The sequence below is a fragment of the Citrobacter sp. Cpo074 genome (genome assembly GCF_030332745.1).
GTDB classification, from domain to species: Bacteria; Pseudomonadota; Gammaproteobacteria; order Enterobacterales; family Enterobacteriaceae; genus Citrobacter; species Citrobacter portucalensis.
In genome coordinates, this window is sequence record NZ_JAOWHG010000033.1 from 340117 (window position 1) to 397787 (window position 57671).

Genomic DNA, 57671 nt, shown 5'->3' on the forward strand with positions numbered 1-57671 from the left:
GCAGCGCGAGCCCTAAATCAAACAGCGCATCAATCAATACCGCCAGTACCACAACCGGGATCACGCCCAGCAACACTAAATCGACGGCGCTACTGAGCAATCCCTGAAAGACCAGCGCGCCAAATCCCCCTGCGCCAATCAGCGCAGCAATCACCGCCATTCCCACCGTTTGCACCATCACTACCCGTAAACTGCGCAAGAAGACCGGCAATGCCAGCGGGAACTGCACCGAGACAAATCGCTGGAAAGTGTTCATCCCCATCGCTCGGGCGCTTTCCAGTACATCCTGCGGCACCTGATTCAACCCAGCCACAACGCCACGTACCAGCGGTAACAGCGCATACAGCACTAACGCAATAAGCGCAGGCGTCAGGCCGGTTCCGGCGACGCCGAGCGAACCCAACAAAGGAAAGTGCTTCACCAACCCGGCAAGGGGCGCAATTAACAGGCCAAACAGCGCGACTGAGGGAATAGTTTGGATGATATTCAGTACCGCAAAAACCGGCCCCTGACGGGAGACAGAGAAAGCACACCAGATGCCCAACGGCACACCAATAAGCAGCGCGGGCACCACGGTAGCGAACAGAATTGTCAGATGCTGCGCCAGGGCGTCGTTGAAGACATCCTGACGGTTGGCATATTCTTTAAGCAGGGATAGATCGTTAAACGTGCCGGAGAACAAAAGCACCAGCGGAAAAATAAACATTTGCGCGTGCAACAGCCAACGCCATGATGCCAGCTCGGTTATGCGACGAATGGCGTCACTGGCGGCCAGCAACATTAGTCCTAGCCCCAACCAGAACCCGCTGCCCAGGCTGGTTCTGGCCAGTGGACTTCCCGTCTGGGCCAGATACGTTGCCGTTGTTCCTGCGGTTACCAGTGCTGCAATAACCAGCAACTGGCTAATAACAAGCGTCAATATATTGCCGGGCTTTCCCGGTACAAAGCACAGAAGAAACAGCAGCGAACAGGCTACTGCCAATCCCCACGCCATGTCGGGCCGGATATCCCAGAGTTGGCGCCCCTCACCGGAGACCAGGCGATTAGGCGCATAGCTAATGAAAGGCAGCGCTGCCGCCACGAAGGTAAGAAGTACCAGTAACAACAGCACCCGATTAACTGAAATCTTTGACAAAACACCCACCTGCTGCAAACTCCGTTACTTCACCCATCCTTTTTGCTTCAGGTAGTCTGCTGCAACTTTTTTCGCATCCAGCCCCTCCACGGCAATACTGGCATTCAGCTGCTGCAACGTTTTTTCATCCAGGCTGGCAAAAACCGGTTGTAGCCATTCTCCCATTTGCGGGTAGTCTTTCAGCACCGATTCACGTACGACGGGTGCTGGCGCATAAATGGGCTGGACACCTTTGGGATCGCTTAAAGTTTGCAGACCGAGCGCCGCAACCGGGCCATCGGTGCCATAAGCCATCGCCGCATTGACTCCAGAAGTCTGCTGCGCCGCTGCTTTAATCGTCACCGCGGTATCTCCCCCAGCTAGCGACAACAGCTGATTTTGATTCAGTTTGAAATCATAGGCTTTTTCAAACGCAGGCAACGCGTCAGCCCGTTCGATAAATTCAGCAGAGGCAGCAAGTTTGAACGTTCCCCCGTCTTTCAGGTAGCGGCCTAAATCAGCAAGGGACTCAAGCTTGTTCTTTTGCGCGACATCCTGGCGTACCGCAATAGTCCAGGTATTATTGGCGGGTGCAGGCGTTAGCCAGACCAGCTTATTTTGCTCTGCATCCAGCTTTTTCACTTTCTCGAAACCGGCCTGCGCATTTTTCCACGCCGGATCATTTTCATCTTTAAAAAAGAATGCGCCATTACCGGTATATTCCGGATAAATATCCAGCTCACCGGAGGTGATTGCCCCACGCACTACTGGGGTGGTGCCCAGCTGTACTTTATTGACAGTTTTCACGCCATGGCTTTCGAGCACCTGCAAAATAATGTTGCCGAGCAGCGCCCCTTCGGTATCTATTTTTGAACCAACCGTGACGGGTGACGCGGCCTGTAAGGGTAGGCTGATCGCGGCTAACAGCACCAGCGAACCCACCGATACTTTTGAGATTATCATGCTGTACTCCTCATCCTTTTGCGGCCCTTTTCAGAGACTTGAGGAAAAAGCATAGTCGAAAAATCAAGCCTTAACCTGGCAATTGGGTGGTAACGCTGAGAGTTATTAGCGGTAAGGCGATAATACAATAAAAAAAATCCGGCAAACCCAATGTGAATTTGCCGGATGATACGACTTTGTCAGCCTGATAAGCGTAGAGCCATCAGGCATGCTGCATGACTATATTCATCTATTACAGCAGTTCAAATTCGCCCTGCTTCACTCTGGCGGAATCCACGCCGATGAAAACGTTAAATTTGCCAGGTTCTGCATCGTATTTCATCTGCTGGTTCCAGAATTTGAGCGCTTCAATATCAATCGGGAAGCTGACGGTCTGAGTTTCACCTGGCTTAAGATTCACTTTTTCAAAACCTTTCAGCTGTTTTACCGGACGACTCATGGAGGCGGTCACATCCTGTAAATACATCTGAATCACCGTTGCACCTTCGCGCTTGCCGGTGTTGGTCACCTGCACGCTGGCCGTCACGGTTCCGTCACGCTTCATCGTCGGAGAAGAGAGCTTCACATCAGAAACCGTAAACGTGGTGTAGCTCAGGCCATAACCAAAGGGATACAACGGACCATTGGCTTCATCAAAGTAGCGCGACGTGTACTTGTTCGGCTTATCGGCGTTATACGGACGACCGGTATTGAGATGGCTGTAATAGACCGGGATCTGTCCAACAGAGCGCGGGAAAGACATCGGCAGCTTGCCTGACGGATTGTAATCACCAAACAGCACATCGGCGATGGCGTTACCGCCTTCCGTCCCGGCAAACCAGGTTTCGAGGATCGCATCGGCTTGTTGATCTTCCTTCACCAGCGCCAGCGGACGACCGTTCATCAACACCAGAACCAACGGTTTACCCGTGGCTTTCAGCGCGGCAATCAGGTCACGCTGACTTTGTGGAATGGTGATATCGGTGCGGCTGGAGGCTTCATGCGCCATGCCCTGCGCTTCACCGACTACCGCGACAACCACATCAGATTGCTTCGCGGCGTTAACGGCTTCATCGATCATCGCCTGCGGCGAACGCGGGTCAACCTTTACCGCTTCTTCATACAGGTTGAGGAAATCGACAATGCCTTTGTCGTTGGTGATATTCGCCCCTTTGGCGTACAGCACTTTGCCCTGATCGCCGACGGCATTTTTAATCCCCGTCAGTACCGTTACCGACTGATCGGCAACACCGGCGGCGGACCAACTGCCCATCACATCACGCTTGCTGTCGGCCAGCGGACCGACAACCGCCACTGTGGCCGATTTTTTCAGCGGCAACGTTTCCAGACGGTTTTTCAGCAGCACCAGGCTTTCGCGCGCCACTTCACGCGCCTCTTTGCGATGCAAACGGCTTTCTGCGTTGGTGTCCTGTGGGTCAGATTCTTTGGCCCCCAGATGGCTGTACGGATCGTTAAACAGCCCCATATCATATTTCACGTTCAGCACGTGGCGCGCGGCGTCGTCCAGCTCCGCCATCGTCACTTTGCCGGATTTAATCAAGCCCGGCAGATATTTGCTGTAATACTCATCGCTCATACTCATGTTGATGCCGGACTTGATCGCCACACGCACCGCATCTTCAGGATCGGAGGCGGTACCGTGCTTAATCAGTTCCTTAATCGCGCCGTGATCGGAAACGGTAATCCCCTTAAAGCCCCACTCATCACGCAGCACGTCTTTTAACAGCCAGGCGTCTGAGGTTGCAGGCGTACCGTTTAGCGAATTAAGACCCACCATCACCGCACCGCTACCGGCATCCAGCCCGGCTTTATACGGCGGCATATAGTCGTTGAACAGACGCTGTGGACTCATATCGACGGTGTTATATTCCTTGCCACCTTCAACCGCGCCATAGGCGGCGAAGTGCTTGACGCTGGTCATCACCGAATAGCGGTCAGCCGGGCTTTTCCCCTGCATCGCTTCCACCATGGTTTTACCCATCGTAGCCGTTAAATACGTGTCTTCACCAAAACCTTCTGAAGCACGGCCCCAGCGCGGATCGCGAGAGACATCGACCATTGGCGCCCAGGTCATATTCAGACCATCATCGGCAGCTTCATACGCGGAAATACGGCCAACGGTTCTGACCGCATCGAGATTAAAAGAGGACGCCAGGCCGAGACTTATAGGGAACACGGTACGCTGACCGTGCAATACGTCGTAGGCAAAAAAGAGAGGAATTTTCAGGCGGCTGAGCTCCATCACCTGATCCTGCATTTTGCGGATATCCTGGCGCGTGACGGTGTTAAAAATTGCCCCAACCTGCCCGTCTTTGATCATCTCGCGGATGGCTTCTTTCGGGTTATCAGGCCCGACGCTTATCAAGCGTAGTTGCCCAATTTTCTCATCCACGGTCATCTGTTTAAGTAAATCGGTAACGAATGCATCCCGCGCTTCTGGCGTCAGAGGATGGTTACCAAACAGCGTGTCCGCCAGCGCTGGTTGCAACGCCAGACTCACCGCGACACCTACAGAACATAGCCATTTCATGTTGATTCTCTCTTTATTTTTTCCCGACGAGGCAGCGAAAATATAACAAAAACCGCAGTTTGCCGTAAGACTAAACGGGAGCGATAAAGAAAGCTAAGGTTATTCTCCTAATTTTCGAAACCAACGCGACTCAGTGGAAGACAACCCAGAGACAATGTGAATGAGAAAGCGTATTGTCATACAAAGCGCTATGCTTGTTTCTGATATTGAGTCCCACCACAAGGAGTGGAGAATGTCTTCCATTACAACAGATAATAAAGCTTTTCTGAATGAACTGACCCGTCTGGTAGGTCATTCACACCTGCTCACAGACCCTGCTAAAACCGCCCGCTATCGCAAGGGATTCCGCTCCGGTCAGGGCGATGCACTCGCCGTGGTGTTCCCTGGCTCGCTTTTAGAACTGTGGCGCGTCCTCAACGCTTGCGTCGCCGCAGATAAAATTATCCTGATGCAGGCCGCCAACACTGGCCTGACCGAAGGCTCTACGCCGAGCGGTAATGATTACGACCGCGAGATTGTCATTATCAGCACCCTGCGCCTTGATAAGCTGCACGTCATCGGCAAAGGCGAACAGGTGCTGGCCTATCCCGGCACCACGCTTTATTCACTGGAAAAAGCGCTCAAACCGTTTGGCCGTGAGCCGCATTCGGTGATCGGATCTTCCTGTATCGGCGCTTCAGTGATTGGCGGTATTTGTAACAACTCCGGCGGCTCGCTGGTTCAGCGCGGTCCGGCATACACGGAGATGTCGCTGTTTGCGCGTATTGACGAGCAGGGTAAATTACAGCTGGTTAACCATCTGGGTATCGAACTGGGCCAGACACCGGAACAGATCCTGAGCAAACTTGATGACGAGCGGATCAAAGATGACGATGTGCGCCATGACGGGCGTCATGCACACGATCACGACTACGTTACCCGCGTCAGAGATATTGAGGCGGACACGCCCGCTCGCTATAACGCCGACCCGGATCGGTTGTTTGAATCATCCGGTTGTGCAGGCAAGCTCGCGGTTTTTGCGGTGCGTCTGGACACCTTCGAAGCCGAAAAAAACCAGCAGGTCTTTTACATCGGTACCAACCAGCCAGAGGTGCTGACGGAGATCCGCCGTCATATTTTGGCAAAATTTGAGCATCTGCCGGTCGCCGGTGAATATATGCACCGCGATATTTATGACATCGCTGAGCAATACGGCAAAGATACGTTTCTGATGATCGACAAGCTCGGCACCGACAAAATGCCGTTCTTCTTCACCCTGAAAGGTCGCACCGATGCGATGCTGGAAAAAGTGAAAATTTTCCGTCCACATTTCACCGATCGGGCAATGCAGAAATTTGGCCATTTGTTCCCCAGCCACTTACCCGCGCGCATGAAAAGCTGGCGCGATAAGTACGAACATCACCTGCTGTTAAAAATGGCCGGTGGTGGCGTGGCTGAAGCGCAAAACTGGCTAAGCGAGTTTTTCAAAACCGCTGAAGGCGACTTCTTTGCCTGTACGCCGGAAGAAGGCAGCAAGGCGTTTTTGCATCGCTTTGCGGCGGCTGGCGCGGCGATTCGTTATCAGGCCGTACATGCCGATGAAGTGGAAGATATTCTGGCGCTGGATATCGCGCTGCGCCGTAACGACACCGAATGGTACGAGCATCTGCCTGCAGAGATCGACAGCCAACTAGTGCACAAACTCTATTACGGCCACTTTATGTGCTACGTCTTCCACCAGGATTACATCGTGAAAAAAGGCGTGGATGCGCATGCGCTGAAAGAGCAGATGCTGGAGCTTCTGCACGAGCGCGGAGCACAGTATCCAGCAGAGCATAACGTCGGACATCTGTATAAAGCACCGGAAACATTAACCCGTTTTTACCGCGAGAATGACCCCACCAACAGTATGAATCCGGGGATTGGTAAAACGAGTAAGCAAAAGTTCTGGAAAGAGTCGTAAACCAGAAAAAGATAAGCGCCACCGGGCATGTTGCCGGGGGCGCTTCGCTTGCCCGGCCTACCGCTACATTAGCTATGTGTATGCCGGATGAGGTGTCTTATTTAATCGTTCTGTGCAGTTTGCTCGCTCGTCGCTGAACCCGCCGCTGCCATCTGCGCCGCTTTTTGCTTTTTATAGCTCAGCGCCGCTGCCGGAACCGGCATCACCTTGCCCGTTTCGATCCAGGTACGTAAACGGCTGGCATCGGCAAAGTGGGTATATTTACCGAACGCATCCATCACCACCAGCGCCACCGGTTTGTTATTGATCACGGTGCGCATCACCAGACAGTGGCCTGCCGCATTGGTAAACCCGGTTTTGGTTAACTGAATATTCCAGTTATCGCGGTATACCAGATGGTTGGTGTTACGGAATGGCAGCGTATAAGCCGGGTTGGCAAAGGTCGCCATATCTTCACGCGTGGTGCTTAACTGGCCAATCAGCGGATACTGCTTGCTGGCGATCAGCAGCTTGGTTAAATCACGAGCGGTCGAGACGTTATGAATCGATAAGCCGGTTGGTTCCACAAAGCGTGTCTGAGTCATGCCGAGCGCTTTCGCTTTGGCATTCATGGCCTTAATAAACGCGTTATAACCGCCAGGGTAATGATGCGCCAGGCTCGCCGCCGCACGGTTTTCTGATGACATCAGCGCCAGCAGCAGCATGTCTTTACGGCTAATTTCACTGTTCAGTCGCACACGAGAGTAGATGCCTTTCATTTCCGGCGTCTGGCTGATATCAACTTTCAGCTTCTCATCCAACGGCAGTCGCGCATCAAGCACTACCATCGCGGTCATTAATTTGGTAATCGACGCAATCGGACGCACAAGGTCCGGGTGGTTCGAATAGATAACTTTGTTGGTATTCAGATCAACAATCATCGCGCTACCGGACGCTATCTCAGGCTGAGAAGCTGCTGCGGTAGTTGCCGTTTTAGCCACGGCTTGGGGTGCAAAAGGAACGGCCAGCACCAGGGCAAGGCTTAATAATGAAACTCGGAATTTCAGCATGATGAGATTTCTGATAATGGTTCACGCACGTCACAACGCACACCGCCAGAGACTAAGTATTATCTCAAGCTAGCTCAGGCATCATAGCGATCCGGCAGGTTTGCCGCCACAGGAGAATCGTCTCGAAATGCTGCGTTGCTGACTTTTACGTCAACAACGCAGCGCAGACAGGTTTATCCGTCAGAATAACCGATAGCCGTAACCCCACAGGATTACCGTAATCGCCAGCAGAACTTCCAGCACCAGCACACCGATCGCCAGCGTCGAACTGGAAAAGCTCAGGCCTTCCTCTTTAGAGATATTCAGGAACGTCGGAATGCCGAGATAGAGTAAATAACCGGTGTAAAACAGCGCAATGGTCCCCACCAATGCGCACAGCCAGACCAGCGGATAAAGTGCGACCAGCCCGCTTAAAAACAGCGGCGTCGCGACATATCCGGCAAAGACCATGCAATGCGCCAACGACGGGCGCTGCGGGTAATTACGTGCCATCCACCAGATAACCCGGCCCATGACGGCGACGCCTGCCAGCATCACCCCGTAAAACAGAATTGCCATCGCAAATCCGGTCAACAGAGATAACTTCAGGATATTGCCATCGCCAAAATTCCAGCCGATTTGCGTGGTACCGATAAACGCGCAAACAACCGGGATTGCCGCCATCAGTAGTACATGGTGGGTATAGTGATGCGAAACACTTTCGTTTTCGCTGTTGATCACGTGCATTTCACGATCGGGATGGGAAAACAGCCCCCAGACATGGTTCATACCGCCCCCTTCTTGTCAGCTCCGGACCTCAACACTTCAAGTATAATTCAGCTTTTGATTATTTTATGTACACATGAAAAATACCGAAGCGCCGGGTAAAAAGTGTGTAAGCCGTAGGCTTGATAAGCGAAGCGCCATCAGGCATTAGGGAACGGAACGACGTTAAGCGCTACTATGCGTCTTTTCCGGCATCAAGTATTCATAGGGTGTATGCTATTACCGTGGAGGTCATACAACGTATGGATATAACGCATTATGTTGCGCAGTACGGCTATGCTGCGTTAATCATCGGCAGCCTGGCGGAAGGTGAAACCATTACCCTGTTAGGCGGCGTCGTGGCGCATCAGGGAGTCCTGAAATTCCCGCTGGTGGTACTCTCGGTCGCACTAGGTGGGATGATTGGCGATCAGTTGCTCTATTTACTCGGACGTCGTTTTGGCGGCAAAATTCTGCGTCGTTTCTCGCGCCATCAGGCGAAAATTCATTATGCGCAGAAAATGATCCAACGGCGTCCTTACCTGTTTGTGGTCGGTACGCGCTTTATGTACGGCTTTCGCGTTATTGGTCCCTTACTGATTGGCGCCAGTCACCTGCCGCCGAAGATATTTTTACCGCTGAATATTCTTGGCGCGTTTGTCTGGGCATTGCTATTTACCACCCTCGGCTACGTCGGTGGCGAAGTGATCGCGCCGTGGCTGCACAGCCTTGACCAGCATATCAAGCATGGCATCTGGCTGGTGCTGGTTATCGGGATAGTCGCGGGCGTCCGCTGGTGGATGAAACGCCGAAGCACGCGTAAAGCGCAATGAAGATGGCCCGACAGCGGAACACCGGCGGGCCGAACAATCAGGATGCGTGATAACCGCCGCCCAGCGCACTGGTCAACTGGATTGAGGCATCCAGCCACTGGCCTTGTAAAATCAGACCGTTGCACTGTTCACGTAATGCCGGGATCTTTGCCTCGCTAACCCTGGAGCCCGCAATAATACCCGCATTAAAGCGCGCCTGTGCCAGCCCCACTACGCGCTGAGCGTCATGTTCAATCTGCTGCTGATGCTGATTTTTCTGCGCCAGTGTTTCTACCTGCGATGCCGCACGTGCCACGTCATTCACCGCATCCACCACAGCTTTGTTGTAATTCGCCACCGTCAGATTACTTTGCGCTTTCGTAATATCGAGATTCGCATTCAGTCTGCCACTGTCAAAGATAGGCAGCGTCAGCCCGGCGGTTACGCCCATTTGCTGCGCGGAATGGCGGAACAGGTCACTCAGATGTAACGCATCCTGTTGTAAAAATGCCATCAGATTCACATCGGGATAAAACGCCGCTTTCGCCGCATCAATACTGCTCAGCGATGACTCAATGTACCAGTGTGCTGCCTGCAAATCTGGTCGACGGGCCAGCAGCGAATAACCTAGCTGGGACGGAAGCTGACTTTCAACCACGGGCAGTTTGGTCGAATGGAGCTTCAGGGCAACGGACTGCGAGTTGCTCAACGCGCTTAGGCGCGCCTCAATCACCTTCATTTTACCGCTGACATCGTTCAGTTGCTGCTCCGTCTTGCTGGAATCGATATCGGTTTCAACACCTTCCACCGAAGAAGTGAGGCCGTTTTGATACAGTTGACGATCGACGGTAATCACATTTTGCTGCTCGCTTTCGATTTGCGTCAGCACGGTTTTCAGTGCGGCCTGCGTCTGCCATTCCCAGTAAAGACGGGAGACACCGCTCGCCAGCAGCTGCCGGGTTTGCTCGCGCTCAGCTTCACGCGCCTTAACGGCTCCAATGCGCGCAGTCACTTCGGCCCGATTCTTACCCCACAGATCCAGATTCCAGCCGGCAGTTAAACCAAAAGTACCGTTGGTATACCACGGCCCCGTGGTTCCTGCTGCGGGATCGGTTATGGCGAAAGGTCCCATCAGCCCCTCAGCTGACATTCTCTGACGCTCAACGTCTGCGGAGAAGTCGATCTCCGGGCCATCTTGCGCTTCCACGGCCTTAGCCTGCGCCTCCGCCAGTTGAATGCGCTGTTCCGCGACCTGCATATCAGGAGAATTTCGCAACGTGCTGTCAATCAACGCATTAAGCTGGGGGTCGTGATATGCCTTCCACCACTGGCTGTCCGGCCAGCCATTTTTTAACGCGGCAGGCAATGTGGTATCGACATTTGCGGCAGGCGTCTGCTGTGACAGAGACTGACGGTCATCATGCATCGGCGCGCAGCCAGACATCAGAACAAAAAGCGGCAACAATGCCGTCGTGACAAACACAGAATTACGATTCATGGAGATATACAGGTAAGAAAAGATGTGCAGAGATTACGACTTGTCGCTGTTGCTTTTTTAGTTACGCGTGGCAATACATCTTTGGCAATAAAAATATATAATCAGAAAAATATACACCTCGTGAATAATATAGATTAAATAATTTTAATAATTAATGGATGGAGATGTTATGTCACAGAATATCTATGACGATCCTGAGTTCTTTGCCGGATATGCCACGCTGGATCGTTCAGTAAAGGGACTCGACGGCGCGCCAGAATGGCCGACAATACAAGCGATGCTCCCCTCTCTTCAAGGCAAAAATATTCTTGATTTGGGCTGTGGATATGGTTGGTTTTGCCGCTACGCGCGCGATAATCAGGCAGCCAGTGTAATGGGACTGGATATTTCACAAAAGATGTTAACCCAGGCACACAGTATGACGCAGGGTAATGGCATCGTTTATCAGCGTGAAGATCTCGAAACGCTAACCCTGTCCCCAATTTCTTTTGACCTGGTTTATAGCTCGCTTGCCCTGCACTATTTGCACGATATAGAACGATTATTCGTAACCATTTACCAGTCATTAACACCAGGCGGTATGTTAGTTTTCTCTGCCGAGCATCCAATTTATACCGCACCGCTTAATCAGGGTTGGATAAAAGATAAATCCGGGCAGCTGTCCTGGCCGGTTAATCATTATCAGCAGGAAGGTGAGCGCATCAGTAACTGGTTTGCTGAAGGCGTCAAAAAACAGCACCGTAAGCTGGCGACCTGGATTAATGCGCTGATTGCCGCCGGATTCGAGATCGTTTGTGTCGATGAATGGGGACCGTCCGCGCAACAGATTGCTGAAAACCCGGCTTTAGATGAAGAAAAAGAGCGGCCGATGGTGTTTCTGCTCAGCGCACGTAAACCAGCATAACAACGCCTCCAGGCAGAATGATTAATACTTTCCTATACTCAATCTGAACTTACCAAAAAAAGGAAAGTTAATGAAAATTCTGCTGTGGGTAATTCTGATTATTTTTCTGATTGGGCTATTGGTGGTAACAGGCGTGTTTAAGATGATTTTCTGATGTCGTCATTTCGCCCAGGCCTGATAGCAGAAATCTCAGGCTATTATTCTCTCTGATGCCGGATGGCGGCGTAAACGCCTTATCCGGCCTACTGGAACTGAGATCAGGCAGTAATCTCGATAGCCTGAATCGCACGTGCGATATCCGGCGAATTATTTAACGCACGAATTTCCTGAAACAGTTCTGTTGCCTCTGAATATTCTTTGCGCAAATACCCTAACCACTGCTTAATCCGCGCTACATGATACAGCCCGGTGTCCCCCTGCTTTTCAAGGCGGGTATATTTTTGCAACAGCGTCACGACTTCAGGCCACGGCATACGCGGCTCGTTGTATTTCACCACGCGGCTCAGGTTCGGAATATTTAATGCGCCACGTCCGATCATCACCGCATCGCATCCGCTGATAGCCATACAATCCTGGGCGCTCTGCCAGTCCCAGATTTCACCATTCGCGATAACCGGAATGGAAAGCCGCTGGCGGATCTCACCGATCGCCTGCCAGTTGATATGTTCGGCTTTATAGCCCTGCTCCTTGGTTCGGCCATGCACGGCCAGTTCGCTGGCGCCAGCCTGCTGGACGGCATCGGCAATTTCAAACTGCCGGTCGCTGTTGTCCCAGCCCAGACGAACTTTCACTGTCACCGGAAGATGAGCCGGGACCGCCTCGCGCATAGCTTTTGCGCCCCGGTAGATAAGCTCAGGATCTTTCAATAACGTTGCGCCACCGCCGCTACCGTTCACCAGCTTCGATGGACAGCCACAGTTTAGATCGACACCGTATGAGCCCAGTTCTACCGCGCGTGCGGCATTCTCCGCCAGCCACTGCGGATACTGTCCTAACAGCTGAATGCGAACCAACGTGCCGGATGGCGTCCGGCTGTTGTTATGCAGTTCCGGGCAGAGTCGATGAAATACTTTTGCCGGCAGGAGCTGATCCACCACGCGCACAAACTCGGTGATGCACAGATCGTAATCATTCACTTCAGTCAGCAGCTCGCGCACCAGTGAGTCGAGCACGCCTTCCATCGGCGCCAGTAAAACACGCATATCGTCACCCGCAAAAAAAGAGGCGCTATGGTAGCGCCTCCGTTCGGGAGATTAAAGAGGCTCAGCGCGGCAACAGGCAGTTATCTTCTTTCCAACCGTACAGCCATTCCATACCGCGATAAAACTCCGCCTGCGATTTGTCTTTCCACAGCAGATTACGCACCTGCCGCTCGACGCCTGCGGCGTGGTAGACACGGCCCATTTCACGCGTTGACCAGACGATGCGTGCGGTACGCGGAATACGCACCGACTCATACAGCGCAAAGGCATCAGCCGCATCGCCACCACACTGCTGTAGCGCTTTACCGAGCGTTACCGCGTCTTCCAACGCCATACAGGCACCCTGCGCCATATATTGCGCAACCGGGTGCGCGGCGTCTCCCACCAGCGTGATGCGGTCGATTCCCCATTTTTCTACCGGCTCGCGGTCGGCAGTGGACCAGCGCCGCCATGATGTCGGTTTATCCAGCATCTGGCGCGGGCGCGGATGGATACCCGCAAAATAGGAGAGCACTTCCTCTTTGCTGCCATCCTTCACGCCCCACTCTTCCTGCTGACGACTGTGGAAGGTCACCACCAGGTTATATTGCATACCGCCGCGCAGCGGATAGTGCACCAGGTGACAGTGTGGTCCGGCCCACAGCACCGGTGCGTTAATGCGTAAATCCTCCGGCATATCATCGCAATCAATCACGGCGCGATAGACCACGTGTCCGGTAACCCGTGGCGCATCGCCAATCAGAGACTGGCGGACAACCGACTTCACACCGTCACAGCCGACCAAAATATCCGCCGTCCAGCTGTTGCCGTGCTCGTCAAATACCGTCACGTCATTCTCTGTCTGGCGGATATCAACCACGTTAGTTGAAGTGCGATACTCAACGTTAGGATGCACCAGCGACGCTTCCCAAACGCTGGCGTGAATATCAACCCGATGGATAACCGCATAAGGACCGCCAAAGTGATCGCGGAACGCCTGGCCGGTTTCAATGCGGACCACCTCTTTCGCATTTACCGCATCCATCATCGTGATGTGGTCGGTAAAAACGGCGCGCTGGCGGGCGATTTCCCCCACGCCAAGGCTGTCCAGAGCAGAGAATGCATTCGGCCCGAGCTGAATACCCGCGCCAATTTCACCAATCTCGTGCGCTTTCTCCAGCAACATCACTTTAATGCCCTGACGGGCCAGCGATAGCGCGGTCGCCGCGCCGCCAATCCCGCCACCCACGATAATTGCGCGTGTCACTTTAGCCATTGTCGTTCTCCTTATCAGGCTGGAATTTTATCTTGTTGATTCTCGGGCGCGGCGGCGATAAACGCCGGAAGCTGAGTACAGGCATCATATACCGCCTTACAGCGCGGATATCCGCTCAGATCGCACCCCATACGTAACGCATTCGCCCACTGTGGGATCAGACAGCAATCCGCCAGCGTCGGCGTATCACCCACGCAGAACTTCCCCGAATGACTCTGGCGCAGCATCTGTTCCACCGCGCTTAACCCTTGCTGGATCCAGTGTGCATACCAGCGTTTTTTATCTTCTTCACTGACCTTTAACTCTTCGCTCAGGTAGCGCAGTACCCGCATGTTATTCACCGGGTGGATATCACAGGCGATGGCATAGACAATTTCCAGCACCTTACTGCGCACCGGGAAGTCGGCAGGCAGCAGTGGCGTTTGCGGAAAGTGGCCATCCAGCCAGTCAATTATTGCCAGCGACTGCCCAAGTGATTCTCCGTCATCGGTCACCAGAGTCGGCACCAGTCCCACCGGGTTCATCCGTCGGTAGGCCAGTTCGTTCTGCTGACCGATGCGAATGTTGACGCCCACCGTCTGGTAATCCAGCCCCTTCAGCGCCAGCGCAATGCGCACCCGATATGACGCCGAGCTATTAAAGAAACTGTACAGCTTCATCATCCACCTCAGACAATCTTCACGGCGATGGGGGTTAAACCGTCTACGTTTCCGGTGATCACATCCCCTTTAACTACCGCCCCCACGCCTTCTGGGGTACCGGTGTAGATCAGATCGCCCGGCTGCAGTTCAAAGAAACCAGACAGATAGCTGATGGTTTCATTCACAGACCAGATGAGGTGGCGAATATCGCTACGCTGATGATCGTCGCCGTTGACCTGCAACCAGATTGGCGCATTGTTAACATCCACACTTTCGCTGGCTTTATGCAGCGGCGCGATGGGTGCGGAGAGATCAAACGCTTTGCCAATTTCCCACGGACGCCCCATCTGGCGCATCTCCATCTGCCGATCACGGCGGGTCATATCCAGACCGGTGGCATAGCCCCAGATATATTCGTGCGCTTTTTCCAGCGGAATATCGCTGCCCTTTTTGCCAATCGCCACCACCAGCTCTATCTCATAGTGATAGTTATCGGTTTGCGATGGGTACGGCAGTTCGAGGATCTGACCAGCCGCCACCGGGACTACCGCATCGGCAGGTTTACAGAAAAAGAACGGCGGTTCGCGATCCGGATCAAAGCCCATTTCACGGGCATGGGCGGCATAGTTACGGCCCACGCAGTAAACACGGCGCACAGGAAATTGTTCATCACAGCCAACAACCGGAACGGTAACAGGCGCTTGTGGTTCAAATACGTATTGCGTCATTTTCTCTCTCCCAAATTAATAGCGTGCTTCGCGGAACAACCCCAGTGCTTCCTGAACCGGTCTGTCCGAAAAACTGAATAAGACGGTATCTTCGCGGGTCTGGAACGACACGCCGTGCCAGGTCGGCACCACAAAGATATCTTTTGGCGAAAAGTTGAAGGTCTCATTGCCGATGGTGACCTGCCCACTTCCTTCCACCACGTGGTAGATAGTGCTGTCGGTGGTACGCGCCATTCGTGAGGAAAAGCCCTGCGGCAACAGTTGCAGGAAGGTCCCCATCGAAGGCATGGGATAACCGCCGGTTACCGGGTTGACGTAACGCATCTTGTAACCGTCCCACTCATCGGCGTCGCCCATGCGGGTCAGGTCATGCAGTGCTTCACGGCTGCGATCGTAGCGATAGTTAAAAATCGGCGATGAGTTACCTTTCTGATGACGCAGCGGCAGCATATTGGCCGCGTAGCGCGGTAAGTAATCCCCTTCCTTGCGCGTGACCGGCTGCTGATCTTCCGGGTAGTCTTCCGCAAAGCCGCAGCCCAGCAGGTTCACCAACGGCAGATCCAAACCGTCCAGCCACACCACCGGTTCACTGCCCGGGTTGCCGTGATCGTGCCAGCGCCACTGCGGCGTCAGAATAAAATCGCCTTCATGCATTTGGGTGCGCTCACCGTTCACGGCGGTAAATGCCCCTTTCCCTTCGACAATAAAACGCAGCGCAGACTGATTATGACGATGACTCGGCGCAACCTCGCCCGGCATAATTAACTGCAATCCCGCGTACAGCGTTGGGGTGATTGAAGACTGTCCACGCAGCATTGGGTTTTCCAGCACCAGCACGCGGCGAATCGCCTCTTTCGCGCCAATCAGATCGCCACTTTCCAGCAGCAGCGGGCGGATCTCCTGATAGTTCCAGTACGCAGGCGCGCAATGTGCGTTCGGTGTTGGCGGCACCAGGCGGTGCAGCGACTCCCACAGCGGGGTCAGATTCTGCCCGGAAATATGCTGGTAAAACTGCTGACGGCTGTTCTTAACGTCCTGATTCAGTTCAGACATAGGGATTCTCCTTATTCATTCACAACACCTGCGCGTGGCAGAGTATTTGAGGCAGAGGCCGACTGGCGGATAACAACCGTCAGCAGCGTAAGCATTAACGCGCTGATGGCCGCCGGGACGGCAATAATGAAAAACAGGTTATCGAATGAGAAATTCATCGCCATCATCACCCCGCCGGAAAGCGAGCCGACAATCGCGCCGCAGCGCCCCACTGCATTAGACCAGCTGACGCCCGTCGCCCGACTTTGTGTCGGATAAAGCGTGGCGGTTAACGCATTAAGACCAACCTGAGAACCGCTAATGCCGATGCCGGTGCCAAAAATAGCCAGTGCCATCAGCCACAGACCGTTTTCGCTCAGGCCAATCATGACGATGCACACTGCGCCCAGCGCATAACTCACGGCCAGCACGCGGAAAGGATTGTATTTGTCCATCAGCACGCCCAGCGCCAGTGCCCCCAGCGTTCCTCCAATCTGGAAGGCGGCAGTTACCCAGGAGGCATGCTGCAGATCAATTCCACGATGGTTAAGCAGCGTTGGCATCCAGCTGGAGAGCAGATAAATAATCAGCAGGCTCATAAAGAACACTACCCATAGCATCAGAGTAATAGGCAGCTGTCGCCCAACGAACAGCTGGCGAATGCTGCCTTTAGCTATCGCGGCACCTTCGTTGAGATAAAAATGGGTATTGTCATAACGTTCCCGGGTGATGGCACTGACGGTTCTGGCAATCACATTTTGCGGCAGTTGACGACGAACCTGCCAGCGCGGGGATTCCGGTAGCGCAAACAGCAGAGCAACAAACAGCATTAGCGGTAGAACGCCTCCCAGCACCAGAATGCCGTGCCAACCAATCACCGGCACCAGCTGTGCGCTGACGATACCGCCCATTGCCGATCCCAGAGTAAAGCCACAGAACATCATGGTGACCAGTGCGCCACGCCGACGCGCGGGCAGGTATTCCGAGGTCATAGTAATGGTATTCGGCATCGCGCCGCCCAGCCCTAAGCCGGTAAGAAAGCGCAAAATAACCAGCGTTTGCAGATCGGGTGAAAAAGCCGAAATTAGACTGAGCGCACCGAACAGCGCCACGCAGAGTTCTATCACTCGTTTGCGGCCAAAACGGTCGGACAGCGGGCCACAGAGCAGTGCGCCAGCGGTCAGCCCCAGCAGACCAGCGCCAAACAGCGGTGCCAGATCGCCGGCAGTCAGCTGCCAGTGAGTGCGAATATCGGGTGCGATAAAACCAATCGCCGCGGTATCAAATCCGTCGAGCATGACAACCAGAAAACAGCAGATGATAACGCGCCACTGGGTCTTACCGACGGGGGCGGAATCGATCAGTGCTTGTAGATCACGTTGTTGAGTCATAGTGAATGCCTCAGTGCAGGTAGAGTAGATGTCTGTTTTGTTTTAGGTATGTTGCGACTTTGTATGTTTGGAGATGAAATGTACAATGGCTTTTCATGCAGAGGCATAACCTGGAGGTTATAGCAAATGGCAAACTGGGCGCAGAAACTGAAGTTGCAACACCTGCAAACGCTTATCGCGCTGGGCGAACAGGGAAATCTGACGCACGTCGCCCGGATGATGAATATCACCCAGCCCGCGTTGTCGAAATGGTTATCACAGCTCGAAGATGAGATTGGCATCACGCTCTTTGAACGTCACAGTAAAGGCTTGCGTCCTTCCGAAGGCGGCAAGTTGCTACTGCAACATGCCCAACGCCTGATCAATGATATGGAGCGTTCGCAGTATGAAATCGCCCGTTTTAAGCAAGGCGGCCTTGTAGGGAGTCTGAAGATTGGCTGCTCGCCGGTAGCGACCGACTGTGTTTCACAGGCAATACTGGGTTTGCTCACAGAACTGCCAACCCTGCATCTAAATATTGAAGAGAAAGTGATGACCCCGCTGCTGCACGATCTGCTCGCGGGTTCGGTGGATGTCGTCGTCGGTCGGGTCGGCGGTCGGGCGCTTCAGTTGCCGCTCAATTATCAAGTGCTGTATACCGAGCCGGTCTGTTTCGTCGCCCGCCCCGATCATCCCTTGGCAAAATATCCCCTGCTCACCTGGCACGATCTGGCTAACTGGCGCTGGATTGTCTGGCCGACAGGAACCCCTATCCGGATAAGCATTGATAACGCGCTGGTTGATAACGGCGTAATGTTGCCGGAAAACATCATTGAATCGGCATCAATCAACGTCAGTACCAACCTGCTGCAAAGTAGCGACATGATCTCTATTCTTTCTCTACGGCTGGCACAACGGTATGCCGCCCAGGGACAACTGGCTATCCTGAATCTGCCGAAGATTGAACAAAAAGGCAGCGTCGGCGTATTCTGGCGCAACAACGAAACGCCTACTACCGCCCTGAATCGTTTTCTGTACTACCTGGCACAAGTTTAGCGCGGAGAGTTAGGGCCATCGCCCGATGTTCCAGATATCTATGTCCTCTATGCTTAGAATTCATGATGTGATCGGTAGCACGTTTTTAAGTTTAATTGTATGATGAATAAGTCTCGTCAAGGGTTTCAACTATGAGCAAAGCACTGAACGTTATCTGGCAATATTTGCGCGCATTCGTCCTGATTTATGCCTGCCTCTATGCAGGTATTTTTCTTGCATCGCTACTCCCTATCACCATTCCGGGCAGCATTATCGGCATGCTGATTCTGTTTGTTTTACTGGCTTTGCAGGTGTTACCGGCAAAATGGGTTAACCCCGGCTGCTACGTGCTGATTCGCTATATGGCCCTGTTGTTTGTCCCGATTGGCGTGGGGATCATGCAGTACTTTGACCTGCTGCGCGCGCAATTTGGTCCGGTGGTGGTGTCTTGTACCATCAGTACGCTGGTCGTTTTCCTGGTGGTGAGCTGGAGCTCGCACATTGTGCACGGTGAGCGCAAAATCGTTGGGCAAAAAGAGGCTAAAGCAAAAAAATGATGTCGTATATCTGGTGGTCGTTACCTCTTACGCTGGCGGTATTTTTTGGCGCACGTAAGCTCGCAGCTCGCTTTAAAATGCCTTTGCTGAATCCGCTGCTGGTTGCCATGGTGGTGATTATTCCCATTCTGCTGCTGACCGGTATTCCCTACGATCACTATTTCAAAGGCAGCGAAGTGCTGAACGATTTGCTGCAACCTGCCGTGGTCGCGCTGGCCTATCCGTTATACGAACAGTTGCACCAGATTCGCGCCCGCTGGAAATCAATCATTGCTATCTGTTTTGCCGGGAGCGTTGTGGCGATGGTAACAGGTACAACAATCGCCTTGTTGATGGGCGCATCACCGCAAATTGCCGCGTCTATCATGCCAAAATCGGTCACCACGCCTATCGCTATGGCCGTGGGAGGCAGTATTGGCGGCATTCCGGCGATCAGCGCCGTATGCGTCATTTTTGTCGGCATTCTCGGGGCGGTATTTGGTCATACGTTACTCAATGCCATGCGTATCCGCACTAAGGCCGCTCGTGGGCTGGCAATGGGCACCGCGTCGCACGCCCTGGGCACCGCACGCTGTGCGGAACTGGACTATCAGGAAGGTGCGTTTAGCTCACTGGCGCTGGTCATCTGCGGCATTATTACCTCACTGGTTGCCCCGTTCCTGTTCCCGATTATTCTGGCAGTGGTGGGTTAATCTTCATTTTTTAGCTATTTATTTGCGATGCGTTGCACATTTTTCATTTAAGTTTCATAAGTTGCATACACAATGAGATTTGGATCACATATAAAGCCATAACAGGCCCGTAAACTACGATTCCATTACATTGTTATGAGGCATCGCCATGCATCCACGTTTTCAAACTGCTTTTGCCCAACTCGCGGATAACTTGCAATCAGCCCTGGCCCCTGTTCTGGCGGATGCACATTTCCCCGCCATGCTAACTGCTGAGCAGGTCTCTTTGCTGAAACGCGAATCGGGACTGGACGAAGACGCGCTGGCATTCGCTCTGCTGCCGCTGGCTGCGGCCTGCGCACGTACTCCGCTGTCCAACTTCAACGTTGGGGCAATTTCTCGCGGCATCAGCGGCAACTGGTACTTCGGTGGGAACATGGAGTTCCTGGGCGCGACCATGCAGCAAACTGTTCATGCCGAGCAAAGCGCTATCAGCCATGCCTGGCTGCGCGGTGAAAAAGGGCTCGCCGCCATCACCGTCAACTACACGCCGTGCGGCCACTGTCGCCAGTTTATGAACGAACTGAACAGCGGACTTGATTTACGGATTCATCTGCCGGGACGTGCACCACACGTGCTGCGTGATTACCTGCCAGATGCCTTCGGCCCGAAAGATCTGGAGATTAAAACGCTGCTGATGGACGAGCAGGATCACGGCTTCGCGCTGCAGGGCGATGCGTTGACCCAAGCGGCAATCACTGCTGCCAACAGATGTCATATGCCGTACAGCAAATCCCCAAGCGGCGTGGCGCTGGAGTGTAAAGATGGCCGTATTTTTAGCGGCAGCTATGCTGAAAATGCCGCCTTTAACCCGACCCTGCCACCGCTGCAAGGCGCGTTAAACCTGTTGAATCTGAACGGTTATGATTATCCAGATATCCAACGCGCCGTGCTGGCTGAAAAAGCCGACGCGCCGTTGATTCAGTGGGATGCGACCTCCGCCACGCTGAAAGCACTGGGCTGCAATAATATTGAGCGCGTTCTCCTGGGTTAATCGACTCAATAACATCGCTTCGTAGGCCGGATAAGGTGTTTACACAGCTATCCGGCACTATGCAGAATGCCTAAAATCCCCTCAATCAGACTGCTGTTTCTTGCGCTACGTCTTCCGGTACAGTAGCCTGATTGAAATTCCATCCAAATAACGAGTTTTCTGCATGTTAAAGCGCGTGTTTTACAGCCTGTTAGTCCTGTTAGGCTTGCTGCTTTTGACTGTGCTTGGACTCGATCGCTGGATGAGCTGGAAGACTGCTCCCTACATTTACGACGAACTGCAGGATTTACCCTACCGCCAGGTCGGTGTGGTTCTGGGCACGGCGAAGTATTACCGCACCGGCGTCATCAATCAGTATTACCGCTACCGCATTCAGGGCGCATTGAACGCCTATAACAGCGGGAAGGTAAACTATCTGCTGTTAAGCGGCGACAATGCCCAGCAAAGCTACAACGAACCCATGACGATGCGTAAGGATCTGATTGCCGCAGGCGTTGATCCCGCTGACATCGTGCTTGATTACGCCGGGTTCCGCACGCTCGACTCCATCGTGCGTACGCGTAAAGTATTCGATACCAACGATTTCATCATTATTACTCAACGATTCCACTGTGAGCGCGCCTTGTTTATTGCGCTGCATATGGGCATTCAGGCCCAGTGCTACGCCGTACCTTCGCCAAAAGATATGCTCACCGTGCGGGTACGTGAATTTGGTGCCCGTTTTGGCGCACTCGCCGATCTCTACATTTTCAAACGTGAGCCTCGTTTTTTAGGCCCACTGGTGCCCATCCCTACCATGCATCAGGTACCGGACGATGCGCAGGGGTATCCGGCGGTCACGCCTGAACAATTACTCGAATTACAAAAGAAACAAGGAAAATAAGCATGGAAGGAAAAACGATCTTTATCGTTATTGGCGTACTGATGATTGTTCTCTGGACGTGCAGAGAAGGCCTGAAGGGACTGCGTTCCGGTATCGTCGAGAAAACAGTGAAAGGTTCGCAGACGCCAATGATCATTTCTCGCGCTAAAGAACCCAGCACTTACTGGAGCTATATCATCGTCTATTTCGGTATGGCCATTGGTGCACTGTTCACTGGTATCTGGTTACTCTTTATCAAATAAAAAAACCGATGCAGAATGCCTCTGCACCGGTTTTATTTTTCTCTTCCCAGATTACTTCTTACGCGCGTACTTCAGTGAGTCCAGCGCGACCGCGAAGATGATAATGCCGCCTTTGATAATATACTGCCAGTAAGGGTTCACGCCGATGTAGGTCAAACCGTAGTTGATGACGGTGAAGATGATCACACCGGTCACTACGCCAAACACGGTACCTACCCCGCCGCTGAACGACACGCCGCCAACCACGCACGCCGCAATCGCATCCAGCTCATACATAAAGCCGAGGTTGTTGGTCGCTGAGCCGATACGCCCTGCTTCCAGCAAACCACCGAAGGCATAGAACACGCCAGACAACGCATAGATAATCAGCAGGTTCAGCGCAACGTTTACACCGGACACTTTCGCAGCTTCCGGGTTTCCGCCGATGGCGAAAATGTTTTTACCGAAGCGGGTCTTGTTCCACAGCACCCACACAAAAGCCACCGCAATCAGCGCATAGAAAGTGATGTAGGAGAGTCGGAAACTGCCCAGTGCAATAAAGCCCTGCGCAAAGGTTGAGAATCCACTGTCAAAGCCAGAAATTGGCGATGCGCCGACGAAGTCGTAGTACAGGGAGTTGATCCCGTAAACGATAATCATCGTACCCAGTGTGGTAATAAACGGCGTTACGTTCAGATAAGCAATGATAATACCGTTCACCAGACCGATAATGGCGCCAATCACGCAGACAATCAGCACCACTACAATGATCGGCATTGTCGCCATTTCCGGGAACACCTTGTTGGCATTCTCCATCGACTGCAACAGAGTTGCCGCCACCACTGCCGCCAGGCCAACCTGACGCCCCGCCGACAGGTCGGTCCCTTGGGTAACAATAAGTCCAGCCACACCCAATGCGATAATAATACGCACCGAGGATTGCGTGAGAATATTACTCAGGTTCAGTAAGCTTAAGAAAGTGGGATCCTGGAAAATAATAATCGCCAGCAAAACCAAAAGAACAACGTAAATTCCGCCTTCTTTCAGGTAAGTAAGAAAACTTTTCTTATTTAACGCACTCATGAGGAGCCCCTAATCTTAAAGGTGCAAAGACGCAAGACGGAGGATTTCGTTTTGCGTTGTTGTTTTAGTGTCAACAATTCCAGCAACGAGACCATTGCTCATCACCAGAATACGATCGGTAATACCCAGCAGCTCCGGCATTTCAGAGGAAATAATAATAATCCCCTTATCCTTTTTCGCGAGTTCGGCAATCAACTGATAAATTTCAAATTTCGCACCAACATCGATTCCGCGCGTCGGTTCATCCAGCATCAGAATTTCTGGCTGGGTTAATAACCAACGACCAATAACCACCTTTTGCTGATTACCGCCAGAAAGTGAACCGATTTGCGTGCGATGACCCGGTGTTTTTACCCTCATAGAGTCAATTACCCACTGGGTATCACTCTTCATGCGGGAATTATCCAACAGACCAACTTTGTTTTTATAGTTTTGGATATTGGAGATTAACGAGTTAAAACCAATGTCCAGATACGCATAAATACCGGTTGAGCGGCGCTCTTCCGTGACCAGTGCAAAACCATGGTTGATGGCTTCATTTGCACTGTGGTTATTAATCTTTTTGCCGTGTAGCGTAATCGTACCTGATGATTTCTCACGAATACCAAAAAGCGTTTCAACGATATCCGTGCGTTTTGCGCCTACCAGACCTGCAATCCCAAGAATCTCCCCTTTGTGCAAATCAAACGAGATATCACGAATCGACGGCTGGCGCAGCGAGGTCAGGTTACGCACTTGCAGAATGACTTCACCAGGTTTGTTTTCTTTATCCGGAAAACGTTGATTCAGTGAACGTCCAACCATCATGGCGATGATCTTATCCATATCCAGCCCTTCCAGCGGCTGGGTCGCAATCCACTGACCGTCGCGTAGTACAGTAATTTCATCGCACAGCTGGAAGATTTCTTCCATTTTGTGAGAGATATAAACAATACCGCATCCACGCTCTTTCAGCTTACGGATGATGGTGAACAGATGGTTAACTTCTTTTTCGGTTAACGATGAAGTTGGCTCATCCATGATGACGATTTTGGCGTCATAGGAGAATGCTTTCGCAATTTCAATCATCTGCATTTGTGAAACGGATAATGTGCCGACACGCGCACGCGGATCGATATCAATATCCAGTTCATCAAATATCGCTTTGGTATCGCGGTACATTTTTTCCTGATCGACAAACATGCCTTTGGTGGGATAGCGTCCCAGCCACATGTTGTCCATTACAGAACGTTGTAATACCAGGTTTAATTCCTGGTGTACCATCGAAATACCATTTTCAAGAGCTTCTTTCGCAGAATGAAAATCGATTTCTTTACCCTGAAATAAAATACTGCCGGAATCTTTTTGATAGATGCCGAAAAGACATTTCAATAATGTTGATTTCCCCGCGCCATTCTCTCCCATTAGGGCGTGAATAGAATGCGGGCGGACTTTTAAATTGACATTATCAAGCGCCTTAACGCCGGGGAAGGACTTGTTGATGCCGGTCATTTCCAACAAGTATTCGCCTGACGACTGAGTATGTGTGCTGACCATAATTATACCTTGTTGGCCTTGCAGAGTGCGTTATTAAGGGCGCAATGAAATTGCGCCCACATACGGAGTATTTATTTGTTGGTGAACTCTGCCAGATTATCTTTATCGACACCTACGTACGGAACGCGAACAATCTTGTTCTCAATTTTCCAGTTAGTGCCATCTGCCGCACCTTTGCCGTCAGCCAGGTTTTTCGCCAGATCGAAGGTGGCTTTCGCCTGGTTGTTGGCATCGTTCAGGACGGTACCGGCCATGGCGCCAGATTTCACCAGAGCCAGCGCTTCAGGCAGCGCATCCACACCAAATACTGGTACGCTGGTTTTGTTGTGCGCTTTCAGCGCTTCAACTGCACCCATTGCCATCGCATCGTTGTTAGCGATAACCACTTCAATTTTGTTCGCGTTTGGACCAGACATCCACGCATCCATCTTATCTTTCGCCTGAGCGGTATCCCACATTGCAGTATCTAACTGCAGCTGCTCAGTTTTAATGCCTTTGTCGTTCAGCTCTTTAATCACGTAAGTGGTACGTGCTTCAGCATCCGGGTGTCCCGGTTCGCCTTTCAGCAGAACAAACTGAATTTTGCCGTCTTTGTTCAGGTCCCAGTTCGGGTTAGCTGCCCAGTGTTTGGCAATCAAATCACCCTGAATAATGCCGGACTCTTTAGAGTCGGTACCGACGTAATACGCTTTGTCATAGCTGTCCAGCGCTTTACGAGAAGGTTCTTTGTTGAAGAATACGATCGGTACGTTCTGTCCGCGTGCTTTTTCAATGACCGTGCCAGCAGCTGCCGGGTCAACCAGGTTAATCGCCAGTGCTTTAACGCCTTTTGCCAGCAGCACGTCGATCTGATCGTTTTGTTTGGACTGGTCGTTCTGCGAGTCGTTCATCAGCAGCTGTACATCTGGTGCCGCTTTGGCATCTTTTTCAATAGCCTTACGTACTACAGACATAAAGTTATCGTCATACTTATAGATAGTCACACCAATGCGGGTATCAGCAGCGTGCGCAGCCGCGCCGAATAACATGCTTGCCATTACAGCAGACAGGGTCAACACCTTCTTATTCATGGTATCTCCGGTTTTATTATGCAGGGTAGTACTTGAGATAAATGCTCGGCAGGCAGAACGTTACTGAAGTGTTACTGAACGCCGAAGCTCACTTTTAAAAAATATTTCTTCCGTGTCTGGCAACGCTCCAAAAACAGGCTTTAATTTTTGTTTAAGGCACCTATACCTCGATGAAAGTGATTATTCACCGTTACATAGTAGTTACAGCGCAACAAACAGTGTCATCATAGCTATCGCATTGTTAATATACTGTGAATTTACTCACATATTGAAAGCGGTTACATCGCGCAACGTTATGAGTTAGTGATCGGTGCCGCATTCTGCCGCAGCGCTACTGAATGACGACGCACCAGCGTTGGCATAAAACAATGAGACGCCTGCGGATCCAACGTGCCAGCCGCCCCCTGTAGCGCAAGCTCCGTCGCCATTTTTGCCATTGAGGCAATGGGATAGCGCACAGTGGTTAGCTGCGGATCGGTGTAACGCGCGATGGGAATATCATCGAAGCCAATGATAGAAAGGTGTAATGGAATAGCGATGCCGTTATCTTTTAGCGCAGTCAGCGCGCCGGCTGCCATATTGTCGTTGTAAGCAAAGACCGCCGTCAGTTGTAAGTTACGCCCCAGCAGTTCCACCATCGCGGACTCTCCGCCCTGCATATCGGGCGAACCGGTGCCGACCCAGCTTTCTGCCGCAACAATCCCCTGCTCTTGCAGGGCAGTTAACCACCCTTCTTTGCGCATGGCGTCATCTTCAATGCGGTGGCTTGATGCCAGATAACCTATGCGTTGATGACCATTATTTAGCAGCATTCGGGTAGCCATTTTGGCACCGCTGATGTTATCCAGGCAGACGCAACGGTGGGCGTAGCCAGGAACAAGGCGGTTGATCAGTACCATGCCGGGGATTTGATCCATAAACTCGGCCAGTTCCCGATCGCTCAGCGCTTTAGAGTGTACAATCAGCGCGTTACAGCGTTGGCGAATCAACACCTCAATGGCATGACGTTCTTTTTCCGCCTCATGGTAGCTGTTGCCAATCAGGACATACTTCTGATGCTGCTGGGCAACCATATCCACGGCTTTTACCAGCGCGCCAAAAAACGCATCTGATACATCCATGACGACAACACCAATCGTGTCGCTTACCTGCGTCGCCAGTGCTTGTGCGTTGGCATTAGGTCGATAGCCAAGCTGAGTGACTGCTTTCATTACCGCTTCACGCGTATCGGGACTCACCAGCGCACTGTTGTTCAGTACGCGGGAAACGGTCGCTACAGAAACGCCAGACTGCCGTGCCACATCACGAATGGTTACCATATTCACTGCCCTGTTTTAGATTGCGGCTGCCCACAGACACCCCAGGCTGGGTATTTTGTCAGCACAATGAAACGGACTGCGTGAGTGATGTCACAGGAATGAAAGCGCTTACATCCATTTTGTTAATGAATGTGATCCAGATCGTTATCTGGATGTTCGCGGTAATGATGTCCCCGCAGCACGCAGGGTTAATTGACGCCACAGCCATTCCACCGGACCCTGCCGGTAGAAACGCAGCCATATGACAGAGAAAAGTAAGTTAATCGCCCAGACAGGGATGACGAAAAACAGCAGCTCCAGCCGGTCAAATTTCATAAATAAACCGGCCTGATAAAACAACGTGGTGCAGATTAAGGTTTGTAACAGATAGTTGGTTAATGCCATGCGCCCCACACAGGCGATAGCAATGACCCATTTGAAGCGACTAAGCTGTGGCCAGAAACCAAACATCAGCGCAGCATAACCAATGGTTTGCAAAGGTGCCCCCAGCTCTCGCGGGGCTTGTAACAGGAAGGCACACCAGCGGTAGGCCCAGTCCAGATGCCACTGAGCGATGATAGCAGGCAGGTTAATCGCCATGCCGATAATAACCAGCAGAACGCCAGTGCGTCGATAATGCTGCAAACTGTACTGCCCTTTTAGCCAGCCGCTACGCATTAATGCCGCGCCGAGCAGCATCATCCCCGCCAGTTGCCAGCCATATTGCGCACCTAACGCCAGCAAGCTATTGGACATCATATCCACGCGATTGCTGATTGCTTCCATTCCGCCGTTCACTTTCCAGTATTTTTCATACAGCAGCGCTGAAGCATCCGGCGTCCAGGCCCGGCTGGTTTCGCTCCCGGAGATCACACCCAACAGCAGCAATACACCAACGCCCGCCAAATAAAGCACCACGCCGGTGTTAAACAAGCTTTTCACCGACGGCGCATCCCGAATCAGCCGCCAGCAAATCAGGCCGATCAAGCCATATGCCAGCAGGATATCGCCATCCCAGAAGAGTAAACCATGAAGGAATCCCAATAGCACCAGCAACGTAAGCCGCGACTGGATCCAGCGTTTACCACGCGGGAGCAGCATTTGCAGACCAGCACCAAACAGCAGAGCAAACAGCGTGAGGAATTTTACCTGCGCGAAGAGATCGAGCAGCGCCCAGGTCCAGGCGTCGGATAAGGTGATGTAGCCATACCAGGCGGGATTGAGGTATGCCGCCTTTGGCAAGCCAAAGGCGCTAATATTGAGAAGCAGGATACCAAGAATGGCGACGCCACGAATAAAATCCAGCGTGACATTACGCTCCATGGTTCCTGCCCTAATCAGTTGTGATGACGTACTGCGCGCAGAAATTCCTGACGCGTGTTCTGGCTGGACTTAAACAATCCGCCAAGAGAAGTAGTGGTGGTCGCACTGGTCGCATCGCGAATGCCGCGCGCTTTCACACAGTAATGCACCGCATCAATCGATACCGCCACATTATTCGTCCCGAGCAGCGTTTGCAGCGCGGTGAGAATTTGCTGGGTCAGACGTTCCTGTACCTGCGGACGCTGTGCAAAGAACTGCACAATGCGGTTAATCTTCGACAGACCAATGACCGAATCTTTCGGAATATACGCCACCGTCGCTTTGCCATCGATAGTGACAAAGTGGTGTTCACAGGTGCTGGTCAGCGTGATATCACGAACCGTGACCATCTCGTCCACCTTCATTTTGTTTTCAATGACGGTGATTTTCGGGAAGTTGGCGTAATCGAGGCCGGAGAAAATCTCATCGACATACATTTTCGCAATGCGATGCGGAGTTTCCATCAGACTGTCATCGCTCAAATCGAGATTGAGCAATTGCATAATCTCGGTCATATGGCCAGAGATAAGACGTTTGCGTGTTTCGTTATCCATCTCTTGCACGGGCGGGCGCAGCGGGGTTTCGAGACCACGCGCAACCAGCGCTTCATGAACCAGTGCCGCTTCTTTACTGAGTGATGACATTTCTTCTTCTCCTGCAGGTGGGGCGCCTCTGCCCTGCATGGGGCAAAGTTTTTAGGCTGTGTCACAGCCAGAACATTGTGCGTGAGGCGGCGCACATAATCCAGTATTCACCGTGATAATTATTGAAATTGGCACAGCCTTTCAGCATTGCTGATTTCACTTGTCGTTCAGCCCGGTGACGTCGAGTGTTAATGTAAAGTTATATAGATGATGAAGTATGTTTGCTCAATGCGGAAGTGAAAGTTACTCACAGTGCTATGAATAATCTGTATTATGATGAGTTCGCAAACACATTCAGGTTCAACACAACAAGGAGCCACGCATGGAAATGCTTGAAGAGCACCGCTGTTTTGAAGGCTGGCAGCAACGCTGGCGTCACGACTCCGCCACGTTAAATTGCGCCATGACCTTCAGTATTTTTCTTCCACCACCCCGTGATAACGCCGCGCCTCCGGTGCTGTACTGGCTGTCGGGCCTGACCTGTAATGATGAAAACTTCACTACCAAAGCAGGCGCGCAGCGCATTGCAGCTGAGCTGGGTATTGTTCTCGTGATGCCGGACACCAGCCCGCGCGGCGAGCAGGTTGCCAACGATGATGGCTACGATTTAGGTCAAGGGGCCGGATTTTACCTCAATGCCACCCAGCAGCCGTGGGCAACGCATTTTCGTATGTATGACTATCTGCGTGATGAGCTTCCGGCACTGATTCAGTCGCAGTTTAACGTCAGCGATCGCTGCGCCATCAGCGGACACTCCATGGGCGGCCACGGCGCATTGATTATGGCGCTGAAAAATCCCGGGAGATACACCAGCGTTTCCGCCTTTGCGCCGATCGTAAACCCTTGTCGCGTTCCGTGGGGTGAGAAGGCGTTTAGCGCTTATCTGGGCGAAGATAAAACACAGTGGGCAGAGTGGGATAGCTGCGCGTTAATGCTGGCCAGCAAACCCGCAGACGCGATCCCGACGTTAATCGATCAGGGAGACAGCGATCAGTTTCTTGCCGATCAGTTGCAGCCCGCGGTACTGGCCGAAACTGCCCGTCAGACCGCATGGCCAATGACGCTACGCATCCAGCCTGGTTACGACCACAGCTATTACTTTATTGCGTCGTTTATTGAGGATCACCTGCGCTTCCACGCCCAGTATTTGCTGAAGTAATTCCTGAGTTGAGGGCGGAAGCCCTCTTCATTTCTCCATCATTCCTTCACTTTTTCTCCTTTTTTCTTCCCCAACTATCTTATTGATTAAAAAAGCATTTCACTCCAAATCATATCAAACACAAATGATTTCTATTATCATTTGTGTTTACAAATATTCATACTTTTGTACAATCCCCCCGCTTCTTTACTGAAAAGAGTCCTTAAAAGACAAATACATACAATTGTCATGGCCTTTCACATGACGCGCAGTTTGATTCATTTAAATGGAATGATACAAATGACTATACCTCACGTTAAGGCTGTAGCTGCCGCAGTATGCGTCGCCTGCCTCCCATCACTCGGCCATGCCGCTGAACAAGACACCGTGGTCGTTACCGCTACCGGTTTCGAGCAGAAAATTCAGGATGCCCCGGCTTCAATATCTGTTATTACCAAGCAGCAGATTGAGGACAAAGCCTATCGAGATGTCACCGATGCGCTAAAAGATGTCCCTGGCGTCGTCGTCACTGGCGGGGGAAGCAGCAGCGATATCAGTATTCGTGGTATGGCTTCGCAATACACGCTGTTCCTGGTCAATGGCAAACGTATCAGCACACGCGGCACACGACCTAACAGCGATAACTCAGGTATTGAACAAGGCTGGTTACCGCCGCTGGAATCCATCGAGCGTATCGAAGTCATCCGTGGCCCAATGTCATCGCTTTACGGCTCCGATGCGATGGGTGGCGTTATTAACGTCATCACCAAAAAAGTGTCGAATACCAAAGCCTGGACCGGATCCTTACACGGCGATGCCACTTTCCAGGAAGACAGAGATTCCGGTGATATTTACCAGACCAATGCCTATGCGTCCGGGCCGCTGGTTGACGGATTACTTGGCGCGAAGGTGACCGGATTATTCTCCCACCGCGCAGAAGATGAAATCGTAAATGGCTACAATGAACAGCGTATGCGTAGCGGGGGATTAACCCTGAACTTTACGCCAGATGATAAAAACGACATCGATTTCGATTACGCACGTGAATTGCAGGATCGCGACAGTACGCCAGGCAAATCCAGGGCAGAGGAAAACTGCCGTAACGGAAGCTGTAAGCCCAACAGTAAAAGCGAAAACAAGTATGTGCACACCACGTACTCAATAACCCACAGCGGTTATTACGACGACTTCAACTCCACCAGCTATGTCCAGCAGGAAGAGACCGACAACCCCGGTCGCCAGATGAAGTCCTACAACACGATTTTCAATAACCAGAACCAGGTATTCCTTGGGGCGCACACCCTGACGTTGGGCGGGCAATACCGTTATGAAAAACTACGCGATAACGGCAACCAGCTGCAAGCGGCTGATGGACTGAACAAACTGACCCGCTGGAGCTGGGCGCTGTTTGCTGAAGATGAATGGGCCATTACCGATACCTTCACGCTGACCGGCGGTCTGCGTATGGATAAGGATGAAAACTACGGTGACAACTGGACGCCGCGCGGCTATGGCGTATGGCATCTGAGCGATCAGTGGACCTTAAAAGGTGGCGTTTCCGCGGGCTATCGTGCACCGGATCTGCGCCAGTCTTCTGCCAGTTGGGGACAGGTCACCGGCGGCGGCCGTCTGAACGGAATCATTGTCGGCAACCCGGACCTGAAACCGGAGAAAAGCCTCAGCGAAGAGATCGGTTTACTGTGGGATAACGGCAACAACCTCAACGCAGGCGTTACATTGTTCAATACCGACTTTAAAAACAAAATCACCGAAGTTCGCCGTTGTAACAGCAGTTCCGATCCGGCCTGCACCATCGGCAATACGACTTATGACTTCGTCAGCGATCGCGTTAACGTCGATAAAGCCAATATGCGCGGCGTAGAATCCACCTTCGGCTGGAAAATAACCTCCGACGTCAACTGGACCGCGAACTACACCTACACGGAATCTGAGCAGAAAAGCGGTCAGTTCTCCGGCCAACCGTTGAACAAAATGCCGAAGCATATGTTTAACACGACGCTGGACTGGCAGGCTACGCAGGATCTCGGTTTCTGGAGCCGTCTGAATCTGCGCGGGAAAACGTCTGAATACCTGAGCCGTACCTCAATGGCACAGGGCACTCCGTCCTATACTCAGGTCGACGTTGGTTTACGTTACTATGCTACCAAGGATCTGTTGATGACCGCTGGCGTGTATAACGTGCTGGATAAACAAATCGATTACGATACCTACGACACCGTCCTTGATGGACGTCGTTACACGGTTGGCATGACTTACAGCTTCTAAGTTAGGCGCAATAAAAAACCCCGGCACTCATCATGCCGGGGTTTTGTTTTTTCTGCCGTATCTGGTTAAGAATTACTTCTTCACGCGACCCGGGAATTTCATTTCGCTGTAGCGAACAAAACGGGTTCCTTTGGTCAGCTTATAGCCAAACCAGATAATCAGGAACAGCGGGATACCGATATAGGTAGCCATCACGCCGCCCCAGTCAATGCTGTCTTTCAGGAACGCTTCGTAGTTCTGACCCAGGGTGATAATCAGGCACAGCACAAAGGCGAAGATCGGACCCAGCGGGAAGAAGCCAGAACGGTACGGCAGGTCCTTCACATCGTGACCCTGCAGCACATAACCGCGACGGAAGCGATAGTGGCTAATAGCAATCCCCAGCCAGGCGATAAAGCCCGTCATCCCGGAAGTATTCAGCAGCCACAGATACACGGTCTGGTTGCCAAACATTGAAGTCAGGAAGCACAGCCCCGCCACCACGGTGGTCGCATACAGCGCGTTACGCGGTACGCCGCCACGAGACAGTTTACCGAAAATACGCGGTGCTTTACCGTCACATGCCAGGGTATAAAGCATACGCGTGGAGGCGTACATCCCGGAGTTACCTGCCGACAGCACCGCCGTCAGGATAACTGCGTTCATCACCGCTGCCGCAGACAGCAGACCCGCATGCTGGAATACCAGCGTGAACGGGCTAACGCTGATGTCTTTTACATCGTTACGCAGCAGGCTTGGATCGGTGTACGGAATGATCAGGCTGATAATCAAAATCGCGAACACATAGAACAGCAGGATTCGCCAGAATACCTGACGTACCGCACGCGGAATGTTCTTTTCAGGATCTTCAGATTCGCCTGCCGCGATACCGATAAGCTCCGTACCCTGGAAGGAGAAGCCGACGATCATCGCCACGCCAATCATCGCGGCAAAGCCACCGGCAAACGGTGCATCACCGGTCGTCCAGTTACTCCAGCCCACCGGCTGAGCGCCTTTGAAGATACCGAAAATCATCATCACACCGACCACGATGAAGATAATGACGGTGGTAACTTTGATCAGTGAGAACCAGTATTCCGCTTCACCAAATCCGCGAACGGAAATGTAGTTCAGCAGGAAGATAACGCCGAGGAACAGTGCGCTCCAGATCCAGCCCGGCGTGTCTGGGAACCACCAGCTCATCACCAGCTGCGCGGCCACCAGGTCAACGGCAATCGTTACCGCCCAGTTGTACCAGTAGTTCCAGCCCAGCGCGAAGCCAAAGCCCTCTTCTACGTAGTTCTGACCGTAGGTGGAAAACGAGCCGGAAACCGGCATATAGGCAGCCAGTTCACCGAGGCTGGTCATCAGGAAGTACACCATCAGACCGATCAGAATATAAGAGAACAACGCGCCGCCTGGACCCGCTGCAGAAATAGTTGCACCAGATGCAACGAAAAGACCTGTACCGATGGAGCCTCCAATGGCAATCATCGTCAGGTGACGCGCCTTCAGTTCACGACGTAGCGTGGGCGCTTCTGTGGTTTTAGTTTCGGAAACCATGTGAAAATGCTATCCATCCAAAAAATGAGGCGCGATTGTAGCAGACGAAATGGCATTCTTCCGGCACAAATACGCTGTTATAAGAGACCTTCATGACTGGCCGCGGATTATAAGTAAAGCAGAAAATTTGCGGCGCACAGCGGTTAAGATATAACCGCCGTTCTATAAAGAGATGACCTTACGACTGTAAGAACCCTATTCGCCCAGCTCGACCTGATCGCTGTAATGTAAAAAACGCGTAATGGCATTTGAAAGGTGTTTTTGACGGTGATGGACGCGCCAGAGAGTGCGGACTAAACGCGGCAGCGGCACAGGAACTTCGCTCAGCGTTCCCGCCTGCAGCTGCTCCGCAATGACCCGACGCGACAAGCAGCTGATCCCGAGACCATGGCGTACCGCATGCTTAATGGCCTCTGAGTTACCCAACTCCATTGCCATCTGAAATCTCGGCAGATGAGACAACAGCAGGTAATCCACCAGTTCACGCGTACCGGATCCTCGCTCACGCAGGATCCACGGCGAAGCCGCCAGCTGTTCCAGCGTAACAGGCCCCTTTGTGAGCGGTGACGACGGTGCGGCAAACACCACCAGCTCGTCTTCCAGCCACGGTTCAGAGATAATTTCAGTACTGTGACAAGGCCCTTCGATCAATCCGATATCTACCCTAAAATCCAGCACCGCATTGATCACATCCTGACTGTTACCCACGCTCAGCTCGAGCGGCAAATCAGGAAAATCCTGCCGATAGCGGGCGATCATAGCAGGCAAGATATAGTTACCAATGGTGCTACTGGCATAGACCCGAATGGCACCATTATCTTCGCGAAAAAGCTGCTCGATTTCGGTCGTTTGCTCAAGTAACGCCAACGCTCGTGGGTAGAGCAAACGCCCGTGCTCATTGACCACTAGCCGTTTGCCGACGCGGTCAAACAGTTGCACGCCGAGTTGCCCTTCCAGATCGGTAAGTGCCGCACTCACCGCCGATTGCGACAATGCCAGCATGAAAGACGCCTGGGTCGTTGAACCGCTTTTTAGTACCTCAGCAAACACTTCAAGTTGCCGCAAGGTGATATGCATAGTCGTTTTCCACCGGATATCCGTTACTTACCACTTATAGAGATTAATTATAAATATATAATCAATTTTATTTTTAAACCACTTCGCCGTACTCTTTTACCCAGATAAAGGAGAAGGATATGACAGAACTCACCTTGCAGACTCATCGTCGTACAGCGTGGCATTTTATTCCGGGGCTTGCCCTGAGTGCAGTTATCACTGGGGTCGCCTTATGGGGTGGATCCATTCCCGCCGTCGCAGGTGCCGGGTTCAGCGCCCTCACCTTAGCAATCTTGTTGGGGATGGTCCTCGGCAACACCGTCTATCCGCACATCTGGAAAAGCTGTGACGGCGGCGTGCTGTTTGCTAAACAACATTTATTACGTCTGGGGATCATCCTCTACGGCTTCCGCCTCACCTTCGCGCAAATTGCTGACGTCGGCGTCAGCGGTATCGTGATTGATGTGTTAACGCTGAGCAGTACCTTTATGATTGCCTGCTTCCTGGGGCAGAAATTGTTTGGTCTGGACCGCCACACCAGTTGGCTGATTGGTGCGGGGAGCAGCATTTGTGGTGCCGCCGCCGTGCTGGCAACCGAGCCGGTAGTGAAAGCGGAAGCCAGTAAGGTAACCGTCGCTGTCGCCACCGTGGTGATCTTCGGTACCATCGCTATCTTCCTGTATCCGGCAATGTATCCGCTGCTGGCACACTGGTTTAGCCCAGAAACCTACGGCATTTACATTGGTTCCACCATGCATGAAGTAGCACAGGTAGTGGCTGCCGGGCACGCCATTAACCCGGATGCGGAAAACGCCGCGGTTATTGCCAAAATGCTGCGTGTCATGATGCTGGCACCGTTCCTCATCCTCCTGGCCGCACGCGTTAAACAGTTGTCTCCGGCTACGGGCGGTGAGAAAAGCAAAATCACTATTCCATGGTTTGCCATCCTGTTCATTGTGGTCGCGATTTTTAACTCGTTCCACCTGCTGCCGCAGTCGGTTGTGAACATGCTGGTAACGCTGGACACCATTTTGCTGGCAATGGCAATGGCTGCACTGGGGTTAACCACTCACGTTAGCGCACTGAAAAAAGCCGGTGCCAAACCGTTACTGATGGCCCTGCTGCTGTTTGTCTGGCTGATTGTCGGTGGTGGTGCGATTAACGTCGCTGTCCACGCCCTGATGGCATAAACGATCACGACTCACCTCCATTAACCCGCTATACTCTCCCTTTTTGTATTTGAGTATGGCGGGTTAAATTTATGAAATATATCGGAGCGCACGTAAGCGCCGCTGGCGGTCTGGCTAACGCCGCTATTCGAGCCGCAGAAATCGAAGCGACCGCATTCGCCCTGTTCACCAAGAATCAACGCCAGTGGCGTGCTGCGCCGCTAACCACCGAAATCATTGATGATTTCAAATCTGCCTGCGAGAAGTACCACTACACCTCCGCACAAATCCTGCCTCACGACAGTTACCTGATTAACCTCGGTCACCCGGTCAGCGATGCGCTGGAAAAATCGCGTGATGCGTTTCTTGATGAAATGCAACGCTGTGAACTGCTGGGCTTATCCCTGCTGAACTTTCACCCGGGCAGCCATTTGATGCAGATCCCGGAAGATGAATGTCTGGCGCGCATTGCCGAATCCATCAACATCGTCCTCGCTCAGACCCAAGGCGTTACGGCAGTTATCGAAAATACCGCCGGACAAGGTAGTAATCTGGGATTCAAGTTTGAGCACCTGGCCGCCATTATCGACGGCGTCGAAGATAAGTCCCGTGTTGGCGTTTGTATTGATACCTGCCACGCTTTCGCGGCGGGTTACGATTTGCGTTCAGCAGAAGAGTGCGAAAAGACGTTTGCGGAATTTGAACGTATTGTCGGTTTCAAGTATCTACGCGGTATGCACCTGAACGACGCCAAGAGCGCGTTTGGCAGTCGCGTTGACCGTCATCACAGCCTGGGTGAAGGTAATATTGGCCATGATGCCTTCCGTTGGATTATGCAGGATAATCGTTTTGACGGTATTCCGCTGGTACTGGAAACCATTAATCCGGATATATGGGCCGAAGAGATCGCCTGGCTGAAAGCCCAGCAAACAGAAAAAGCAGTGGCGTAACGATCTCCGCGCGCCAGACAAGCTGGCGCGTATCAAGTGAGCGTAACCAGATCCTCTGGCATATGGTTGTACAAAATCCGCCAGAAATGCTCAGCCGTTTTATTCAAACGGGTATCCATTCGGTAAATATAAGCCTGAATTGGCACCATCAACTCCGGCGTGTCCAGACAAACCAGGCGCTTATCCCGTAGTTCGTTCACGATCGTCCACGCTGGCAGCCAGGCGATACCATGACCATCCAATGCCATATTCTTCAATAGCTCACTCATCGAAGACATAAACAGCGTACGCGCTGAAATACTGCCCACCTCCGCCAGGTGACGGTTAACCAATCTTCCCATGTAGGAAGTGCTGGTATAGTTCAGAATCGGCACCTGCGGCTGATAGATATCAAACAACGCCTTACCCTGTGCATCCGCAGCACAGACGGGATAGAGCTCAGACTCAAAAACCTTCAAGCCGCAGAAAGGTGACTGCATTAAGTCTTCATCGCGAAAGGAGATAATAAAATCACTTTTCCCCTCGCGCAGCGTATTCACCGCCTGGACTACGTCAATCGCTTCGACGTGGTAAACAAACTCCTCGCCCCATGCCGACATTGAATGTACTAATCTGGGCAACATCGTCAGCGACAGAGAATGTGCCGCCGCTATTTTGATATTGGGAACGCCAAGCAGGTTGTGACCACTTAGCTCATCTAAATTGCATTCCAGCTGTTGTAGCAGACTACGGGTCTGCGAATGGAATAACTTACCCTCCTCCGTCAGCTGCAGTGGACTCGTCGTACGGTCAAACAGCAGCACCCCAACGGCGGATTCTAGCGCCTTGATCCGCCGGCTAAATGCCGGTTGGGATAGGTTGCGCTCCTCTGCAGCCTGAGAAAAATGACGACACGCTTCCAGCGTCAGAAAATCATATAACCATTTTGTCTCGATATTTTTCATGCCTGTCACGCGGATGTTTAAATATGTCGATTAGTCTTAAGCATCATGCCTGAATATTCCCGGAGATGATATTCAACATCAGCATCTGGTGATTCGTTTTTTGCATAATGCCTTCGTTTTTGACATTAACATGTTTCTTTACTCATCGAACACGACCGCTCACCCACCGCATAATGTAGGGCCTCTGGCTGATTACCGGCCTGCTGAGGTGGTAAAAGACATCACATTCATGCGTTTTTTGCATTAAACCAAACATTATTGCATTTCTCCTCACGACACTCTGCTGTTAAACATAAGCACCAGATAGACACCAGCTCTGAATATTAAAAATCGGTAAATAGAGGTATATATCGTGAAAGGTTTAATTGGCGTACTTGGTGGTATGGGGCCTGCTGCAACCGTCGATCTTTTTAATAAATTCGTCACCTTTACCGCAGCGCAACGCGATCAGGAACATATTCCATTAATTATTTCATCCATCCCTGATATTCCAGACCGAACTGATGCGTTAATGCATCATGGTCATTCCCCACTTCCGGCAATGCGTGATTATATGCACAAACTGGAAGATGCTGGTGCGGAGTGTATTGTGATCCCCTGTAATACCGCCCACTTTTGGTTTAATGAATTAAAAGAGTGCTGTCATACAGAGTTACTCAGTATCGTTGAAACAACCATGAATGAGGTCAAAAACTGCGGAAAATCACGTATCGGTTTACTTGCTACTAACGCCACCCTTTACATGGGACTCTACCAAAAAGGCATAGAATCTCTTGGTTTAACCTGCATCAGTCCTGATTCATCCGGTCAGGAAAAGGTCATGGAAAGTATTTATTGCTTAAAAGCCGGCGACCTTAAGCGGGCACAAACGCTGATGAATGAACAGGCTGAAGTGCTCTTCTCACGCGGCGCACAAATCATTGTACTGGGATGTACTGAAGTCCCCGTCATTCTTGCCGAAGCAGTCAGAAAGTCTCCAGATAAATATATTGACTCAACCGGATCATTAGTTCGCGCCGGTATTAAATGGTACGAAAAACGAGTTGGCAAACATCATCTTCTGGCGCAATAACAGCCGTCACCAGATTAATAAAGCATTAAACAACCACTTATTTTAATAACAAATTATTCTCTGGCGGAGGCCATTATGGTTTGGTTAGAAATTATCGTCGTGTTGGGTGCAATATTTTTTGGTATCCGCCTCGGCGGAATAGGTATCGGTTTATGCGGTGGTCTGGGGCTGGCTATTTTAACGTTGGGATTTGATCTGCAAATTGGCTCGCCACCCGTTGACGTTATCCTCATTATTATGACAGTTGTCGTGGCAGCATCGGCGCTACAGGCCGCAGGAGGTATGGATTATCTGGTTCGCGTTGCCGGTAATTTCATGCGGCGTAACCCTAAATATATCAATATTATTGCACCGATTATCACCTGGTCGATGACCATTATGGCCGGAACAGGGTTCATTGTATTTTCTACCCTGCCAGTGATTGCCGAAGTCGCCAAAGAGTCCGGTATCCGCCCTTCTCGTACGCTCGCCGGATCCGTAGTCGCCTCTCAGGTGGCGATATCCGGTTCGCCGATCAGTGCCGCAATGGCGGCTATGCTGACCATTATGGAAGGCAACGGTATCACTTTTATTCAGGTCATGGCGGTATGTCTGCCAGCTTCGTTTGTCGCCGCGATGGTTGCCGCCTTTATCGCCTCACGTCAGGGATGCGAGCTTCAGGATGATGAAGTCTATCTGGAACGCCTGCAAAAAGGATTAGTGCGTAAATATGAAGGGCAAAACAGCACTACGCCGGGTGCCAAACTCTCAGTCGCCCTGTTTATGCTGGCAACGGTCGTCATCGTTATTCTTGCCGCCTGCCCGCAGCTACGCCCTGGATTCGATGCAGGCAACCCAATGAATACCCGGGATATCATCATTATCTGTATGTTGGCTGCCGCTTGCCTGATGGTGGTGTTATGCAAAACTTCAACCGATGCTATTGTCCTGACATCCACGTTTCGATCAGGGATGAGTTCACTGGCGGTCATTCTCGGGATTGTTACACTGGGAACGACCTTCATTGATGCCCACTTAGCGGAGATTAAGGATATCGCAGGCGATATTCTACGGGCTTATCCCATGCTGTTGGCACTGGTGCTGTTTGGTACCTGTGCGCTTCTCTACTCGCAAGGCGCCACCACGCCGCTGATCATCCCTCTGGCCGTTGCGCTCGGCGTGCCTACATGGGCAATTCTGGCCTCCTATGTGGCGGTAACCGGGGTGTTTGTTCTACCAACATACCCGACTTCTCTGGCGGCAATGGAGTTCGACACCACAGGGACAACGCGCGTGGGCAAGTATGTCTTAAACCATCCGTTTATGCTGCCAGGACTGGGTGGGATCATTGCTGGTGTTGCCTTTGGTTTTATCATCGCGCCAATGATTGCCTGACCCGTTTTATTAAGGCTGGATGGATTATTGTGGCGATGCTGCAACGGTATAGGTAAATGCATAAAAAAAGGGGCAGAGAATTCTCTGCCCCTGGTATTGACGTTAAATCAGGCCGCCTTTGCCACAACCTCAGCTTCCGGGCGCTTCAGCACCGCGTAGGAGAGACCGGCTACCAGCGTACCGGCAATAATTGCCAGCAGGTATCCCAACACCGGCGTGATTGCGCCTGGGATTAACAGGACAAACAGCCCGCCGTGTGGCGCCATCAGCTTCGCACCCACCGCCATCGAGATAGCCCCGGTAATCGCACCACCAACGATACAGCAAGGCAGAACGCGCATTGGGTCACGGGCAGCGAACGGGATTGCCCCTTCGGTGATAAAGCACAGGCCCAGTACCAGAGCAGCTTTACCGCCTTCCTGCTGCGCTTTGTCGAACTTACGACGCGCAACCAGAGTTGCCAGACCCAGAGCCAGCGGAGGTACCATACCCGCAGCCATGATGGCTGCCATAGGCGCATAAGTTTGCGTACTCAGCAGACCCACACCGAAAGCATACGCCGCCTTGTTAACCGGACCACCCATGTCGGTACACATCATGCCGCCAAGAATCGCGCCAAGCAGCACCGCATTGGCCGTACCCATGGTTTGCAGCCAGTGAGTCAAACCTTCCAGAATACCCGCCACCGGTTTGCCGATCAGGTAAATCATGGCCAGACCAACCACCAGGCTTGAGAACAGCGGAATGATCAGGATCGGTTTCAGCGCTTCCATACTCTGTGGGAGTTTCAGCTTCGTGCTGATAAGCTTCGCCACATAACCGGCAAGGAAACCAGCAATAATCCCGCCAATAAAGCCGGAACCGGTGCTTACCGCCAGCATACCGCCGATAAGACCCGGCGTCAGACCCGGACGATCAGCGATGGAAAACGCGATATAACCTGCCAGTACCGGCACCATCAGCGCGAAGGCTGAACCACCGCCAATCTGCATCAGCGCCGCCGCCAGCGTCCCCTGCTCTTTAAACGCTTCGATACCAAAAGCGAACGAGAGTGCAATACACAGACCGCCAGCAACCACCATCGGCAGCATGTAAGAGACGCCCGTCAGCAGGTGACGATACGCCCCCGCGCTCTCTTTCTTACTTTCGGTTGCTGAAGTCTGCGCTTTACCGGTTGGCTGGTACGGTGTTGCTTCTTCCAGCGCTTTGTCCAGCTCCTGCTTGGTTTTCTTCAACGCAAGACCGGTAGAGGTGCGGTACATCGGTTTGCCGGCAAACTTCGCCAGATCAACTTCAATGTCAGCTGCCACAATCACCAGATCAGCCTGAGCCACTTCTTCCGGCGTAATGGCATTACCTGCACCAACAGAACCTCGGGTTTCAACCTTCACCCACCAGCCACGTTTTTTCGCTTCTGTTTCAATCGCTTCAGCGGCCATAAACGTATGAGCAACACCGGTCGGACACGCCGTCACCGCCACCACGCGTTTTGGACCACTGCTGGCCACAGGTGCTGTTGCAACCGGGGCGCTGTAGGGTTTTGCATGGCCTTTAGCTTCGCTGAGGAAGAGTTCAGGATGCGCAACCGCACGACCAATGTCGCCCAGCCAGACTTTTTTGCCGTTCAGCGAACTGTCGGCAGGAAGCGTATCGCCCAGAACAATTGCCAGTTCGGCATCATTCGGATTATCAATAATTTCCAGATGTGCTTTCTGTGCCGCCGCTCCAAGCAGGGTTTTCGCCATGTAAGCGCGAGCCTGGCCGAGATTAGCGTCAATAATCAGCAGCGTTTTCATTATGCCTCTCCTGCTGTCAGTTAAACGGTTTTAAGTCGACACGCGCCATCATTGCGGCCAACTGAGGACGATCGGTAATGCCTACATTACTTTGGCTTACCGCCAGGGCGGCAACAGCCGTCGCCAGACGCAGGGTATGTTCGCTGGACTCACGCATCAGCAGACCGTAAATCAGACCGCCAACCATTGAATCACCCGCGCCGACGGTGCTGACCACCTCAACTGACGGCGGTTTAGCAATCCACTCACCTGAGGCGTTAACCCACAGCGCACCTTCTGCGCCGAGTGAAATCACCACATGGGCGATCCCCTGTTCACGCAGCGCATGCGCCGCTTCAATCACATCTTTCATTTCCGGCAGCTTACGACCGGCCCAGATTTCCAGTTCGCGACGGTTTGGCTTCACCAGCCATGGTGCCGCTTTCAGACCTGCTACCAACGCTTCACGACTACTATCAAAGATAATGCAAGGACACTGACTACGCAGGCGCGTCATCCAGTCGGTGAAGGCTTCCGGGCTCACGCCGGTTGGCAAACTGCCGCTGACGCACACCATGTCGAACTGGCCCAGCCAGCTCAGCGAATCATTCACAAAGCGTTCCCAGTCAGCCGGGGTAACTTCAAAACCAGAGAAGTTGAAGTCAGATACTTCACCGTCTTTTTCGGTCAGCTTGACGTTAATACGGGTACGGCCCTGCACGACCTGAAAACGGTTGGCAATGCCCAGCTCGCTGAACAACTGCTGAAAACCATCCTGGTTGTCTTTACCCAGGAAGCCGCCCACAGTGACATCGATACCTAAATCCTTCAAAACCTTAGCGACGTTGATCCCTTTCCCTGCCGCATGCAGACCGGTGGTTTTAACCAGGTTCACTTCACCGCGTTCAATTTCTGGGCAGAAACCCACCAGGTCGTAGGCCGGGTTAAGGGTGATAGTAGCAACACGTCTGCTCATTACGCGCCCTCCCCAAGACCTGCCGCGATGGCTTCGCCAATCGCCTTCAGCGCCTGTTCAGCATCTTCACCCTGTGCAGTAAAGCGCAGGTGATGTCCTTTCTTCACGCCTAACGCCACAACTTTCATCAGACTGCGTCCATTCGCCGGCTTGCCGGTTCCATCAAGATTTGTCACGGTAATTTCACTGTTAAATTGTTTAATCGTATTCACCAGCATGGTGCCCGGGCGGGCATGTAAACCATGCTCATTGCGCACAATAAATTCGGCGCTCAGTACATCATCAGTTAAGGCGTCATCGCTGGTCAGTAGCGCCAGCACCGTTGCCGCATCAGCTTTCAACAAACGGTCAGCTTTATTATTCAGCAGCAGATCGCCAAGGCGCTTCAGCACCGCAACCGGTTGATCGTCATTCATGGCGACGGTCACCAGCAGGGCTGCCGCTTCACCTTGTACATCGAACGCTGTTGCTGCACGGCTGACCGCAACGGCGCTACGCACGTTACCTTCAGCACAGTCATTCAGCCAGATCCCCTGACCAAGATTCATCGGCTGCTCATTGATTGCTCTGGCTACAAAGGTGGCGTCAACCGCACCGACTTCTTTCAGCCGCGCCGCGTTGAGTGCCTGCAGCGTCACCAGCGAGTTGGCCACGACATCCAGCGACAGCGTTTCGTTATCAAGCTTCAGCTGTTCACTTTGCTTTTCACCCATCAGCAGCGCACGCAGTTCTTCCGCCGTGGTCGCAGATTTCAGCTGTTCAGCGACGGAGTCATCGCTCAGCACGTGTGTCAGCTGACGCAGTAAACCGAGGTGTTCATCAGAGCTTGCGGCTATGCCGATTGCCACATAAGCAACCTGCCCTTCGCCCCAGGTCACGCCTTGCGGAAACTGAAATACCTGCACACCGGTTTTCAGTACCTGATCGCGCGTGTCCGTCGTACCGTGAGGAATCGCAATACCGTTGCCGAGGAACGTGGACGTCTGTTGTTCGCGCGCCAGCATGCCATCGACGTAGCCTTCCGCGACGTTACCCGCCTGCACTAAGGCAGCGGCAACCTGGCGAATAGCCTCTTCTTTATTCCCGGCCTGTTCGCCCGGGTGAATATCCTGAACAGATAACTGGAACATGATTCTCCTCTCCCGCTGAATTGAAACGATTCAGCCAACATGAGAAAAAAGGCGTCACCCGACTCCATCAGTTAAGGCAAGATGACGCTGAAACGTTTCAAGAAGTCTTGCTCTTTTTTCTTCAGCACACAAGTAAAGTTGACAAATTACTTGCTGAATTTAGAGATAACGCACATTTTCTCTGCGGAGGAGAAAAAATGCTGACGCAAAAACGCCGTCAGCTTGTCAGATTCAGCAACGTCAGCAAACAGCATTCTTTGACTGAAATGCTATTTTGATTTTTGATGCCGATTTTGATTTGGCTCCCTGTTTATTTTCTGACAAGCGGCGTAAACTCCGCGTCTCTTCACATCATTGATATCAAAACATGCATAACACCCCCGTAGCCGCCACACCCAAGGCGTTTGATTTAACGTCTTCGGCGTTCCTGCTTGTCGCATTTCTGACGGGTATCGCCGGTGCGTTGCAGACGCCAACGCTCAGCCTTTTTCTGACGGATGAAGTCCACGCCCGTCCCGGCATGGTCGGGTTCTTTTTTACCGGTAGCGCTGTGATCGGTATTCTGGTAAGTCAGTTTCTGGCCGGACGTTCAGATAGAAAAGGCGATCGCAAGAACCTGATTGTGTTTTGCTGCGTGCTGGGGATGCTGGCCTGCGTGCTGTTCGCCTGGAACCGTAATTATTTTATCTTGCTTTTTGTCGGGGTATTCCTCAGCAGCTTTGGATCGACCGCCAACCCGCAAATGTTTGCTCTCGCCCGTGAACACGCCGACCACACAGGTCGGGAAGCCGTCATGTTCAGCTCAATATTACGCGCACAGGTTTCGCTGGCCTGGGTAATTGGCCCGCCGCTGGCCTACGCGCTGGCCATGGGATTCAGCTTTACGGTGATGTATCTCAGCGCGGCGGTGGCGTTTGTTGTCTGCGGCGTAATGGTCTGGCTGTTTTTACCCTCAATGAGTAAAAACGTGCCTCTCGCGACAGGCGCAGTTGAGGCCCCGCGCCGCAATCGACGCGACACGTTGCTGCTGTTTGTTATCTGCACATTAATGTGGGGAACCAATAGTCTCTATATCATTAATATGCCGCTGTTTATCATCAACGAACTGCATCTGCCAGAAAAACTGGCTGGCATCATGATGGGCACCGCAGCCGGACTGGAAATCCCAACCATGCTGATTGCTGGCTATTTTGCAAAGCGTCTGGGTAAACGTCTGTTGATGAGAATTGCCGTCGTTGCCGGATTCTTCTTTTATGCCGGTATGCTGCTGGCTCACTCTCCGGCGATATTGCTTGGCTTACAGCTGCTGAACGCGATTTACATCGGTATTCTCGGCGGGATTGGTATGCTCTATTTCCAGGACCTGATGCCGGGACAGGCGGGTTCAGCCACCACCCTCTATACGAATACCATTCGCGTGGGCTGGATTATTGCTGGATCGCTGGCGGGGATTGCCGCTGAAATTTGGAACTATCACGCGGTGTTCTGGTTTGCACTGGTGATGATCGTCGCCACCGTCGCGTGCCTGGCACGCATCAAGGACGTTTAAGGCGCGGTTAGCGCTTCAAGCTCGATGAGATAAACCATGGCCTGGTGCGTCGTCCGCCCGCACATTTCCGCACTAGGCTGTAAACCGCCGCACACCTTTGGTCGTAGCGGCGACGCAAAAATTTTGCAACGCAGGGATTCATCCAACTGAACGCAGGGCGTATTAGCGGGCTTGCCATCAGGCATACCGGGGATGGGACTGGAGATTGAAGGCGCGGTGCAGCATGCACCACAATCCGGACGGCATTCCATACAGTACTCTCTTTATCGTAAACCATCGGATTGTGCGGGAAGGGCACAGTACCACCTTTTTTGCACCAGCAAAAGCATGAATTCCGCTTGCCTGAATGCCCCGGCGCGAGTAGTTTTACGCGATATTTTAGACACTCCTCACTACAGGATTTTTTCGATGCCAAGAGCGAACGAAATTAAAAAAGGTATGGTACTGAACTACAACGGCAAACTGCTGATTGTAAAAGATATCGATATTCAATCACCGTCTGCACGTGGTGCTGCCACGCTGTACAAAATGCGTTTTTCTGATGTGCGTACCGGTCTGAAAGTTGAAGAGCGCTTCAAAGGTGACGATATCGTGGATACCGTCACTCTGAGCCGTCGTGGCGTTGATTTCTCCTACGTCGATGGCAACGAATACATCTTTATGGATAAAGAAGACTATACCCCGTATACCTTCACCAAAGACCAGATTGAAGAAGAGCTGCTGTTCATGCCGGAAGGCGGGATGCCGGACATGCAGGTACTGACCTGGGACGGCCAACTGCTGGCGCTTGAACTGCCGCAGACCGTAGACCTGGAAATCGTTGAAACTTCACCGGGGATTAAAGGTGCTTCAGCGAGTGCGCGCAACAAACCAGCAACCCTGAGCACCGGTCTGGTGATCCAGGTTCCTGAGTATCTGAGTGCGGGTGAAAAAATCCGTATTCATATCGAAGAACGTCGCTATATGGGCCGTGCAGATTAAGCTCCTGTCGTTACAGGTGAACCAAAGATAATGACATGTTGTCTCTGGCAAAATGTTCCGTTCACTTTAGTGATATCACTTCTCTGAAACGATACTGCCTGTGAACGTGTTAAGGGTACTATCGCCGTACCCTTAACAATCCCGCCGGGAGCCAGGGTTGCAAGGGAGGCGGCGGTGAACCTCCCTTGCACGTTCACGGGTATCTGCGCTTCAGAGAAATGACTCCGCTGAGGTGAACGGAACCCTATGCCGCAATAAAATATGCTCCATAATGCTTAACTGACTGGCATTACAACGCAGGCTGTCCCTTTGTCATATTCAGCGCTGGCTGCTGAAATAAAAATCATCCATCAGCAATGACTCCAGATACTGTTCATCCTCTTGCATAAAACGCACTATCAGATTCACCGCCTGAGGATAAAACCCCTCGTTATCCCGCACCAGACAAGCGTCGCGAAATAACGGTGCCCAGCACAGAATATGATGATGCAAAAAGTAATATTGCGCCGATAGCCTCTCCTCTTTAGCAACCATCCTCGCCATTAATGCCAACTGCACAGCAATATGATCGGAGGGTTCATTCTCTCGCGCTGCCAGACCTTGCTCAATCAGCAGCACATTCATTTGCCGACGTTCTTCTGCCGCTGTCGTGTGTGGATAGTGCCCTGCATAGGGAGAAACACTAGCCGGCGGGGCCAGCAGAAACAGCGAGGCAAAATCTGCTGCCAGCTCCAGCTGTCGGGAGTCGCGCCGCAAAACCCGGCCCAGGCTGCGCTCAAAACGTTTAACCTCGGCAGACACTCCAGGAACCGCCGCCAGTGAGGCAATCCAAGCCTGGCTATCGCCGTTTTCCAGACTGGCGAGCTGTTTTTCATCCAGCTCACGAAATAACAGTTGCGAAAACCACTGGTACACAGCTGCCCGCTGCTGATGAATTTGCTTATGCTGCACTGGTCCCCTCCTCTTTCACAATCTGCGGACCACCGAAAGCCGTCACCTGCGGGGCTTTCTGCTGATAACGCTCGACCTCCACCAGCACGGTATGCGCTGAAGGCCCCTGGGCCAGCTGTGAAGTACCGATATCCGCGCTCAGCACGTTCGGGTCGCCATAAGTGCATAATGTCCCGGCTTTCCCCCCTTCCTGCGGGGAGTACCACGCGCCTTCATGAATACGGACCACGCCAGGGGAAAAATCCGGACTGACAACTACGCCAGCCAGTACCTGACCACGAGCGTTGAAGACGCGGGCGATATCACCGGTTTTTAAGCCACGAGCGGTGGCATCCTGTTCACTGATATAAAGCGGTTCTCTTCCGGCAACCGCATAGGTGTTGCGAAACACCTCGCTAGAGCACAGTTGGGAATGCAGTCGTTTATCCGGATGGCAGGATTGCAGATGCAGCGGGTATTTATCTTTTTTGCCGCTATGGGTACGCTCAAAGGGTTCCATCCACACCGGATGCCCCGGACAATCCTCGTAGGCGAAGCCCGCGATGGTTTTACTGTAGATTTCAATCAGACCTGACGGCGTTCCCAGCGGATTCAGGTCTGGCTGGTCGCGAAACTCACCGTGACGTACCCACGGCTGACCCGGCGGATATTCAATATATCCGTCACCCTGCCAGAACGTTGTGAAATCCGGTAATGAGACGCCGAGCGATGCCCCCATCTTCACGCCTTCGTCATAAAGCGCCTGTATCCACTGCATTTCATCACGGTTTTCACGGTACACCGCTTCCTTGTCAAAGCGCTTACACAGCCCGGCAAATACATCAAAATCATGTCGCGCTTCATATTGCGGTTTGACGATCTGATGCAACGCCATCAACCCTTTATTCGAATGCGTACCGAACTGCTCAATATCGTTACGTTCAAAGCGGGTGGTAACGGGCAGGACAATATCGGCAAAACGGCACGACGCGGTCCATTGGTGATCCAACACCACCACGGTTTCCAGCTTCTTCCACGCGTCGATCATGCGATTCCTGTCCTGCTGCGCATGAAATGGATTTGCCGCGCTGTAGATCGCCATTTTGATGTCAGGCCAGGTTAACGTCTCGCCGTTAAAGGCAACCTTTTTGCCCGGCTCAAGCAGGCAGTCAACGATACGCGAAGTGGGGATATGCTCCGATACGCCGCGAAAATCCGCGTTGTACTTTGCCTGCGGGGGATTCGTGATCCCTCCCAGCCCAGAGAGCACAGGCCCGGCGGATGTTACCGTACCGCCACCGTTGTAGTGCCAGCCAAATCCTACCCCGCCGCCGGGCAAACCAATTTGACCGACCATACTGGCCAGCACCACCAGCATCCACGGATACTGCTCACCATGGTGCATGCGTTGTACGCACCAACCGCCCATAAACTGTGTCCGGCCTTTCACCAACAGGCGGGCGAAGTCTCGGATCTGCTCTGCCGTCAGGCCGCAGATTTCTGCCGCCCATTCGGCATTTTTCGGCTGTTTATCGGTTTCGCCCAGCAGATACGGCAAAAACTGCTCAAAGCCGACGGTGTAATCGGTAATAAACGCCGTGTCGTACAGTTTTTCTTCGTACAAGGTATGCGCCAGCGCCAGCATTAACGCGACATCGGTTTGTGGCCGCAACGCCAACTGCTCGCAGCCAAGATAGTTTTGCGACTTGCTACGCACCGGATCAACACTGATAACGCGCATCTTACCCTGCGCTACCGCCTCTTTAATCTGCTGCCAGTAGCCAAACGCATCGTGATCGGGAACCAAAAACTCGATCTGTAGGTTCTTGATCGGATCGCAGCCCCACAGCACGATGGTATTGCTGTTTTGAATCACTAGCGGAAGCGACGTCTGCTGCTCATAAACTTCCAGCGAACCAATCACATGCGGTAAAATGACTTGTGCCGCTGCCGCAGAATAGTCGCCGACGGTTGTCACATAGCTACCATGCAGGCCAAGTCCTCGATCCATCGCCCCGCCCGCTTTATGGTATTTGCCCACCATTTGCCAGTCGGCAAGCCCGGTAAATACGCCTGATGAGCCATAGGTTTTTTGCACCCTCTCCAGCTCATCGTAAAACAGATCCAGCGCCTGATCCCAACTGACCCGTACAAAACGGTTATCTCCACGCTGACTGCGATCTGACTTCTCACGCTTACGCAGCCAGTCCAGACGCACCATCGGGTAGCGCACCCGCGACGGGTTGTAGACCACTTCACGCACCGCGTTCAGCATATCGCAGGGGTATTTGTCATGTTTGAACGGACGGGTTTCGGTCCACTCACCGTTGACCACTTTGGCTTCAAAAGCGCCATAGTGCGAACCAGATTGGATCCACTGTTCGGGATTTTCCCCCGCCGCCCACACTTTTGATATCAGCGGATTAGGCGCCAGTGCGCTGGCAGCCCCCACCGCCAGCATTCCGTTGAGAAAACGTCGGCGGGACGGATTAAAGTCATGAATATCCATACATTATCCTTACTTTTTGTTGGTTTCAGACACATCGCTGGCGTGGGTCTGGAGGTATTTCAACAACGTACGTTCCTCCACCGGATTAAGCCGGTAATAGGTCGACATGGCTTTCAGTCCGGCGATCCAGCCGTTAGCGGTATATCGGGTTGTAGGAGGAGTGCTATGACAGGCGCTACAGGTGGATTCCAGCATTTGATCTGAGTACTCCCAAATTGGCGCAAGCGTGTTGATAAAGTCCTGATCGGTGGCCCAGGCGGTGACGCTCACCTGCTGCCATTCCTGATGTGAGTCAGGATCGACCTGGGTTTGTAGCACTTTTACGTTCGCCATCAGGGGCTCATCGAGAACGGCGGAGAAAACGCGTTTCCCCATATACTGGGTGATCACCCGTCCACGCCCTTTGCTTTCTCGCCAGCCCGTGATTTCGAGCTGCACGTTACTGCCTTCTTTTTTCAGCACCTTGACCTCGGTAGCAGGAAATAACAGCGCCTTCCCGGCCGGACTCCCTGCCGTTGCCGCCAGTGATTTTTCGCTTAATGAGAACAGTGTGGTCGCATCTGTTGGCATATCTCCCTGACGCTGTAGCTGCTTATAGCGATCGCGAAAACCGCTGCTCATATCGGGTTTGTGATGGGCTATTCCTTTGTGACAATCGATACAGTTACTGTCTTTTGCTGCCGCTGCGGTCATTTGCGCCGCCGCGTTTGCCGATTGCTTGCCATGATCCATTGCCTCATAGCTATGGCAGGATTTACACGCCGCTGAATTATTCGCGCTCATGCGTGCCCACTCCCGCTGGGCCAGCTCCGGGCGTTTGGCAGCAAACTTTTCAGGAGTATCGATAGAAGGAGAAATAAAGGTGTGATAGAGGTCGTTTAAGGCTTCAGTTTTACGAATAAGCGTTGGAACAACGCCCGGGGGGATATGACAATCCTTACACTCAGCCCGCACGCCAGATGCGTTACGAAAATGCACGCTGGTTTTATATTCCTCTCCAGCCGTGCGCATCGAGTGACACGATAAACAAAATTCGGTGGTACTGGTGTAATGAACGCCTTGCCACGTTCCCCAAATAGCCAGGGCTATTGCCACCGCCCCAGCCAATACGCACCACAATGCGTTCTTTCTTATCCACGACATGCTTGCCTCCATTTTTTTAATAGCGACACGCTAAGGGATAATAAAAATCAAAAATAGAGACAGCGATGGCAAGCTATAGGAACAGCCGCTACTCCATGAGGTGTATCAAATAGTAAAAACGAGAAATTCGTAATATAGTGGCTATATATTAATAAGGAATTCCTCATGCTTACATTAACGCTCAATAGAGAACTCCGCACTCCGCTGCAATTGCAAATTTTTCAATTTTATTTCCAGGCTATTCAGCGGGGAGATTTGCTTTGTGGCGATAAGCTTCCCTCTATTCGCGAGCAGGCTCAGGTATTGAACGTAGCCAAAATAACGGTAGTGATGGCCTATGATAAGCTTATGGCTGCAGGGTTAATCAAGAGCCGACACGGCATTGGCTATGAAGTGATATTCACCACGCCTGTACGTATAACACCAACGCATGTGCCCGTTACCCAGGGTTCTCCGCCGACAAAACCTAAAGCTGCCGGAGTCTCAACCGATGTTTACGCCGAGCCTGGACGAGAGTGCTACTGTCGGATGGGCGTCCCCGATCCCAACGCTTTTCCCTGGTCAAGCTGGCGGAAATGGAATAATGCTCCAAGCATACTTAAAGAACAATTATTTACCCGATACCATTCACCAAGTGGATTATTTTCACTGCGTGAGCAATTGGTCAGATACCTTAATTTATCCCGCGGAATTAATACCCGAGCAGAGAACATCATCATTACCAACGGGATTCAGGAAGGATTATCACTGCTCAGCCAAATATTTATTATTCATCATGCTGTCAGTCAGCAAAAAAAGTGCCATATTGTGACCGAATCCCCTTGTTATTCTGGCGCATGGCATCTTTTTAATTATTACGGTGCAGACATTACGTCAATTGCCGTAGATAACCACGGGCTGCAAACAGATAATTTACCCGAGAATGAAACCCAGCTTTGTTATGTTACTCCAGCGCATCAGTATCCGATGGGAAGCGTGCTTTCACTGGAGCGCCGTCAGTCATTATTAACGTGGGCGCAACGCGTCGGCGCTTACATCATTGAAGATGATTACGATGCCGTTTTTACCTATGGGGAAAATCCCCTTCCCGCGCTGAAAGCCATGGATTATCACAACCGGGTTATCTACATGGGGACATTTTCTAAAACGCTGGGGCCAGGCGCACGGCTTGGCTATCTTATTTGCCCTGATGAATTGCTTCCGGCGGTACAGAATATGAAAGCGCTCAATAACAACGGCAGTCAGTGGTTGTTGCAGCAATTTTTGGCCGAACTGATGCAAAACCAGGTGTTCTATACGCATATCAGCAAGCTGGCCTGCAGCTATGCGACACGCCTCACCCTGTTACGCGATGGCCTTTCCACTCTGTTTCCCGAAGGGAAAATCGCTGGCGCAACGGCAGGTCTGCACCTCTCGTTACGCATTGCCAGACACGCAGAATTCATCACCAGGTTGCAACAATGCTGCCTGTTGGCCGGGATCCGTTTCGACACTCTGCCGGATATAGAAAATGGATCAGAAGCCGCATGGCGCAAAGAGAACAGCGATGCTGTTATGTTTTTTGGATTTGGTGGATTGCAGATACAGCAGATCAATAAAGTGCTGACAGTGCTGGAGCAGGCGCTCGCGCAGCCTTGATGAAAAACAGGGATCGCGCCTGTCGCGCAATCCCTGTTGTTAGACTTACAGCAGATCGCGGAACTGCGTTTGTTTCAGCGCCAGCTCAACACCACGGACTTCTGCCAGGCCTTTCAGGCGACCAATCGCAGAGTAGCCCGGGTTGGTTTTCTTGTGCAGATCGTCAAGCATCTGGTGTCCATGATCCGGACGCATCGGGATAGGACGCAGGTCGCCCGCTTTTTTACGCCGCTGCTCTTCGCTCAAAATGGCAGCCACCACCGATACCATATCCACATCGCCCTGCAGGTGCGCACCTTCATGGAAGGTTTTCGGGTTATCTTCACGACAGGTTGAGCGCAGGTGCGTGAAGTGGATTCGATCGCCAAAGGTTTCGATCATTTTCACCAGATCGTTATCAGCGCGCACACCGTAGGAACCGGTGCACATGGTAAAACCGTTATTTATGCTGTCGACCGTTTCTTTCAGCCACTGCATATCTTCGATAGTCGAAACGATACGCGGCAGGCCAAGGATCGGGCGCGGCGGATCGTCAGGATGCACGGCCAGACGCACGCCGACTTCTTCTGCCACTGGCACAATCGCCCGCAGGAATACCGCCATATTATCGCGCAGATCGTCCTTGCTGATGCCGTCGTATTCAGCGAGACGCGCACGGAACTGATCCAGCGTATAGCCCTCTTCTGCACCAGGCAGGCCAGCAATGATATTGCGGGTCAGTTTTTCAATTTCTGCATCACTCATGGCATTGAAGTAGTCCATCGCCTGGCGTTGTTCTTCGGCGGTATAATCCGCTTCAGCTCCCGGGCGTTGCAGAATGTGAAGTTCAAAGGCCGCAAAAGCAATCTGGTCAAAACGCAGCGCTTTGGAACCATCCGGCAGTTGATATTCGAGGTCGGTACGCGTCCAGTCGAGGATCGGCATGAAGTTATAGCACACCGTATCGATACCACAGGTCGCCAGATTACGGATACTCTGCTGATAGTTGGCAATCCACGTTTGATATTGACCTGAACGCGTTTTGATATCTTCGTGGACAGGGATACTTTCCACTACCGACCAGGTCAGCCCTTTTTCAACCAGAATGGCCTGACGCTGCTGAATTTCTTCTACCGGCCACACTTCACCGTTTGGAATATGGTGCAAGGCGGTCACAACACCCGTTGCGCCAGCCTGACGCACATCATCAAGCGATACCGGATCGTTAGGTCCGTACCAACGCCAGGTTTGTTCCATTGTTTCACCTCACAAGTTGTTATACCAAATTAAATCATCTTAATGACGACTACCATACAGGCATCCGTCAACTGATCAACACATTGCCGATGATTGGTTGATCAAGCTCACATTCCCCGGATAAATAAGGCACACCAATTCAATTTGTTGTCATATAACTTTATACTGCCATTGTTAATTTATGGTTAATCAGGTGTATTAAATGAAAACTATTGCCTCAGCGCCACTGGCGGAAAATGTCATGATGCCGCAATACGACCGCCAGCAATTAAAAACGCGGATTGTGCATTTTGGTTTCGGTGCTTTTCACCGCGCCCATCAGGCGTTACTAACCGACAGGGTGCTGAATGCGCAGGGTGGAGACTGGGGTATTTGTGAGATCAGTCTGTTCAGCGGCGATCGACTGATGAGCCAACTGCGCGAACAGGATCATTTATTTACCGTGCTGGAAAAAGGGGCCAACGGTAACCAACCAATTGTTATCGGCGCCGTCAACGAATGTCTCAACGCCAGGCTGGATTCGCTGGCGGCCATTATCGAAAAATTCTGCGAACCTCAGGTGGCTATTGTCTCGCTAACCATCACAGAAAAAGGCTACTGCATCGATCCGGCGACAGGCTCGTTAGACCTCAGTAATCCACGTATTGCTCACGATCTGCAAACACCGACTGAACCGCACTCTGCCCCCGGAATTATTGTTGAAGCCCTACATCGCCGACGTGAACGCGGGCTACAGCCGTTTACCGTCCTCTCTTGCGATAACATCCCGGACAATGGTCATGTGGTAAAAAACGCCGTCCTTGGAATGGCGGAGAAACGTTCACCAGAACTGGCAACCTGGATTCAGGAGCATGTCAGTTTCCCAGGCACCATGGTCGACCGCATTGTCCCTGCCGCCACTGAAGAGTCACTGGCCGAAATTGCCCGCGAGCTGGGGGTTGCTGATCCTTGCGCAATCAGCTGCGAACCGTTTATCCAGTGGGTGATTGAAGATAATTTTGTGTGTGGCCGCCCACAATGGGAAACGGCGGGCGTCCAGATGGTCGAAAATGTGTTGCCGTGGGAACAAATGAAACTGCGGATGCTGAACGGCAGTCATTCGTTTCTCGCTTATCTCGGCTATCTGGCCGGGTTCCAGCACATCAGCGACTGTATGCAGGACAGCGCATTTCGTGAAGCCGCTTACCGCCTGATGCTCAACGAACAGGCACCTACGCTGCAAATTACCGATGTTGATTTAGACCAGTATGCCCTAAGCCTGTTGGAGCGTTTTGCCAACCCAGCGTTGAAACATAAAACCTGGCAAATCGCGATGGACGGTAGCCAGAAATTACCCCAGCGCATGTTGGAAGGGATCCGCGTACATTTAGCCCGCCAAAGCGAGTGGCCACTGCTGGCGCTCGGCGTCGCAGGCTGGATGCGTTATGTGAGTGGCGTGGATGATTCAGGCACCGCTATTGATGTTCGTGACCCGTTGAGTGAAAAAATTGCCGCTCTGGTTAAACAGAGCACAGAGTCAGAACGCGTCAACGCCCTGCTTTCGCTGCGCGAGATTTTCGCCACCGATCTCGTACAGAATCCGCAGTTTGTCGCGGCCATTCAGCAGGCCTGGCAACGCATTGCCCAATACGGTGCGCATCAGGCTGTCATCGAGACGTTAAAAAGTTAACGATTTCTGCCATTAAGCAGGACGAAGCGCCTCTTCGTCCTCTCACCCCTTCTCTTTTTCCCCGTTTTTCGCCAGGATTGTTAAATGCCATTACGGTAATTTATGATTCTGGAGTAAATGTGACTAAAACCAATCTCATCACCGGTTTTCTCGGCAGTGGCAAAACCACCTCTATTCTTCATTTATTGGCAAACAAAGATCCTGCTGAGAAGTGGGCCGTGCTGGTTAATGAGTTTGGCGAAGTTGGCATTGATGGCGCGTTGCTGGCCGACAGCGGTGCGCTGCTAAAAGAGATCCCCGGCGGCTGTATGTGCTGTGTTAACGGCCTACCAATGCAGGTTGGTCTCAATACGCTGCTGCGTCAGGGAAAACCCGACCGCCTGCTGATTGAACCCACCGGCCTCGGGCATCCCAAACAGATTCTGGATTTACTCACCGCACCGGTTTATGAGCCGTGGATCGATCTGCGCGCAACCCTCTGTATCCTTGATCCTCGCCTGTTACTGGATGAGAAAAGCGTCGCCAATGACAATTTCCGCGATCAGCTGGCCGCTGCTGATATCATTGTTGCCAACAAAACCGACCGTGCCACGACGGAAAGCGAAAACGCCCTACAAAGCTGGTGGCAACACTACGGTGGTAATCGCCAGTTAGTTCATGCCGACCATGGGCAAATTGACGGACAGCTACTGGATTTGCCCCGACTAAACCTGGCGGAGCTTCCTGCAAGCGCGGAGCACGCCCATAGCCATGCCAACAAAAAGGGGCTGGCAGCGTTGAGCTTACCCGCACAGCAGCGCTGGCGTCGTAGCCTCAACAGCGGTCAGGGCCATCAGGCCTGCGGTTGGATTTTTGACGCCGATACGGTGTTCGATACCATCGGTCTGCTGGAATGGTCGCGTCTTGCCCCGGTTGGGCGCGTGAAGGGGGTAATGCGTATTAAAGAAGGACTGGTACGCATTAACCGCCAGGGAGACGACTGGCATATAGAAACGCAAAACGTCGTGCCACCGGATAGCCGTATTGAACTCATCGCCGATACCGAGACCGACTGGAATGCGTTACAGAGCGCGTTGTTGAGACTTCGTTTAGACGCTAGCGCGTAAGGTTGCCTTCGTTTTTAGCAATGGTAAACGACGATGAAAACCCGATACCCTTTAATCCTCCTGCTTAATATTGCGGGCCTGGCACTGTTTCTGTCCTGGTATATTCCAGCCGGGCATGGGTTCTGGTCTTCACTCGATACGGGCATCTTCCGATTTTTTAATCACAAATTGATTGAAAGCCCACTGTTCCTGTGGATTGTTGCTATTACCAATAACCGGGCATTTGATGGCTGCTCCTTGCTGGCTATGGGCGCATTGATGCTGCACTTTTGGCTAAAAGAGACGTCGGAAGGTCGCCGA

General features: G+C 52.2%; 51 protein-coding genes (2 of these 51 only partly in view). 22 read left to right on the forward strand and 29 right to left on the reverse strand.

Annotated elements, in window-relative coordinates:
* The 3 genes from OGX83_RS15935 to bglX form a co-directional block, all read right to left on the reverse strand.
* Positions 1-1144, reverse strand: partial view of an ABC transporter permease gene (locus OGX83_RS15935; protein WP_286588524.1) — the 5' portion only. Its footprint begins 23 nt before the window's first position; only the first 1144 of its 1167 coding nucleotides appear in the window; it begins with the start codon at positions 1142-1144; its stop codon lies off the left edge, out of view.
* Positions 1145-1159: 15 nt separating this feature from the next.
* The gene (gene osmF / locus OGX83_RS15940; protein WP_008785251.1) at positions 1160-2077 is read right to left on the reverse strand and encodes a glycine betaine ABC transporter substrate-binding protein OsmF; all 918 of its coding nucleotides are present in this window, start codon (positions 2075-2077) and stop codon (positions 1160-1162) included.
* A gap of 232 nt (positions 2078-2309) precedes the next feature.
* Entirely contained in the window at positions 2310-4607 is a 2298-nt protein-coding gene (gene bglX, locus OGX83_RS15945; protein ID WP_003834471.1) for a beta-glucosidase BglX, read from the reverse strand.
* 232 nt (positions 4608-4839) lie between these two features.
* Here bglX and dld point away from each other — a divergent pair, with 232 nt between their 5' ends.
* Entirely contained in the window at positions 4840-6549 is a 1710-nt protein-coding gene (dld, locus tag OGX83_RS15950) for a D-lactate dehydrogenase (RefSeq protein ID WP_020996666.1), read from the forward strand.
* Positions 6550-6650: 101 nt separating this feature from the next.
* Here dld and pbpG read toward each other — a convergent pair whose 3' ends face one another.
* Positions 6651-7598 carry a D-alanyl-D-alanine endopeptidase gene (gene pbpG, locus OGX83_RS15955; RefSeq protein WP_048234922.1) on the reverse strand — a complete coding sequence of 316 codons (948 nt, stop codon included), beginning with the start codon at positions 7596-7598 and terminating at the stop codon, positions 6651-6653.
* A 180-nt stretch (positions 7599-7778) separates the two neighbouring features.
* Positions 7779-8366 carry a Yip1 family protein gene (locus OGX83_RS15960; protein ID WP_003834475.1) on the reverse strand — a complete coding sequence of 196 codons (588 nt, stop codon included), beginning with the start codon at positions 8364-8366 and terminating at the stop codon, positions 7779-7781.
* Positions 8367-8605: 239 nt separating this feature from the next.
* On the opposite strand from OGX83_RS15960, the gene OGX83_RS15965 reads away from it, so the two are divergent.
* On the forward strand, positions 8606-9175 hold the full coding sequence (locus tag OGX83_RS15965; protein ID WP_003834476.1) for a DedA family protein: 570 nt from the start codon (positions 8606-8608) through the stop codon (positions 9173-9175).
* Between the two features lie 37 nt (positions 9176-9212).
* Here the strand turns inward: OGX83_RS15965 and mdtQ are convergent, their stop codons facing one another.
* Positions 9213-10652 carry a multidrug resistance outer membrane protein MdtQ gene (mdtQ, locus tag OGX83_RS15970; protein ID WP_128316785.1) on the reverse strand — a complete coding sequence of 480 codons (1440 nt, stop codon included), beginning with the start codon at positions 10650-10652 and terminating at the stop codon, positions 9213-9215.
* A 169-nt stretch (positions 10653-10821) separates the two neighbouring features.
* Here mdtQ and OGX83_RS15975 point away from each other — a divergent pair, with 169 nt between their 5' ends.
* Together OGX83_RS15975 and yohP are read left to right on the forward strand one after the other, a co-directional pair.
* A complete protein-coding gene (locus OGX83_RS15975) occupies positions 10822-11556 on the forward strand; it encodes a class I SAM-dependent methyltransferase (protein ID WP_286588528.1) in 735 nt (244 codons plus the stop codon).
* A gap of 70 nt (positions 11557-11626) precedes the next feature.
* A complete protein-coding gene (gene yohP, locus OGX83_RS22895) occupies positions 11627-11710 on the forward strand; it encodes a small membrane protein YohP (RefSeq protein ID WP_015572324.1) in 84 nt (27 codons plus the stop codon).
* A gap of 103 nt (positions 11711-11813) precedes the next feature.
* On the opposite strand, the gene dusC is transcribed toward yohP, so the two are convergent.
* The 6 genes from dusC to mhbT form a co-directional block, all read right to left on the reverse strand.
* Positions 11814-12758 carry a tRNA dihydrouridine(16) synthase DusC gene (gene dusC, locus OGX83_RS15980; RefSeq protein ID WP_048215919.1) on the reverse strand — a complete coding sequence of 315 codons (945 nt, stop codon included), beginning with the start codon at positions 12756-12758 and terminating at the stop codon, positions 11814-11816.
* 61 nt (positions 12759-12819) lie between these two features.
* On the reverse strand, positions 12820-14013 hold the full coding sequence (locus OGX83_RS15985; RefSeq protein WP_286588530.1) for a 3-hydroxybenzoate 6-monooxygenase: 1194 nt from the start codon (positions 14011-14013) through the stop codon (positions 12820-12822).
* A gap of 14 nt (positions 14014-14027) precedes the next feature.
* Complete coding sequence (gene maiA, locus OGX83_RS15990; protein WP_286588802.1) at positions 14028-14672, reverse strand: maleylacetoacetate isomerase; 645 nt, start codon at positions 14670-14672, stop codon at positions 14028-14030.
* Between the two features lie 8 nt (positions 14673-14680).
* Entirely contained in the window at positions 14681-15382 is a 702-nt protein-coding gene (locus OGX83_RS15995; protein ID WP_032943989.1) for a fumarylacetoacetate hydrolase family protein, read from the reverse strand.
* 15 nt (positions 15383-15397) lie between these two features.
* A complete protein-coding gene (gene gtdA, locus OGX83_RS16000) occupies positions 15398-16435 on the reverse strand; it encodes a gentisate 1,2-dioxygenase (protein WP_286588533.1) in 1038 nt (345 codons plus the stop codon).
* An 11-nt stretch (positions 16436-16446) separates the two neighbouring features.
* Positions 16447-17805, reverse strand: a complete 1359-nt coding sequence (gene mhbT / locus OGX83_RS16005) for a 3-hydroxybenzoate transporter MhbT (protein ID WP_286588535.1) — start codon at positions 17803-17805, stop codon at positions 16447-16449.
* Positions 17806-17931: 126 nt separating this feature from the next.
* On the opposite strand from mhbT, the gene OGX83_RS16010 reads away from it, so the two are divergent.
* The 6 genes from OGX83_RS16010 (at position 17932) to OGX83_RS16035 (ending at position 22226) form a co-directional block, all read left to right on the forward strand.
* Positions 17932-18840, forward strand: a complete 909-nt coding sequence (locus tag OGX83_RS16010) for a LysR substrate-binding domain-containing protein (RefSeq protein WP_008785262.1) — start codon at positions 17932-17934, stop codon at positions 18838-18840.
* A gap of 131 nt (positions 18841-18971) precedes the next feature.
* Positions 18972-19376, forward strand: coding sequence for a CidA/LrgA family protein (locus OGX83_RS16015; RefSeq protein ID WP_003834497.1), 405 nt, complete (start codon positions 18972-18974; stop codon positions 19374-19376).
* Complete coding sequence (locus OGX83_RS16020) at positions 19373-20068, forward strand: CidB/LrgB family autolysis modulator (protein WP_003027380.1); 696 nt, start codon at positions 19373-19375, stop codon at positions 20066-20068. Before OGX83_RS16015 ends, OGX83_RS16020 begins: the two co-directional genes overlap by 4 nt.
* Positions 20069-20216: 148 nt before the next feature.
* Positions 20217-21101: a cytidine deaminase gene (gene cdd, locus OGX83_RS16025; RefSeq protein ID WP_048234909.1), complete on the forward strand. Its 885-nt coding sequence runs from the start codon at positions 20217-20219 to the stop codon at positions 21099-21101.
* A 163-nt stretch (positions 21102-21264) separates the two neighbouring features.
* The gene (gene sanA / locus OGX83_RS16030) at positions 21265-21984 is read left to right on the forward strand and encodes an outer membrane permeability protein SanA (RefSeq protein ID WP_003027383.1); all 720 of its coding nucleotides are present in this window, start codon (positions 21265-21267) and stop codon (positions 21982-21984) included.
* A 2-nt stretch (positions 21985-21986) separates the two neighbouring features.
* Positions 21987-22226: a DUF2542 family protein gene (locus OGX83_RS16035; protein ID WP_003834502.1), complete on the forward strand. Its 240-nt coding sequence runs from the start codon at positions 21987-21989 to the stop codon at positions 22224-22226.
* 51 nt (positions 22227-22277) lie between these two features.
* Here OGX83_RS16035 and mglC read toward each other — a convergent pair whose 3' ends face one another.
* From mglC to folE, 6 genes are all read right to left on the reverse strand, one after another.
* A complete protein-coding gene (gene mglC, locus OGX83_RS16040) occupies positions 22278-23288 on the reverse strand; it encodes a galactose/methyl galactoside ABC transporter permease MglC (protein ID WP_003027393.1) in 1011 nt (336 codons plus the stop codon).
* 15 nt (positions 23289-23303) lie between these two features.
* Positions 23304-24824 carry a galactose/methyl galactoside ABC transporter ATP-binding protein MglA gene (gene mglA / locus OGX83_RS16045; protein ID WP_003027396.1) on the reverse strand — a complete coding sequence of 507 codons (1521 nt, stop codon included), beginning with the start codon at positions 24822-24824 and terminating at the stop codon, positions 23304-23306.
* A 71-nt stretch (positions 24825-24895) separates the two neighbouring features.
* Positions 24896-25894, reverse strand: a complete 999-nt coding sequence (gene mglB / locus OGX83_RS16050; protein ID WP_003027399.1) for a galactose/glucose ABC transporter substrate-binding protein MglB — start codon at positions 25892-25894, stop codon at positions 24896-24898.
* Positions 25895-26187: 293 nt separating this feature from the next.
* Positions 26188-27213, reverse strand: a complete 1026-nt coding sequence (galS, locus tag OGX83_RS16055; RefSeq protein ID WP_020996668.1) for an HTH-type transcriptional regulator GalS — start codon at positions 27211-27213, stop codon at positions 26188-26190.
* Between the two features lie 144 nt (positions 27214-27357).
* Entirely contained in the window at positions 27358-28515 is a 1158-nt protein-coding gene (gene yeiB, locus OGX83_RS16060; RefSeq protein WP_286588538.1) for a DUF418 domain-containing protein YeiB, read from the reverse strand.
* Between the two features lie 14 nt (positions 28516-28529).
* The gene (gene folE / locus OGX83_RS16065; RefSeq protein ID WP_003027410.1) at positions 28530-29198 is read right to left on the reverse strand and encodes a GTP cyclohydrolase I FolE; all 669 of its coding nucleotides are present in this window, start codon (positions 29196-29198) and stop codon (positions 28530-28532) included.
* A gap of 322 nt (positions 29199-29520) precedes the next feature.
* On the opposite strand from folE, the gene fghA reads away from it, so the two are divergent.
* Together fghA and OGX83_RS16075 are read left to right on the forward strand one after the other, a co-directional pair.
* The gene (fghA, locus tag OGX83_RS16070; protein ID WP_008785267.1) at positions 29521-30357 is read left to right on the forward strand and encodes an S-formylglutathione hydrolase; all 837 of its coding nucleotides are present in this window, start codon (positions 29521-29523) and stop codon (positions 30355-30357) included.
* A 279-nt stretch (positions 30358-30636) separates the two neighbouring features.
* Complete coding sequence (locus OGX83_RS16075; RefSeq protein WP_286588540.1) at positions 30637-32622, forward strand: ligand-gated channel protein; 1986 nt, start codon at positions 30637-30639, stop codon at positions 32620-32622.
* Positions 32623-32694: 72 nt separating this feature from the next.
* Here OGX83_RS16075 and lysP read toward each other — a convergent pair whose 3' ends face one another.
* Positions 32695-34164, reverse strand: coding sequence for a lysine-specific permease (gene lysP, locus OGX83_RS16080; protein WP_003834517.1), 1470 nt, complete (start codon positions 34162-34164; stop codon positions 32695-32697).
* Positions 34165-34359: 195 nt separating this feature from the next.
* Complete coding sequence (yieE, locus tag OGX83_RS16085; protein ID WP_286588542.1) at positions 34360-35241, reverse strand: DNA-binding transcriptional regulator YeiE; 882 nt, start codon at positions 35239-35241, stop codon at positions 34360-34362.
* A 119-nt stretch (positions 35242-35360) separates the two neighbouring features.
* Between yieE and OGX83_RS16090 the strand changes: the two genes are divergently transcribed.
* Both OGX83_RS16090 and nfo read left to right on the forward strand, forming a co-directional pair.
* The gene (locus OGX83_RS16090; RefSeq protein WP_258735448.1) at positions 35361-36410 is read left to right on the forward strand and encodes a YeiH family protein; all 1050 of its coding nucleotides are present in this window, start codon (positions 35361-35363) and stop codon (positions 36408-36410) included.
* Between the two features lie 71 nt (positions 36411-36481).
* A complete protein-coding gene (gene nfo, locus OGX83_RS16095) occupies positions 36482-37339 on the forward strand; it encodes a deoxyribonuclease IV (RefSeq protein WP_032944004.1) in 858 nt (285 codons plus the stop codon).
* Positions 37340-37371: 32 nt separating this feature from the next.
* Here the strand turns inward: nfo and hypT are convergent, their stop codons facing one another.
* The gene (gene hypT / locus OGX83_RS16100) at positions 37372-38283 is read right to left on the reverse strand and encodes a hypochlorite stress DNA-binding transcriptional regulator HypT (protein WP_020996669.1); all 912 of its coding nucleotides are present in this window, start codon (positions 38281-38283) and stop codon (positions 37372-37374) included.
* A 352-nt stretch (positions 38284-38635) separates the two neighbouring features.
* Here hypT and cuyB point away from each other — a divergent pair, with 352 nt between their 5' ends.
* Entirely contained in the window at positions 38636-39355 is a 720-nt protein-coding gene (cuyB, locus tag OGX83_RS16105) for a cysteate racemase (RefSeq protein WP_048234902.1), read from the forward strand.
* 75 nt (positions 39356-39430) lie between these two features.
* Positions 39431-40729 carry an anaerobic C4-dicarboxylate transporter gene (locus OGX83_RS16110; RefSeq protein WP_008785273.1) on the forward strand — a complete coding sequence of 433 codons (1299 nt, stop codon included), beginning with the start codon at positions 39431-39433 and terminating at the stop codon, positions 40727-40729.
* 107 nt (positions 40730-40836) lie between these two features.
* On the opposite strand, the gene fruA is transcribed toward OGX83_RS16110, so the two are convergent.
* The 3 genes from fruA to fruB are packed head-to-tail and all read right to left on the reverse strand — an operon-like array spanning position 40837 to position 44610.
* Complete coding sequence (gene fruA, locus OGX83_RS16115) at positions 40837-42525, reverse strand: PTS fructose transporter subunit IIBC (protein WP_048215908.1); 1689 nt, start codon at positions 42523-42525, stop codon at positions 40837-40839.
* 16 nt (positions 42526-42541) lie between these two features.
* A complete protein-coding gene (gene fruK, locus OGX83_RS16120) occupies positions 42542-43480 on the reverse strand; it encodes a 1-phosphofructokinase (RefSeq protein WP_003834544.1) in 939 nt (312 codons plus the stop codon).
* On the reverse strand, positions 43480-44610 hold the full coding sequence (gene fruB / locus OGX83_RS16125; RefSeq protein ID WP_003834546.1) for a fused PTS fructose transporter subunit IIA/HPr protein: 1131 nt from the start codon (positions 44608-44610) through the stop codon (positions 43480-43482). Before fruB ends, fruK begins: the two co-directional genes overlap by 1 nt.
* A gap of 367 nt (positions 44611-44977) precedes the next feature.
* On the opposite strand from fruB, the gene setB reads away from it, so the two are divergent.
* Positions 44978-46159, forward strand: a complete 1182-nt coding sequence (gene setB / locus OGX83_RS16130) for a sugar efflux transporter SetB (RefSeq protein WP_286588547.1) — start codon at positions 44978-44980, stop codon at positions 46157-46159.
* On the opposite strand, the gene OGX83_RS16135 is transcribed toward setB, so the two are convergent.
* Positions 46156-46410 carry a YkgJ family cysteine cluster protein gene (locus OGX83_RS16135; protein ID WP_008785278.1) on the reverse strand — a complete coding sequence of 85 codons (255 nt, stop codon included), beginning with the start codon at positions 46408-46410 and terminating at the stop codon, positions 46156-46158. The two genes, setB and OGX83_RS16135, sit on opposite strands and share 4 nt — an antisense overlap.
* Positions 46411-46567: 157 nt before the next feature.
* Between OGX83_RS16135 and yeiP the strand changes: the two genes are divergently transcribed.
* Positions 46568-47140 carry an elongation factor P-like protein YeiP gene (yeiP, locus tag OGX83_RS16140; protein WP_003027452.1) on the forward strand — a complete coding sequence of 191 codons (573 nt, stop codon included), beginning with the start codon at positions 46568-46570 and terminating at the stop codon, positions 47138-47140.
* A gap of 318 nt (positions 47141-47458) precedes the next feature.
* Here yeiP and torD read toward each other — a convergent pair whose 3' ends face one another.
* Genes torD through torC form a run of 3 tightly spaced genes read right to left on the reverse strand, consistent with a single transcriptional unit; the run spans position 47459 to position 51722 of the window.
* The gene (gene torD, locus OGX83_RS16145; protein ID WP_008785279.1) at positions 47459-48091 is read right to left on the reverse strand and encodes a molecular chaperone TorD; all 633 of its coding nucleotides are present in this window, start codon (positions 48089-48091) and stop codon (positions 47459-47461) included.
* The gene (torA, locus tag OGX83_RS16150) at positions 48081-50579 is read right to left on the reverse strand and encodes a trimethylamine-N-oxide reductase TorA (RefSeq protein ID WP_286588550.1); all 2499 of its coding nucleotides are present in this window, start codon (positions 50577-50579) and stop codon (positions 48081-48083) included. The genes torD and torA overlap by 11 nt, the downstream gene beginning before the upstream one ends.
* Before the next feature lie 9 nt (positions 50580-50588).
* Complete coding sequence (torC, locus tag OGX83_RS16155) at positions 50589-51722, reverse strand: pentaheme c-type cytochrome TorC (protein ID WP_286588552.1); 1134 nt, start codon at positions 51720-51722, stop codon at positions 50589-50591.
* 165 nt (positions 51723-51887) lie between these two features.
* Between torC and pdxR the strand changes: the two genes are divergently transcribed.
* The gene (pdxR, locus tag OGX83_RS16160) at positions 51888-53360 is read left to right on the forward strand and encodes a MocR-like pyridoxine biosynthesis transcription factor PdxR (protein WP_286588554.1); all 1473 of its coding nucleotides are present in this window, start codon (positions 51888-51890) and stop codon (positions 53358-53360) included.
* 45 nt (positions 53361-53405) lie between these two features.
* Here pdxR and uxuA read toward each other — a convergent pair whose 3' ends face one another.
* Positions 53406-54596, reverse strand: a complete 1191-nt coding sequence (gene uxuA, locus OGX83_RS16165) for a mannonate dehydratase (protein ID WP_286588557.1) — start codon at positions 54594-54596, stop codon at positions 53406-53408.
* Positions 54597-54798: 202 nt separating this feature from the next.
* On the opposite strand from uxuA, the gene OGX83_RS16170 reads away from it, so the two are divergent.
* The 3 genes from OGX83_RS16170 to OGX83_RS16180 form a co-directional block, all read left to right on the forward strand.
* Positions 54799-56265, forward strand: coding sequence for a mannitol dehydrogenase family protein (locus tag OGX83_RS16170; protein ID WP_008785284.1), 1467 nt, complete (start codon positions 54799-54801; stop codon positions 56263-56265).
* A 119-nt stretch (positions 56266-56384) separates the two neighbouring features.
* Positions 56385-57371: a CobW family GTP-binding protein gene (locus tag OGX83_RS16175; RefSeq protein WP_286588559.1), complete on the forward strand. Its 987-nt coding sequence runs from the start codon at positions 56385-56387 to the stop codon at positions 57369-57371.
* 33 nt (positions 57372-57404) lie between these two features.
* Positions 57405-57671, forward strand: partial view of a phosphatase PAP2 family protein gene (locus OGX83_RS16180; RefSeq protein WP_250671962.1) — the beginning only. Its footprint extends 447 nt past the window's final position; only the first 267 of its 714 coding nucleotides appear in the window; the start codon lies at positions 57405-57407; its stop codon lies off the right edge, out of view.

Excerpts from the sequence above, each read along its gene's own strand:
- osmF (WP_008785251.1), bottom strand. The coding sequence starts at position 2,077 with ATGATAATCTCAAAAGTATCGGTGGGTTCGCTGGTGCTGTTAGCCGCG.
- bglX (WP_003834471.1), bottom strand. The coding sequence starts at position 4,607 with ATGAAATGGCTATGTTCTGTAGGTGTCGCGGTGAGTCTGGCGTTGCAA.
- dld (WP_020996666.1), top strand. The coding sequence starts at position 4,840 with ATGTCTTCCATTACAACAGATAATAAAGCTTTTCTGAATGAACTGACC.
- pbpG (WP_048234922.1), bottom strand. The coding sequence starts at position 7,598 with ATGCTGAAATTCCGAGTTTCATTATTAAGCCTTGCCCTGGTGCTGGCC.
- OGX83_RS15960 (WP_003834475.1), bottom strand. The coding sequence starts at position 8,366 with ATGAACCATGTCTGGGGGCTGTTTTCCCATCCCGATCGTGAAATGCAC.
- OGX83_RS15965 (WP_003834476.1), top strand. The coding sequence starts at position 8,606 with ATGGATATAACGCATTATGTTGCGCAGTACGGCTATGCTGCGTTAATC.
- mdtQ (WP_128316785.1), bottom strand. The coding sequence starts at position 10,652 with ATGAATCGTAATTCTGTGTTTGTCACGACGGCATTGTTGCCGCTTTTT.
- OGX83_RS15975 (WP_286588528.1), top strand. The coding sequence starts at position 10,822 with ATGTCACAGAATATCTATGACGATCCTGAGTTCTTTGCCGGATATGCC.
- yohP (WP_015572324.1), top strand. The coding sequence starts at position 11,627 with ATGAAAATTCTGCTGTGGGTAATTCTGATTATTTTTCTGATTGGGCTA.
- dusC (WP_048215919.1), bottom strand. The coding sequence starts at position 12,758 with ATGCGTGTTTTACTGGCGCCGATGGAAGGCGTGCTCGACTCACTGGTG.
- OGX83_RS15985 (WP_286588530.1), bottom strand. The coding sequence starts at position 14,013 with ATGGCTAAAGTGACACGCGCAATTATCGTGGGTGGCGGGATTGGCGGC.
- maiA (WP_286588802.1), bottom strand. The coding sequence starts at position 14,672 with ATGAAGCTGTACAGTTTCTTTAATAGCTCGGCGTCATATCGGGTGCGC.
- OGX83_RS15995 (WP_032943989.1), bottom strand. The coding sequence starts at position 15,382 with ATGACGCAATACGTATTTGAACCACAAGCGCCTGTTACCGTTCCGGTT.
- gtdA (WP_286588533.1), bottom strand. The coding sequence starts at position 16,435 with ATGTCTGAACTGAATCAGGACGTTAAGAACAGCCGTCAGCAGTTTTAC.
- mhbT (WP_286588535.1), bottom strand. The coding sequence starts at position 17,805 with ATGACTCAACAACGTGATCTACAAGCACTGATCGATTCCGCCCCCGTC.
- OGX83_RS16010 (WP_008785262.1), top strand. The coding sequence starts at position 17,932 with ATGGCAAACTGGGCGCAGAAACTGAAGTTGCAACACCTGCAAACGCTT.
- OGX83_RS16015 (WP_003834497.1), top strand. The coding sequence starts at position 18,972 with ATGAGCAAAGCACTGAACGTTATCTGGCAATATTTGCGCGCATTCGTC.
- OGX83_RS16020 (WP_003027380.1), top strand. The coding sequence starts at position 19,373 with ATGATGTCGTATATCTGGTGGTCGTTACCTCTTACGCTGGCGGTATTT.
- cdd (WP_048234909.1), top strand. The coding sequence starts at position 20,217 with ATGCATCCACGTTTTCAAACTGCTTTTGCCCAACTCGCGGATAACTTG.
- sanA (WP_003027383.1), top strand. The coding sequence starts at position 21,265 with ATGTTAAAGCGCGTGTTTTACAGCCTGTTAGTCCTGTTAGGCTTGCTG.
- OGX83_RS16035 (WP_003834502.1), top strand. The coding sequence starts at position 21,987 with ATGGAAGGAAAAACGATCTTTATCGTTATTGGCGTACTGATGATTGTT.
- mglC (WP_003027393.1), bottom strand. The coding sequence starts at position 23,288 with ATGAGTGCGTTAAATAAGAAAAGTTTTCTTACTTACCTGAAAGAAGGC.
- mglA (WP_003027396.1), bottom strand. The coding sequence starts at position 24,824 with ATGGTCAGCACACATACTCAGTCGTCAGGCGAATACTTGTTGGAAATG.
- mglB (WP_003027399.1), bottom strand. The coding sequence starts at position 25,894 with ATGAATAAGAAGGTGTTGACCCTGTCTGCTGTAATGGCAAGCATGTTA.
- galS (WP_020996668.1), bottom strand. The coding sequence starts at position 27,213 with ATGGTAACCATTCGTGATGTGGCACGGCAGTCTGGCGTTTCTGTAGCG.
- yeiB (WP_286588538.1), bottom strand. The coding sequence starts at position 28,515 with ATGGAGCGTAATGTCACGCTGGATTTTATTCGTGGCGTCGCCATTCTT.
- folE (WP_003027410.1), bottom strand. The coding sequence starts at position 29,198 with ATGTCATCACTCAGTAAAGAAGCGGCACTGGTTCATGAAGCGCTGGTT.
- fghA (WP_008785267.1), top strand. The coding sequence starts at position 29,521 with ATGGAAATGCTTGAAGAGCACCGCTGTTTTGAAGGCTGGCAGCAACGC.
- OGX83_RS16075 (WP_286588540.1), top strand. The coding sequence starts at position 30,637 with ATGACTATACCTCACGTTAAGGCTGTAGCTGCCGCAGTATGCGTCGCC.
- lysP (WP_003834517.1), bottom strand. The coding sequence starts at position 34,164 with ATGGTTTCCGAAACTAAAACCACAGAAGCGCCCACGCTACGTCGTGAA.
- yieE (WP_286588542.1), bottom strand. The coding sequence starts at position 35,241 with ATGCATATCACCTTGCGGCAACTTGAAGTGTTTGCTGAGGTACTAAAA.
- OGX83_RS16090 (WP_258735448.1), top strand. The coding sequence starts at position 35,361 with ATGACAGAACTCACCTTGCAGACTCATCGTCGTACAGCGTGGCATTTT.
- nfo (WP_032944004.1), top strand. The coding sequence starts at position 36,482 with ATGAAATATATCGGAGCGCACGTAAGCGCCGCTGGCGGTCTGGCTAAC.
- hypT (WP_020996669.1), bottom strand. The coding sequence starts at position 38,283 with ATGAAAAATATCGAGACAAAATGGTTATATGATTTTCTGACGCTGGAA.
- OGX83_RS16110 (WP_008785273.1), top strand. The coding sequence starts at position 39,431 with ATGGTTTGGTTAGAAATTATCGTCGTGTTGGGTGCAATATTTTTTGGT.
- fruA (WP_048215908.1), bottom strand. The coding sequence starts at position 42,525 with ATGAAAACGCTGCTGATTATTGACGCTAATCTCGGCCAGGCTCGCGCT.
- fruK (WP_003834544.1), bottom strand. The coding sequence starts at position 43,480 with ATGAGCAGACGTGTTGCTACTATCACCCTTAACCCGGCCTACGACCTG.
- fruB (WP_003834546.1), bottom strand. The coding sequence starts at position 44,610 with ATGTTCCAGTTATCTGTTCAGGATATTCACCCGGGCGAACAGGCCGGG.
- setB (WP_286588547.1), top strand. The coding sequence starts at position 44,978 with ATGCATAACACCCCCGTAGCCGCCACACCCAAGGCGTTTGATTTAACG.
- OGX83_RS16135 (WP_008785278.1), bottom strand. The coding sequence starts at position 46,410 with ATGGAATGCCGTCCGGATTGTGGTGCATGCTGCACCGCGCCTTCAATC.
- yeiP (WP_003027452.1), top strand. The coding sequence starts at position 46,568 with ATGCCAAGAGCGAACGAAATTAAAAAAGGTATGGTACTGAACTACAAC.
- torA (WP_286588550.1), bottom strand. The coding sequence starts at position 50,579 with ATGGATATTCATGACTTTAATCCGTCCCGCCGACGTTTTCTCAACGGA.
- torC (WP_286588552.1), bottom strand. The coding sequence starts at position 51,722 with ATGTCGTGGATAAGAAAGAACGCATTGTGGTGCGTATTGGCTGGGGCG.
- pdxR (WP_286588554.1), top strand. The coding sequence starts at position 51,888 with ATGCTTACATTAACGCTCAATAGAGAACTCCGCACTCCGCTGCAATTG.
- uxuA (WP_286588557.1), bottom strand. The coding sequence starts at position 54,596 with ATGGAACAAACCTGGCGTTGGTACGGACCTAACGATCCGGTATCGCTT.
- OGX83_RS16170 (WP_008785284.1), top strand. The coding sequence starts at position 54,799 with ATGAAAACTATTGCCTCAGCGCCACTGGCGGAAAATGTCATGATGCCG.